Annotated in this window: 57 protein-coding genes and 1 pseudogene (2 of these 58 only partly in view); 34 read left to right on the top strand and 24 right to left on the bottom strand. The window is 55.3% G+C overall.

Annotated features, from left to right (window positions below; all coding sequences use genetic code 11):
• Positions 1–389 carry the start of an MFS transporter gene (locus tag ACQG22_RS07245; RefSeq protein ID WP_047351944.1) on the bottom strand. It extends 826 nt beyond the left edge of the window, so the window shows 389 of its 1,215 coding nt (coding positions 1–389); the start codon lies at positions 387–389; its stop codon lies beyond the left edge, outside the window.
• Positions 390–471: 82 nt separating this feature from the next.
• Between ACQG22_RS07245 and ACQG22_RS07250 the strand changes: the two genes are divergently transcribed.
• Positions 472–1,023, top strand: coding sequence for a TetR/AcrR family transcriptional regulator (locus tag ACQG22_RS07250; protein WP_020689888.1), 552 nt, complete (start codon positions 472–474; stop codon positions 1,021–1,023).
• A gap of 15 nt (positions 1,024–1,038) precedes the next feature.
• On the opposite strand, the gene arsC is transcribed toward ACQG22_RS07250, so the two are convergent.
• From arsC to ACQG22_RS07270, 4 genes are all read right to left on the bottom strand, one after another.
• Positions 1,039–1,470, bottom strand: a complete 432-nt coding sequence (gene arsC, locus ACQG22_RS07255) for a glutaredoxin-dependent arsenate reductase (RefSeq protein WP_369706388.1) — start codon at positions 1,468–1,470, stop codon at positions 1,039–1,041.
• A 12-nt stretch (positions 1,471–1,482) separates the two neighbouring features.
• Complete coding sequence (locus ACQG22_RS07260; RefSeq protein ID WP_369706389.1) at positions 1,483–2,772, bottom strand: arsenic transporter; 1,290 nt, start codon at positions 2,770–2,772, stop codon at positions 1,483–1,485.
• Positions 2,773–2,807: 35 nt separating this feature from the next.
• Positions 2,808–3,128 (bottom strand): metalloregulator ArsR/SmtB family transcription factor, encoded by a 321-nt coding sequence (locus ACQG22_RS07265; RefSeq protein WP_029882880.1) that lies wholly within the window; start codon positions 3,126–3,128, stop codon positions 2,808–2,810.
• 229 nt (positions 3,129–3,357) lie between these two features.
• Positions 3,358–3,627, bottom strand: a complete 270-nt coding sequence (locus tag ACQG22_RS07270) for a hypothetical protein (RefSeq protein ID WP_102751713.1) — start codon at positions 3,625–3,627, stop codon at positions 3,358–3,360.
• Positions 3,628–4,436: 809 nt separating this feature from the next.
• Here ACQG22_RS07270 and ACQG22_RS07275 point away from each other — a divergent pair.
• A pseudogene (locus ACQG22_RS07275) lies at positions 4,437–4,663 on the top strand (phage tail protein); the annotation flags it as partial.
• Between the two features lie 78 nt (positions 4,664–4,741).
• On the opposite strand, the gene ACQG22_RS07280 reads toward ACQG22_RS07275, so the two are convergent.
• Both ACQG22_RS07280 and ACQG22_RS07285 read right to left on the bottom strand, forming a co-directional pair.
• A complete protein-coding gene (locus ACQG22_RS07280; RefSeq protein ID WP_102751715.1) occupies positions 4,742–5,329 on the bottom strand; it encodes a GIY-YIG nuclease family protein in 588 nt (195 codons plus the stop codon).
• Positions 5,330–5,675: 346 nt separating this feature from the next.
• A complete protein-coding gene (locus ACQG22_RS07285) occupies positions 5,676–7,361 on the bottom strand; it encodes an aspartate:alanine antiporter (protein ID WP_014169303.1) in 1,686 nt (561 codons plus the stop codon).
• Between the two features lie 270 nt (positions 7,362–7,631).
• On the opposite strand from ACQG22_RS07285, the gene ACQG22_RS07290 reads away from it, so the two are divergent.
• Positions 7,632–8,015 (top strand): inner membrane protein YbjM, encoded by a 384-nt coding sequence (locus tag ACQG22_RS07290; RefSeq protein WP_013097375.1) that lies wholly within the window; start codon positions 7,632–7,634, stop codon positions 8,013–8,015.
• A gap of 346 nt (positions 8,016–8,361) precedes the next feature.
• On the opposite strand, the gene ACQG22_RS07295 is transcribed toward ACQG22_RS07290, so the two are convergent.
• Positions 8,362–8,631 (bottom strand): GrxA family glutaredoxin, encoded by a 270-nt coding sequence (locus tag ACQG22_RS07295; protein WP_006809455.1) that lies wholly within the window; start codon positions 8,629–8,631, stop codon positions 8,362–8,364.
• Positions 8,632–8,815: 184 nt separating this feature from the next.
• On the opposite strand from ACQG22_RS07295, the gene nfsA reads away from it, so the two are divergent.
• The 11 genes from nfsA (at position 8,816) to ACQG22_RS07350 (ending at position 19,564) form a co-directional block, all read left to right on the top strand.
• Positions 8,816–9,538 (top strand): nitroreductase NfsA, encoded by a 723-nt coding sequence (gene nfsA, locus ACQG22_RS07300; protein ID WP_020689894.1) that lies wholly within the window; start codon positions 8,816–8,818, stop codon positions 9,536–9,538.
• A 51-nt stretch (positions 9,539–9,589) separates the two neighbouring features.
• Positions 9,590–10,492 (top strand): 30S ribosomal protein S6--L-glutamate ligase, encoded by a 903-nt coding sequence (gene rimK / locus ACQG22_RS07305; protein ID WP_094915675.1) that lies wholly within the window; start codon positions 9,590–9,592, stop codon positions 10,490–10,492.
• 63 nt (positions 10,493–10,555) lie between these two features.
• On the top strand, positions 10,556–11,032 hold the full coding sequence (locus tag ACQG22_RS07310) for a YbjN domain-containing protein (RefSeq protein ID WP_003858385.1): 477 nt from the start codon (positions 10,556–10,558) through the stop codon (positions 11,030–11,032).
• 351 nt (positions 11,033–11,383) lie between these two features.
• A complete protein-coding gene (gene potF, locus ACQG22_RS07315) occupies positions 11,384–12,496 on the top strand; it encodes a spermidine/putrescine ABC transporter substrate-binding protein PotF (protein ID WP_013097372.1) in 1,113 nt (370 codons plus the stop codon).
• A gap of 143 nt (positions 12,497–12,639) precedes the next feature.
• On the top strand, positions 12,640–13,773 hold the full coding sequence (gene potG, locus ACQG22_RS07320; protein ID WP_013097371.1) for a putrescine ABC transporter ATP-binding subunit PotG: 1,134 nt from the start codon (positions 12,640–12,642) through the stop codon (positions 13,771–13,773).
• A 10-nt stretch (positions 13,774–13,783) separates the two neighbouring features.
• A complete protein-coding gene (gene potH / locus ACQG22_RS07325) occupies positions 13,784–14,737 on the top strand; it encodes a putrescine ABC transporter permease PotH (protein ID WP_020689896.1) in 954 nt (317 codons plus the stop codon).
• Entirely contained in the window at positions 14,734–15,579 is an 846-nt protein-coding gene (potI, locus tag ACQG22_RS07330) for a putrescine ABC transporter permease PotI (protein ID WP_013097369.1), read from the top strand. Before potH ends, potI begins: the two co-directional genes overlap by 4 nt.
• Before the next feature lie 65 nt (positions 15,580–15,644).
• The gene (locus tag ACQG22_RS07335; protein ID WP_020689898.1) at positions 15,645–16,118 is read left to right on the top strand and encodes a YbjO family protein; all 474 of its coding nucleotides are present in this window, start codon (positions 15,645–15,647) and stop codon (positions 16,116–16,118) included.
• Positions 16,119–16,158: 40 nt separating this feature from the next.
• On the top strand, positions 16,159–17,298 hold the full coding sequence (gene rlmC, locus ACQG22_RS07340) for a 23S rRNA (uracil(747)-C(5))-methyltransferase RlmC (protein ID WP_058660317.1): 1,140 nt from the start codon (positions 16,159–16,161) through the stop codon (positions 17,296–17,298).
• Between the two features lie 105 nt (positions 17,299–17,403).
• A complete protein-coding gene (locus tag ACQG22_RS07345; RefSeq protein ID WP_029883196.1) occupies positions 17,404–18,111 on the top strand; it encodes a response regulator transcription factor in 708 nt (235 codons plus the stop codon).
• Entirely contained in the window at positions 18,095–19,564 is a 1,470-nt protein-coding gene (locus tag ACQG22_RS07350; RefSeq protein ID WP_047024171.1) for a sensor histidine kinase, read from the top strand. The genes ACQG22_RS07345 and ACQG22_RS07350 overlap by 17 nt, the downstream gene beginning before the upstream one ends.
• An 86-nt stretch (positions 19,565–19,650) precedes the next feature.
• On the opposite strand, the gene artJ is transcribed toward ACQG22_RS07350, so the two are convergent.
• The 6 genes from artJ to ACQG22_RS07380 form a co-directional block, all read right to left on the bottom strand.
• Entirely contained in the window at positions 19,651–20,382 is a 732-nt protein-coding gene (gene artJ / locus ACQG22_RS07355; RefSeq protein WP_013097364.1) for an arginine ABC transporter substrate-binding protein ArtJ, read from the bottom strand.
• Between the two features lie 155 nt (positions 20,383–20,537).
• Entirely contained in the window at positions 20,538–21,206 is a 669-nt protein-coding gene (gene artM, locus ACQG22_RS07360; protein ID WP_013097363.1) for an arginine ABC transporter permease ArtM, read from the bottom strand.
• The gene (gene artQ, locus ACQG22_RS07365; protein WP_013097362.1) at positions 21,206–21,922 is read right to left on the bottom strand and encodes an arginine ABC transporter permease ArtQ; all 717 of its coding nucleotides are present in this window, start codon (positions 21,920–21,922) and stop codon (positions 21,206–21,208) included. Before artQ ends, artM begins: the two co-directional genes overlap by 1 nt.
• 6 nt (positions 21,923–21,928) lie before the next feature.
• Entirely contained in the window at positions 21,929–22,660 is a 732-nt protein-coding gene (gene artI, locus ACQG22_RS07370; protein WP_020689903.1) for an arginine ABC transporter substrate-binding protein ArtI, read from the bottom strand.
• Positions 22,661–22,680: 20 nt separating this feature from the next.
• A complete protein-coding gene (gene artP, locus ACQG22_RS07375; RefSeq protein ID WP_013097360.1) occupies positions 22,681–23,409 on the bottom strand; it encodes an arginine ABC transporter ATP-binding protein ArtP in 729 nt (242 codons plus the stop codon).
• Positions 23,410–23,635: 226 nt separating this feature from the next.
• Positions 23,636–24,154, bottom strand: a complete 519-nt coding sequence (locus tag ACQG22_RS07380) for a lipoprotein (protein WP_013097359.1) — start codon at positions 24,152–24,154, stop codon at positions 23,636–23,638.
• A gap of 107 nt (positions 24,155–24,261) precedes the next feature.
• On the opposite strand from ACQG22_RS07380, the gene ACQG22_RS07385 reads away from it, so the two are divergent.
• From ACQG22_RS07385 to ACQG22_RS07395, 3 genes are all read left to right on the top strand, one after another.
• Complete coding sequence (locus ACQG22_RS07385) at positions 24,262–24,585, top strand: heavy metal-binding domain-containing protein (RefSeq protein ID WP_006174327.1); 324 nt, start codon at positions 24,262–24,264, stop codon at positions 24,583–24,585.
• Positions 24,582–25,412, top strand: coding sequence for an N-acetylmuramoyl-L-alanine amidase (locus ACQG22_RS07390; protein ID WP_013097358.1), 831 nt, complete (start codon positions 24,582–24,584; stop codon positions 25,410–25,412). The genes ACQG22_RS07385 and ACQG22_RS07390 overlap by 4 nt, the downstream gene beginning before the upstream one ends.
• A gap of 263 nt (positions 25,413–25,675) precedes the next feature.
• Complete coding sequence (locus tag ACQG22_RS07395) at positions 25,676–26,299, top strand: helix-turn-helix domain-containing protein (protein WP_029883200.1); 624 nt, start codon at positions 25,676–25,678, stop codon at positions 26,297–26,299.
• Here the strand turns inward: ACQG22_RS07395 and ACQG22_RS07400 are convergent.
• Positions 26,296–26,922, bottom strand: coding sequence for a hypothetical protein (locus tag ACQG22_RS07400; protein ID WP_038984443.1), 627 nt, complete (start codon positions 26,920–26,922; stop codon positions 26,296–26,298). The genes ACQG22_RS07395 and ACQG22_RS07400 overlap by 4 nt on opposite strands.
• The gene (locus tag ACQG22_RS07405; RefSeq protein ID WP_048971429.1) at positions 26,922–28,475 is read right to left on the bottom strand and encodes an ExeA family protein; all 1,554 of its coding nucleotides are present in this window, start codon (positions 28,473–28,475) and stop codon (positions 26,922–26,924) included. Before ACQG22_RS07405 ends, ACQG22_RS07400 begins: the two co-directional genes overlap by 1 nt.
• Before the next feature lie 299 nt (positions 28,476–28,774).
• Between ACQG22_RS07405 and gspC the strand changes: the two genes are divergently transcribed.
• From gspC to ACQG22_RS07480, 15 genes are all read left to right on the top strand, one after another.
• Entirely contained in the window at positions 28,775–29,506 is a 732-nt protein-coding gene (gene gspC / locus ACQG22_RS07410; RefSeq protein ID WP_029883203.1) for a type II secretion system protein GspC, read from the top strand.
• 12 nt (positions 29,507–29,518) lie between these two features.
• A complete protein-coding gene (gene gspD, locus ACQG22_RS07415) occupies positions 29,519–31,447 on the top strand; it encodes a type II secretion system secretin GspD (protein ID WP_013097352.1) in 1,929 nt (642 codons plus the stop codon).
• A 13-nt stretch (positions 31,448–31,460) separates the two neighbouring features.
• Positions 31,461–32,939 (top strand): type II secretion system ATPase GspE, encoded by a 1,479-nt coding sequence (gene gspE, locus ACQG22_RS07420; protein WP_013097351.1) that lies wholly within the window; start codon positions 31,461–31,463, stop codon positions 32,937–32,939.
• Positions 32,939–34,147, top strand: a complete 1,209-nt coding sequence (gene gspF / locus ACQG22_RS07425; RefSeq protein WP_308926208.1) for a type II secretion system inner membrane protein GspF — start codon at positions 32,939–32,941, stop codon at positions 34,145–34,147. The genes gspE and gspF overlap by 1 nt, the downstream gene beginning before the upstream one ends.
• 2 nt (positions 34,148–34,149) lie before the next feature.
• A complete protein-coding gene (gspG, locus tag ACQG22_RS07430) occupies positions 34,150–34,599 on the top strand; it encodes a type II secretion system major pseudopilin GspG (protein WP_102752540.1) in 450 nt (149 codons plus the stop codon).
• Positions 34,599–35,084: a type II secretion system minor pseudopilin GspH gene (gspH, locus tag ACQG22_RS07435; protein ID WP_020689911.1), complete on the top strand. Its 486-nt coding sequence runs from the start codon at positions 34,599–34,601 to the stop codon at positions 35,082–35,084. The genes gspG and gspH overlap by 1 nt, the downstream gene beginning before the upstream one ends.
• On the top strand, positions 35,077–35,451 hold the full coding sequence (gene gspI, locus ACQG22_RS07440; RefSeq protein WP_029883205.1) for a type II secretion system minor pseudopilin GspI: 375 nt from the start codon (positions 35,077–35,079) through the stop codon (positions 35,449–35,451). The genes gspH and gspI overlap by 8 nt, the downstream gene beginning before the upstream one ends.
• Positions 35,448–36,119, top strand: a complete 672-nt coding sequence (gene gspJ / locus ACQG22_RS07445; protein WP_347479967.1) for a type II secretion system minor pseudopilin GspJ — start codon at positions 35,448–35,450, stop codon at positions 36,117–36,119. Before gspI ends, gspJ begins: the two co-directional genes overlap by 4 nt.
• Positions 36,116–37,132 (top strand): type II secretion system minor pseudopilin GspK, encoded by a 1,017-nt coding sequence (gspK, locus tag ACQG22_RS07450; RefSeq protein WP_214452925.1) that lies wholly within the window; start codon positions 36,116–36,118, stop codon positions 37,130–37,132. The genes gspJ and gspK overlap by 4 nt, the downstream gene beginning before the upstream one ends.
• A gap of 15 nt (positions 37,133–37,147) precedes the next feature.
• Positions 37,148–38,278 carry a type II secretion system protein GspL gene (gene gspL / locus ACQG22_RS07455; RefSeq protein ID WP_114519116.1) on the top strand — a complete coding sequence of 377 codons (1,131 nt, stop codon included), beginning with the start codon at positions 37,148–37,150 and terminating at the stop codon, positions 38,276–38,278.
• Complete coding sequence (locus ACQG22_RS07460; RefSeq protein ID WP_114519115.1) at positions 38,275–38,760, top strand: type II secretion system protein M; 486 nt, start codon at positions 38,275–38,277, stop codon at positions 38,758–38,760. Before gspL ends, ACQG22_RS07460 begins: the two co-directional genes overlap by 4 nt.
• On the top strand, positions 38,757–39,554 hold the full coding sequence (locus tag ACQG22_RS07465) for a prepilin peptidase (RefSeq protein WP_114519114.1): 798 nt from the start codon (positions 38,757–38,759) through the stop codon (positions 39,552–39,554). Before ACQG22_RS07460 ends, ACQG22_RS07465 begins: the two co-directional genes overlap by 4 nt.
• 263 nt (positions 39,555–39,817) lie before the next feature.
• Positions 39,818–42,520 carry a glycosyl hydrolase family 18 protein gene (locus tag ACQG22_RS07470; protein ID WP_369706390.1) on the top strand — a complete coding sequence of 901 codons (2,703 nt, stop codon included), beginning with the start codon at positions 39,818–39,820 and terminating at the stop codon, positions 42,518–42,520.
• Between the two features lie 137 nt (positions 42,521–42,657).
• Positions 42,658–43,110 (top strand): type III secretion system invasion protein IagB, encoded by a 453-nt coding sequence (gene iagB / locus ACQG22_RS07475; protein ID WP_029883008.1) that lies wholly within the window; start codon positions 42,658–42,660, stop codon positions 43,108–43,110.
• Between the two features lie 137 nt (positions 43,111–43,247).
• The gene (locus tag ACQG22_RS07480; protein ID WP_013097339.1) at positions 43,248–45,089 is read left to right on the top strand and encodes a glycoside hydrolase family 19 protein; all 1,842 of its coding nucleotides are present in this window, start codon (positions 43,248–43,250) and stop codon (positions 45,087–45,089) included.
• 96 nt (positions 45,090–45,185) lie between these two features.
• Here ACQG22_RS07480 and ACQG22_RS07485 read toward each other — a convergent pair whose 3' ends face one another.
• The 4 genes from ACQG22_RS07485 to poxB all read right to left on the bottom strand — a co-directional run bounded on the left by ACQG22_RS07485 (position 45,186) and on the right by poxB (position 50,497).
• Positions 45,186–46,199: an NAD-dependent epimerase/dehydratase family protein gene (locus ACQG22_RS07485; RefSeq protein ID WP_013097338.1), complete on the bottom strand. Its 1,014-nt coding sequence runs from the start codon at positions 46,197–46,199 to the stop codon at positions 45,186–45,188.
• A gap of 92 nt (positions 46,200–46,291) precedes the next feature.
• Positions 46,292–47,728 carry an SDR family oxidoreductase gene (locus tag ACQG22_RS07490; RefSeq protein WP_369706391.1) on the bottom strand — a complete coding sequence of 479 codons (1,437 nt, stop codon included), beginning with the start codon at positions 47,726–47,728 and terminating at the stop codon, positions 46,292–46,294.
• Positions 47,729–47,738: 10 nt separating this feature from the next.
• Positions 47,739–48,740: a low-specificity L-threonine aldolase gene (gene ltaE, locus ACQG22_RS07495; RefSeq protein WP_020689923.1), complete on the bottom strand. Its 1,002-nt coding sequence runs from the start codon at positions 48,738–48,740 to the stop codon at positions 47,739–47,741.
• A 38-nt stretch (positions 48,741–48,778) separates the two neighbouring features.
• Entirely contained in the window at positions 48,779–50,497 is a 1,719-nt protein-coding gene (poxB, locus tag ACQG22_RS07500; RefSeq protein WP_013097335.1) for a ubiquinone-dependent pyruvate dehydrogenase, read from the bottom strand.
• A gap of 152 nt (positions 50,498–50,649) precedes the next feature.
• On the opposite strand from poxB, the gene ACQG22_RS07505 reads away from it, so the two are divergent.
• Complete coding sequence (locus ACQG22_RS07505; protein ID WP_029883004.1) at positions 50,650–51,084, top strand: DoxX family protein; 435 nt, start codon at positions 50,650–50,652, stop codon at positions 51,082–51,084.
• 58 nt (positions 51,085–51,142) lie between these two features.
• Here the strand turns inward: ACQG22_RS07505 and hcr are convergent, their stop codons facing one another.
• From hcr to aqpZ, 4 genes are all read right to left on the bottom strand, one after another.
• Positions 51,143–52,111, bottom strand: a complete 969-nt coding sequence (gene hcr / locus ACQG22_RS07510) for an NADH oxidoreductase (protein WP_058681022.1) — start codon at positions 52,109–52,111, stop codon at positions 51,143–51,145.
• Positions 52,112–52,121: 10 nt separating this feature from the next.
• Positions 52,122–53,774 carry a hydroxylamine reductase gene (gene hcp, locus ACQG22_RS07515; RefSeq protein WP_023622157.1) on the bottom strand — a complete coding sequence of 551 codons (1,653 nt, stop codon included), beginning with the start codon at positions 53,772–53,774 and terminating at the stop codon, positions 52,122–52,124.
• A gap of 144 nt (positions 53,775–53,918) precedes the next feature.
• The gene (locus ACQG22_RS07520; RefSeq protein WP_013097331.1) at positions 53,919–54,818 is read right to left on the bottom strand and encodes a lysine exporter LysO family protein; all 900 of its coding nucleotides are present in this window, start codon (positions 54,816–54,818) and stop codon (positions 53,919–53,921) included.
• 157 nt (positions 54,819–54,975) lie between these two features.
• On the bottom strand, positions 54,976–55,671 hold the full coding sequence (gene aqpZ / locus ACQG22_RS07525) for an aquaporin Z (RefSeq protein ID WP_013097330.1): 696 nt from the start codon (positions 55,669–55,671) through the stop codon (positions 54,976–54,978).
• Positions 55,672–56,042: 371 nt separating this feature from the next.
• Between aqpZ and ACQG22_RS07530 the strand changes: the two genes are divergently transcribed.
• Positions 56,043–56,902, top strand: partial view of an ATP-dependent endonuclease gene (locus ACQG22_RS07530; RefSeq protein ID WP_013097329.1) — the 5' portion only. 799 nt of this gene lie beyond the right edge of the window; the window shows 860 of its 1,659 coding nt (coding positions 1–860); it begins with the start codon at positions 56,043–56,045; its stop codon lies off the right edge, out of view.

The raw sequence follows: 56,902 nt of genomic DNA on the forward strand, positions 1-56,902 counted from the left end.
GCAGCCCCTTCAACGTTAATGGCCACTTCCGCCGCGCCAAAGCTGCCGCCAAAGATCAGCAGACCCAGGGCAAACATGACCGGCGAGGCATACCACAGCGCCACGCTGAGCACCAGCATTCCGAGTATTGCGCAGCACATGGTGGTGCGGATCACCGCCCGGGTACCAAAGCGCTTCACCAGCCACGCCGAGCAGAGAATACCGCTCATTGAGCCTATCGACAGGCCAAACAGCACAATGCCCATCTCCGCGGTGGAGACCGACAAAATGTCGCGGATTGCCGGGGTACGCGTGGCCCAGGACGCCATCAGCAGACCCGGAATAAAGAAGAACATAAAAAGCGCCCACATGCGCAACCGCAGGGCCTTACGGGATGAGGTCAGAGTCATTGAGATAAGCACCAGAAGCACAACAATAGCGACAACACTAGCAAGTTTGTGTACATTTGTACACAAATCAGATGAGGCATGTATGAGCAGACCACCAAACGACCCGCATCGCCGGGAGAAGATCCTGCAGGCGACGCTGGACACCATTGCTGAGCACGGTATCCATGCCGTCACGCACCGTAAAATCGCCAGTTGTGCCGGGGTTCCGCTGGGGTCGATGACCTACTATTTTGAGGGCATGGAGTCGCTGCTGGAAGAGGCTTTCACGTGGTTTACCCGGCAGATGTCGCAGCAATACCGTGATTTCTTCGCGGGGGTAACCAGCCCGGAGATGGCGTGTGAATCCATCACCACGCTGATCCACAGCTCGCAGGTGACGACGCCGCACAACATGGCGCTGATGTACCAGCTCTACACTTTTATGCACCGCAGCGCGGCGCTGAAAACGGTAATGCAGGACTGGATGCAGATGAGCCAGACGACGCTTGAGCAGTGGTTTGACCCGGTCACCACCCGCGCGCTGGACGCCTTTATCGAAGGAATGACGCTGCACTTTGTCACCGACAGAGCGCCGCTCACGCGTGAGGAGATCCGGGCGATGGTGGGAAGGATTGCAGGCGAGGGGGACCGCTAGCCTGCAGGCCCGGCTCTATTTCTGGGTGATTTTTTTCCCGCTGGCATCCACGACGGCTTCACCGTCCTCTTTCGTAAATGCCCCTTTCTGCGCATCCGGCAGAATATCGAGGACCAATTCAGATGGGCGGCACAGGCAGGTGCCCAGCGGCGTCACCACAATCGGACGGTTAATCAGGATCGGGTGTTGCAGCATAAAACCGATAAGCTGGTCGTCAGTGAATGTATCTTCTGCCAGGCCCAGTTGCTCATAGGGCTCCACGTTTGTACGCAGCAGTGCCCGCACCGAAATGCCCATGTCGGCAATCAGTTTGATCAGTTCATCGCGTGACGGCGGATTTTCCAGATAGAGAATGATCTCTGGCTCGGTGCCGCTGTTGCGGATCATCTCCAGCGTGTTGCGCGAGGTGCCGCAGGCGGGATTGTGGTAAATGGTGATGTTGGTCATATCAGTGGCTCATTACAGTGTGAAGGAGAGACGTAACGCCAGCGCGGCGAGCGTCACAAACAGAACCGGCAGCGTCATGATGATGCCCGTCCGGAAATAGTAGCCCCAGGTAATGGTCATGTTTTTTTGCGCCAGCACGTGGAGCCAGAGCAGGGTGGCGAGACTACCGATAGGCGTGATTTTTGGCCCCAGATCGCAACCAATCACGTTGGCGTAAATCATCGCTTCTTTAATTAATCCTGTTGCCGTGCTGCCATCAATAGAGAGCGCGCCAATCAGCACCGTGGGCATATTGTTCATTATGGATGACAGGAAGGCGGTGATGAACCCGGTTCCCAGAGTAGTCACCCATAAACCGTGGGTGGACAGCGCATTCAGCACGCCTGAAAGGTATTCGGTTAACCCGGCGTTACGCAAACCGTAGACCACCAGATACATCCCCAGTGAGAAGATGACGATCTGCCACGGTGCGCCGCGCAGCACTTTTCCGGTATTAATCGCGTGTCCGCGTTTTGCAACGGCGAATAAAATCAGCGCGCCAGCTGTTGCAATGGCGCTGACCGGAATGCCGAGAGGCTCAAGCACAAAGAAGCCGACGAGAAGAAGCAGTAGCACTATCCAGCCTGTTCTGAACGTCGGGAGATCGTGAATGGCCCGGGCGGGCTCCCGGAGTTTCGCAAGATCATATTCCGGTGGAATTTCCTTGCGAAAGAACAGATGCAGCATCACTAGCGTGGCAGCAATCGCGGCGATATCAACCGGGATCATCACCGAGGCGTATTCGCTGAACCCCAGCTTAAAGAAGTCTGCCGACACAATGTTGACCAGGTTCGAGACAATCAGCGGCAGGCTGGCGGTATCGGCGATAAAACCTGCCGCCATCACAAACGCCAGCGTGGCCTGCTTGCTGAACCCCAGCGCCAGCAGCATGGCGATGACGATAGGTGTCAGGATCAACGCTGCACCGTCATTGGCAAACAGCGCCGCAACGGCCGCACCCAGCAGCACGATATAAGTAAAGAGCAAACGCCCCCGACCGTTTCCCCAGCGGGCGACATGCAGCGCCGCCCACTCGAAAAAGCCGGACTCATCCAGCAGCAGGCTGATGATAATAACGGCGATAAACGTCGCCGTGGCATTCCAGACGATATTCCACACCACCGGAATATCGTTAAGGTGGATCACGCCGCTGGCCAGCGCCAGCACTGCGCTAATCGTCGCGCTCCAGCCGATACTGAGCCCTTTGGGCTGCCAGATGACCAGTACCAGCGTAAACAGAAAAATTGCCCCTGCCAGAAACATCGCTTACCCCGTTATATCTGTTTTAATGAATGTATTTAACACGTCCCTGGAAGGCTATTCTTTAGCCTTGCACGCGTTTCTTCCCGCAGGCAGTTCCAGCTGTTATCGATGACGGTAGCTGCCCACGCAGGCATGTTCGGAGACAAACGGTAATAGACCCACTTCCCCTCACGACGGTCGATAACCAGCCCGGACTCGCGAAGTAAGGCCATATGGCGCGAGACTTTCGGCTGTGACTCCGTGGTTGCGGAACAGAGATCGCAGACGCACAGCTCACCGGCTTCACGCAGAAGCATGACGATGGAGAGCCGCGTTTCGTCGGAGAGGGTTTTGAAAAGCTGGAGCGGGTGGAGCATGGTTGAACCCTGCGGGTAGTTGATACATATTTGTTTAATCATATATGTTTGATGCGGGGGAGGGAAGAGGGGGGATGATGGAGCATAAAATTTGAGGGAACAAAAAAAAATTTATGTAATGGGTTAGTGAAAATAATTATTTGTAATGCAAACAATAGGTTAGTTAAATGCTTAAAGGTGGCGATTACGATGTGTTACCAACCGCTATCGTCACCTTTATCAGACGGTATTACTTCAATCGCCAGGGGCCTTTATCTTCCACTTGCTCTACTAATCCATCAGCTTCTAATTCGCGCAGTAGGGCTACAACCCAGTACTGTTGCTGTGTACTCAGGGCTTTTGGGTAATTACCCCAATCCAGGCCACAAAGTCGAAACACATCGGCTTGTTTTACGCCCTTACCATTCTTGTTTCCGTCTGGATGTTTTTGAAGAACAGATATCGCTAATTCTTTTGCCTTTGAACGAAGTTTATGTCCTTGCTGTAGCAGGTCTTTCATGACAGGGAATCTCGTTAAGTAAGAATAGAATACGTTTCTGGCTTTAAAAATACACTTCATGTGCCCTTGAATCGTCAGTAACCACTGTTGCTAGCAGAATAATACGAAAGGTTGTTTCGATGTGATCAAGTGCCAGATTAGCATAGCGCATGGTCATTGCTGTTTCGTTGCGTTTAGATGTGAGTGATATTCATGTAACGCATTATGAATGATACAAGCAACATAAGAAATCCTGTTCCGGCAAGTGGACCTTTTTCTGTTTTAAGCAAGAAGACAGAGATGCTTCTGAATAATATTCCCCCAATGCCTAAAGTGACGAGCAATTTTACTGTATGACCTATGATATAATGTAAAGCTATGGCGGCGCATAAAATTGAAATTATTGTGATGCACAGATATAGCATGGGTGTTAAGTTTTCAAACAAAAAAACTCTAAAGTAATATATTGCAACGGCAATTGCTAGCAGAGATAAACAAAAGAATATTATTTGTAATTGTGCGAATATTTCTTTAAATCTCATGGAGATATCTCTGTCAACATTATCCCTTAAACGGGAGAAATATTCAGAAAGCGATTGATTGATCTTACCTCTCCATTTGGACGGCATGAAATAATCACATCCCATCAGCAAAGACGCCACTATTTGACATGATAGAACGGCAATCTCACTAAAAACCATTACTTACTCTCATCGTATCGTTATCCCTTCAACGATTACTTTGTATCATAACTCAGACAATATGGCCTCGATTATTTACATTCCATATAAATGAATCATAGCGAAACTCTTCTTTAGGAGTTTCGTTATATGGCTCAGAATTACCACCGTGGGGGGCGCGTAGTCGAATAAACGAAGACACCCGATCCATTACCACGGAGATCACCGTCATTGTGGGCATGGTCTGCGCCAGCGAGGATGCCGATGCAGCAATCTTCCACGCAATGAACTGGTTCTGCTAATTGTTGTCCTGACCACCAGCGGACAAGTCCGGCACGCTCGTCCGTTCGCTCGATGCGATTTCAGGCCAGACCAAACTCTAAAAGAAAGCAGGAGCAATTAGCCTACTAATACAGGCCTGCTGGCGCAGTGTTACAGCAACAGTCACTGTACTGCTAATCTCCTTTTAAACCCCTTTCATCAGCAATCTCCATCAATCTTGCCTCGGCAGCAGCCAGCCTCCGCATTTCCGAAAGCGTAATTTTAAATTCATGAGCATTCCCCTGAATGTTTAATGGAAGGGGAATAGATGCGATCAGTTTATCCTCAATCTCCCAGGGCGCTTCGACAGGTATCCAGTGAACCCTGGCATTCTTTTCCATCCAGACATCAAGCCACTGCTCGCCAGGATGAGTAAATGTCATTCTGGATCCAGATCCCACACGGCGCAGCGGAAAGCCACTTGAACTACTCAATAACACACCCAGCGTGCGCCTGAGCGTTGAGCCAGCGGCATTGCCGCTATAGTGCGTGTTGATGCGTTTCCTTAAGTTCGAACGGCTGTTAGGTTTCCCTCGCTGGTCGGGTGAGATACCTACATACAACAGCGTGTAGCCGTCAGAGGTAACGCACCCCTCTGTCGGTACACCTGGAGGAATTTCCTTAAACCACCAGAAGTAGATGCCATTTACTGGCGGAACTGGTGATGGTTTGCTCATCACTTCCGTTCTGCTGTAGATTCTCTCGGGATAAAAAACGAACATGCGGCTTTCCTTGCTGATCTTTTTACTGATTTTATTCTTTTGCTGGCAGGGGGCGATGATTTTTCATGAGGAAGGGACAAAAAAATTAAATGGGATGCTGATTTTGATCAGACGGATTTTTCGAAATCTTCTGATATCAGAAAACGTGATTGTAAGTAGCTGATTTTAAGAGTCATAGAATTTCAGGCAACAAAAAACCCATCAACCTTGAACCAAAACGGCGGGGTTGATGGGCTCCACAAATTGGGGACATCAAAGAAAAGCAGTGGCACTAGTTATGACTGCCCCCTGATAAAAAAGTTCTGCGCGTAACGAAATTTTTTTCAACCACGCGCAAACTTAGGAGTTATCCGAGTCCAGGCCAGATGATGATGATCAGCGTACCTGCCAGCGTAAGCAGTACGTTCGCGATAGCGTAGGTGCCCGCATAGCCCAGCGCCGGGATGTTGCTGCGAGCGGTATCGCTGATGATTTCCATGGCTGGCGCACAGGTACGCGCACCCATCATTGCCCCGAAGAGCAGGGCGCGGTTCATGCGCAGCACGTAGGCGCCGAACAGGAAACAGATCACCACCGGCACCAGGCTGACGATAAGTCCGGAAACCAACATTTGCCAGCCGACTGCGCCCAGGCTGTGGCCAATGCCGCTACCGGCGCTTAAGCCGACACCCGCCATAAAGACCATCAGACCGAACTCTTTCACCATGTTCAGTGCGCCCTGCGGAATGTAGCCGAAGGTTGGATGGTTCGCTCGCAGGAAGCCCAGCATGATACCGGCAAACAGCAGCCCGGCAGCGTTACCGATGCCAAAGCTAAAGTTGCTGAACTGGAAAGTGATCATCCCAATCATCAGGCCAACAATAAAGAAGGCGCAGAAGGCCAGCAGGTCGGTGACCTGGCTGTGAATGGAGATAAAGCCGATGCGGTCGGCGACGGTTTTCACGCGGCGTGCGTCGCCGCTGACCTGCAATACGTCACCTTTATTCAGGACGACATTATCGTCGATAGGCATCTCAATCTGGCTGCGGATCACGCGGTTCAGGAAGCATCCGTGGTCGGTCAGTTTCAGTTGCGCCAGACGACGGCCGACGGCGTTGTGGTTTTTCACCACAATCTCTTCGGTGACGATACGCATGTCGAGCAGGTCGCGGTCGAATACCTCTTTACCGTTACGGAAGCTTGGGTCCAGCCGCGCGTGGGCATCCGGGTAACCCACCAGCGCGATGTCGTCGCCCATCTGCAGTACCGCATCGCCGTCCGGGTTCGCCAGAATGCCGTTACGGCGGATACGTTCGATATAGCAACCTGTCTGGCGGTAAATCCCCAGTTCGCGCAGATTTTTACCGTCCGCCCAGGCGACCAGCTCAGGTCCGACGCGGTAGGCGCGGATCACCGGAAGATAAACTTTTCGTTTGGAGTCCGTGTCCAGACCACGCTCGCGGGCGATTTGCTGGGCGCTGGTCTGCAGATCCTGATGCTGCAGTTTCGGCAGGTAGCGCGCGCCCACAATCAGGCTCACCAGACCAATGAGATAGGTCAGGGCATAGCCCAGGCTCAGGTGATCGAGTGCGGTAGAAAGCTGTGCCCCGGCCATACCGGAATGGCGCAGGGTATCGCCTGCACCCACCAGAACCGGCGTCGAGGTCATGGAGCCTGCCAGCATACCGGCCGTTAACCCGATATCCCAGCCAAACAGTTTACCCAGCCCTAACGCGATCAGCAGCGCACTGCCGACCATCACCAGCGCCAGCATCAGATAATTTTTGCCGTCGCGGAAGAAAATGGAAAAAAAGTTAGGACCCGCTTCCACACCAACACAAAAAATAAACAGCATAAAACCTAAGTTAAGCGCGTCTGTGTTAATGCTGAAATGCTGCTGACCTAATAATAAGGAGACGACTAAAACGCCAATGGAATTACCAAGTTGTACTGAGCCCAGGCGCAATTTACCCAGGCAAAGGCCCAGCGCCAGTACCACAAATAATAACAGGATGTAATTCCCATTTAACAAGTCTGCGACGTTTATATTCACGGAGGCTAACTTCTTGTTTACCAGTAAGTTGTTGAATGAAAGGACATTTTGGGCTACTGTTTTCAGTGTCAGGGAATACTTCTACACTCCCTGCGGCCAAAAAAATTCCCTAAGACAATAGCAGCTGGATAGTTTAATCGCATTAGCTACCAACGGCTACTCATTATCGCATAACCGTATGCGGGTTTTGGCAAGGATTGCCGCATAACTTTATCCGATCGGGTGTCCACGCGACGAAACTTTATTTGATAGAGAAGTCAGGAGGATAATTTGAACATTAAAGGAAAATGGGCAGGGGCGATAAGCTGTTTCTTACTGTTCACCGTTGTCTGTATGTCATTAGCGTTTAATGTTAAGGGGGCATTCAGAGCCTCCGGGCATCCGGAACTGGGACTGCTCTTTTTCATTCTGCCTGGCGTGGCCGCGAGTTTTCTCTCGCGTGAAGGCGAGGTTGTTAAGCCGCTGTTAGGGGCAATGCTGGCGGCACCGCTGTGCCTTGTGCTGATGCGGTTGCTTTTCGTGTCCACGCGAAGCCTCTGGCAGGAGCTGGCCTGGCTGCTGAGCGGCGTATTCTGGTGCGCGCTCGGTGCGCTATTTTTCCTGTTTCTTCGCACTCTGATACGGCATCAACGGTTACATAATAAAAAAGAATGAGAACGCCGTTGCCGCAGATATTGTCGTCAAATACGGTACTGTGTACGGATTGCCCGGTATTCCAGTCCATACCTACCTTTTCCAGTCGTGACTGACAGCATCCCGCGTAGTGCGCCCAATGCCCTTAAGCCGTCTTTCTTGCCGGGTGGCGCTGCGCTTACCCGGCCTACAATCGGCATTAATATCAATGAATTGCATTATTTATCGTAGGGCAAAACGCTAGACGCGCGCTGGATTAACAGGCTAATCCATGCATCATATGGTTCAATTCTAATGGGTGAAGTGAAAAAGCAATGACTGGCAAATAGATAAAACCCCACGTCAGGGCGCGGGGTTTGCTTAGTGATTACTGAGCGGCAAACAGACCCAAATGTTCTTTAGCGTAAGCTTCAAAATCGGTGCAGCCGCCAATGTGTTTCTGATCGAGGAAGATCTGCGGTACGGTTTCAACCGGTTTACCCACGGTTTTTTCCAGATCGGCTTTGGTGATGCCTTCTGCGTGGATATCCACATAGCGGAAGTTAAAGTCATCACGCTCTTCAGTCAGTTTTTCAGCCAGCTCTTTTGCGCGCACACAGTAAGGGCATCCTGGACGACCAAAAATTACTGCAAACATTTCTCTCTCCTCAAAAAACAAGCCTGACGGCGAATGACACGTATAGTGCACGATAACCTGCCGTCATTAAAGTAGGTTTCGCCTGTCGCTTTAATACCCTTGAGCTATGTTTCGCCAATTACATGCCGCGCATCATTGCCTATACTGGCTGCCACACGTATTAAGCAAGACAAAGAGAGAGACAATGACGCCAACAATTGACCTGCTCCGTTCCCACCGTTCTATCCGCCACTTCACCGATGAGCCCATTACCGAGGCGCAGCGTGAGGCCATCATCGACAGCGCCAGAGCCACCTCGAGCTCCAGCTTTCTGCAGTGCAGTTCGATTATTCGCATTACCGACAAGGCCATGCGCGAGCAGCTGGTGACGCTCACGGGCGGGCAGAAGCATGTAGCCCAGGCCGCCGAGTTCTGGGTATTCTGCGCTGACTTTAACCGTCACCTGCAAATTTGCCCTGAAGCCGAGCTGGGGCTGGCAGAACAGCTGCTGCTGGGTGTGGTCGATACCGCGCTGATGGCGCAAAACGCCTTTACGGCGGCGGAATCGCTGGGATTAGGCGGCGTGTATATCGGCGGGCTGCGTAACAATATTGAAAGCGTAACCGAACTGCTGAAGCTGCCGAAGCACGTCCTGCCCCTGTTCGGTCTCTGCCTCGGCTGGCCGGCTGACAACCCGGATCTCAAGCCGCGCCTGCCTGCGGCGATGCTGGTCCATGAAAACCACTACCAGCCGGTCGACAACGACGTGCTGGCGCAGTATGACGAGGAGCTGGCGCACTACTACATGACGCGCGGCAGCAATAACCGCCGCGATACCTGGAGCGACCACATCCGCCGTACCATCATTAAAGAAAATCGCCCGTTTATTCTCGATTATCTGCATAAACAGGGCTGGGCGACGCGCTAGTCCATTCGGTATGATACGCAGGCTTTTCCCATGTCTTTAGAGAGGTGCAGGGTGAAAATTGCCATTTTGTCCCGGGATGGAACGCTCTATTCATGCAAACGCCTGCGAGAAGCGGCGGCAAAACGCGGACATCAGATTGAGATCCTCGATCCGATGTCCTGCTATATGAACATTGACCCTGCTGCTTCCTCGATCCATTACATAGGCCGCAAGCTACCGCATTTTGATGCGGTGATCCCCCGCATCGGCTCGCAGATCACCTATTACGGTACGGCCGCGCTGCGCCAGTTTGAAATGCTGGGCAGCTATCCTCTCAACGAATCTGTCGCCATTTCCCGTGCCCGGGATAAGCTGCGCTCGCTGCAGCTGCTCGCCCGCCAGGGTATCGATCTTCCGGTCACCGGCATCGCTCACTCCCCGGACGACACCAGCGATCTGATCGACATGGTGGGCGGCGCGCCGCTGGTCATAAAGCTGGTGGAAGGCACACAGGGTATTGGCGTGGTGCTGGCAGAGACGCGACAGGCGGCAGAGAGCGTGATTGACGCCTTCCGCGGCCTGAATGCGCACATTCTGGTGCAGGAGTACATTGAAGAGGCCAAAGGGCGCGATATCCGCTGTTTCGTGGTGGGCAATGAGGTGGTGGCGGCCATTGAGCGTCAGGCGAAAGAGGGCGATTTTCGCTCCAACCTCCACCGGGGCGGCGTTGCGCGGGTTGCTGATATCAGCGAGCGCGAGCGGGAGATTGCCGTGAAAGCGGCGCAAACGCTGGGGCTGGACGTGGCAGGCGTAGACCTTCTGCGGGCGACGCGCGGGCCGCTGGTAATGGAAGTGAATGCCTCGCCCGGGCTGGAAGGGGTAGAAAAAACCACCGGTGTCGATATTGCAGGTAAAATGATTGCATGGATTGAGCGTCATGCCACGCCGGGCTACTGTCTTAAAACGGGTGGTTAAATGGATTACCGCGCACTTTTTGAGTACCCTATGCGAAGTTTTTACTAAAGAGGCTCCACCGCGATGGATTTACAGGTCGTTCCAACACTGGATACGTTACGTCAATGGCTTGATGATGCCGGTATCACCTTCTTTGAATGTGATTCCTGCCAGGCGCTGCATCTGCCTCACATGCAGAATTTCGACGGCATTTTTGATGCCAAAATCGATCTCATTAACGACGTGATCCTCTTCTCTGCGCTGGCAGAAGTTAAGCCGTCTGCGCTGCTGGCGCTGGCCTCTGACCTCTCTGCGATCAACGCCAGTTCTTTGACGGTGAAAGCATTCCTCGATATACAGGATGATAATCTGCCAAAACTGGTCGTTTGCCAGTCTTTGTTCTCCGGCGCGGGGCTCTCCTTCAAGCAGTTCGCCTGGTTTATGCGTTTGAGTGAAGAGCAAATTTCGATGGTAATGATGGAAGCCAATGCACACCATCTGCTGTACAGCGCGGAAGACGATGCAGAGAATAATGATGCATCTCCCAATTTTCTTCACTAAGCCTGTCTGACTTTTGCGCAGTCGCTGCCAGAGCGGCTGCATAACGCCATTTATTCTGCTGCTTTTAACCTTTCTTTAAAGAATTTTTCACCTCCTCAAAGGCCATTTCGGCTTATCACGTAGACATAACCTGCATAAAAAATTGATAAAAGGCGTTTTTTCGTCTGGGCTATAGCCGGAGACACGGGCTACAGTTATTCTTGCGATGCTTAAAAAAGCGAGCGGATCCTGCCGGGTAAAGAGGTTTCTTTTTATTTTGAGCAGAGCGACAAACTATGCATGATTTTTGCATATATCCAGATTGCACAGTTTTAGTTCGTTTGTTAACGAGCTTTCAGAAGGAATAACACTATGATCGCCTTGAATAAAAAATGGTTATCGGGTCTGGTTGCGGGTGCTCTGATGGCCGTCTCTGCCGGCACGCTCGCTGCGGAACAAAAAACGCTGCATGTTTATAACTGGTCTGACTATATTGCTCCGGACACGGTGGCTAATTTTGAAAAAGAGACCGGCATTAAAGTGGTCTACGACGTGTTTGATTCCAACGAAGTGCTGGAAGGCAAACTGATGGCAGGCAGCACCGGTTTTGACCTGGTGGTACCGTCCGCAAGTTTCCTGGAGCGTCAGCTGACCGCAGGCGTTTTCCAGCCGCTGGACAAGAGCAAGTTACCAAACTGGAAAAACCTCGACCCGGAAGTGCTGAAGCTGGTCTCTAAGCATGACCCGGAGAACAAATACGCCATGCCGTATCTGTGGGCGACCACCGGTATTGGCTACAATGTGGATAAAGTCAAAGCGGCGCTGGGCCCGGACGTCAAGCTGGACAGCTGGGACGTGGTGCTGAAGCCGGAGAACCTCGCGAAGCTGAAAAGCTGCGGCGTCTCCTTCCTGGATGCCCCGGAAGAGATTTTCGCCACCGTGCTGAACTATCTTGGCAAAGATCCGAACAGCAACAAGGCGGATGACTACACCGGCCCGGCGACCGATCTGCTGCTGAAGCTGCGTCCGAATATCCGTTACTTCCACTCTTCACAGTATATTAACGACCTGGCTAACGGCGATATCTGCGTGGCAATTGGCTGGGCAGGGGACGTCTGGCAGGCGGCTAACCGTGCGAAAGAGGCGAAAAACGGCGTGAATGTCTCCTACTTCATTCCGAAAGAGGGGGCGCTGGCCTTCTTTGATGTCTTCGCCATGCCTGCCGATGCGAAAAACAAAGATGAAGCGTATCAGTTCCTTAACTACCTGATGCGTCCGGAAGTGATTGCCCATATCAGCGACCATGTCTACTACGCCAACGGTAACAAGGCCTCCTTGCCACTGATTAGCGAAGAGATCCGTAATAATCCGGCTATCTATCCGCCAGCGGATGTGTTTGCCAAGCTCTTCACCCTGAAAGTTCAGGATCCAAAAATTGACCGCGTACGTACCCGTGCGTGGACCAAGGTGAAAAGCGGGAAATAACGGCGTTTGGTAACGTTGCCCGGTGGCGCTATCGCTTACCGGGCCGACACAACCCGTAGGCCGGGCAAGCGTTCGCGCCGCCCGGCGATGCGCACCCTGACGGTGCGTTTGCACCAGTTTTGATCTATGCCGGAGAACACCCCGTGAATGACGCGATCCCCCGCCCGCAGGCGAAAGTCCGTAAAGCGCTGACCCCGCTACTTGAAATTCGTAACCTCACCAAATCTTTCGATGGCCAGCATGCCGTGGACGACGTCAGCCTGACTATCTACAAAGGCGAAATATTTGCCCTTCTCGGGGCGTCTGGTTGCGGTAAATCAACCTTGCTGCGCATGCTGGCCGGGTTTGAACAACCTACCGCCGGGCAGATTGTGCTGGATGGCGTGGATCTCTCCAGCGTACCGCCGTATCAGCGTCCGATTAACATGATGTTCCAGTCTTACGCACTGTTCCCGCATATGACGGTGGAGCAGAACATCGCGTTTGGCCTGAAGCAGGACAAGCTGCCAAAAGCCGAAATCACCGCGCGTGTGGCGGAGATGCTGAGTCTGGTGCACATGCAGGAGTTCGCGAAGCGTAAACCGCACCAGCTTTCTGGTGGTCAGCGTCAGCGCGTGGCACTGGCCCGAAGCCTGGCGAAACGCCCGAAACTGCTGCTGCTTGATGAGCCGATGGGTGCTCTGGATAAAAAACTGCGCGACCGTATGCAGCTCGAAGTGGTGGATATCCTCGAACGCGTAGGCGTGACCTGCGTGATGGTCACCCACGACCAGGAAGAGGCCATGACCATGGCCGGGCGTATCGCGATCATGAACCGCGGTAAGTTCGTACAGATTGGCGAGCCGGAAGAGATTTATGAACACCCGACTACCCGCTACAGCGCGGAGTTCATCGGCTCGGTGAATGTTTTTGAAGGGCTGCTGAAAGCGCGTGAAGAAGACGGGCTGATCATCGAATCGCCGGGGCTGCAGCATCCGCTGAAGGTCGACCCGGATAACTCCGTGGTAGACAACGTGCCGGTCTATATCGCCCTGCGACCGGAGAAAATCATGCTCTGTGAAGATCCTCCGGCCGATGGCTTTAACTTTGCCGTGGGCGAAGTGGTGCACATTGCCTATCTGGGCGATCTCTCTATCTACCACGTCCGTCTGAAGAGCGGGCAGATGCTCAGCGCCCAGTTGCAAAACGAACATCGCTACCGTAAAGGACTGCCGACCTGGGGCGACGAAGTGCGTCTGTGCTGGGATGCGGACAGTTGTGTCGTGCTGACGGTATAAGGAGCGGCCAATGAGTACACTTGAACCGCCAGCCCGCGTCGAAAAACCGGGCGGCTTTGCGCACTGGCTGGCGCGCATGCAGATGAACCACGGCCGCAAGCTGGTGATTGCCATGCCTTACGTGTGGCTGATCCTGCTGTTCATGCTGCCGTTCCTGATCGTTTTCAAGATAAGCCTGGCGGAAATGGCGCGGGCGATCCCGCCCTACACCAATCTGCTGGACTGGGCAGACGGACAGCTGACGCTGACGCTTAACCTTGGCAACTTCCTGCAGCTGACGGAAGATCCGCTTTATGTCGAAGCCTACCTGCAGTCGCTGCAGGTGGCGGCCATCTCCACGCTCTGCTGTCTGCTGATGGGCTACCCGCTGGCATGGGCGGTGGCGCACAGTAAGCCCTCGACGCGCAACATTCTGCTGCTGCTGGTGATTCTGCCGTCGTGGACCTCGTTCCTGATCCGCGTCTACGCGTGGATGGGGATCCTGAAAAATAACGGGGTGCTGAATAACTTCCTGATGTGGTTAGGGGTTATCGATCAGCCGCTGACTATTCTGCACACCAATCTCGCGGTCTATATCGGGATTGTATATGCCTACCTGCCGTTTATGGTGCTGCCGATCTATACGGCGCTGACGCGTATCGACTACTCGCTGGTGGAAGCCTCGCTGGATCTGGGCGCCCGTCCGCTGAAGACTTTCTTCAGCGTGATTGTGCCGCTGACCAAAGGCGGGATTATCGCCGGGTCGATGCTGGTGTTCATTCCGGCGGTTGGGGAGTTTGTGATCCCGGAACTGCTCGGCGGCCCGGACAGCATCATGATTGGCCGCGTGTTGTGGCAGGAGTTCTTCAATAACCGCGACTGGCCGGTAGCCTCCGCGGTGGCGATCGTGATGTTGCTGCTGCTGATCGTGCCGATCATGTGGTTCCACAAGCATCAGCAGAAACAGATGGGAGACCACGGATGAACAACTTACCGGTAGTGCGCTCTCCGTGGCGAATTGCGATCCTGGTGATCGGCTTTACCTTCCTGTATGCGCCGATGCTGATGCTGGTGATCTACTCGTTCAACAGCTCCAAACTGGTCACCGTATGGGCTGGCTGGTCGACGCGCTGGTACAGCGAACTGTTTCACGACGATGCGATGATGAGCGCGGTGGGGCTGAGCCTGACCATCGCGGCGCTGGCGGCCACAATGGCCTGCGTGCTGGGCACGATTGCCGCGCTGGTGATGGTGCGCTTCGGGCGTTTTCGCGGCTCGAACGGCTTTGCCTTTATGATCACCGCGCCGCTGGTGATGCCGGACGTGATCACAGGCCTATCGCTGCTGCTGCTGTTTGTGGCGCTGGCGCATGCCATTGGCTGGCCTGCGGATCGCGGCATGCTCACCATCTGGCTGGCGCATGTGACCTTCTGTACCGCGTACGTGGCGGTGGTCATCTCCTCGCGTCTGCGCGAGCTGGATCGCTCCATTGAAGAGGCGGCGATGGATCTCGGTGCCACGCCGGTGAAGGTCTTTTTCATCATCACGCTGCCGATGATTATGCCTGCGGTGATCTCCGGCTGGCTGCTGGCCTTTACCCTGTCGCTCGACGATCTGGTGATCGCCAGCTTTGTTTCCGGGCCAGGGGCGACGACGCTGCCAATGCTGGTCTTCTCCAGCGTGCGCATGGGGGTGAACCCGGAGATCAACGCCCTGGCGTCGATTATCCTCGGCGTGGTCGGAATTGTCGGATTTATCGCCTGGTATTTGATGGCGCGCGCGGAAAAGCAGCGCGTGCGCGATATCCAGCGTGCAAGACGCGGCTGAAGGAATTATTATTTCCAGTGATGTGCCGCGCATGACGCGGCACTGTTTTTCAGGGAAGTAAAACATTGGGATTATTAAAAAAATCACGTCTTACGCACGCTCGTCCAAACGTACCTGCGCTGGTGCAGGTGGCGGCGCTCGCTATTATTATGATCCGCTGTCTTGATGTACTGATGATCCTCAACACCCTGGGGGCGCGCGGCATCGGTGAGTTCATTCACCGCAGCGTGCAAACCTGGAACCTCACGCTGGTATTCCTCAGCAGCCTTGTGCTGGTGTTTATCGAAATCTACTGCGCGTTTTCGCTGGTTAAAGGGCGCAACTGGGCGCGCTGGGTCTATCTGCTGACGCAGGTGACCGCCGCCAGCTATCTGTGGGCCGCCTCGCTGGGCTATGGCTATCCGGAGCTGTTCAGCATTGCCGGTGGATCCAAACGTGAGATCTTCCATGCGCTGGTCATGCAGAAATTACCCGATATGCTGGTGCTCCTGCTGCTCTTTGCTCCAGCTTCAAGCCGGCGGTTCTTCCGCCTGCAATAATGTGTATAATCGCAGCCCTCGTTATTCTTAAGGTTTTCCTATGCAGTGCGCACTCTATGACGCCGGACGCTGCCGCTCCTGTCAGTGGATAGAACAGCCGGTCTCTCAACAACTCACCGCCAAAATGGCCGACCTGCAACAGCTGCTGGCTGAACATGCGGTGGGCGAGTGGTGCGCCCCCGTCAGCGGCCCGGAGCAGGGTTTTCGTAATAAAGCCAAAATGGTGGTCAGCGGCAGCGTAGAAAAACCGCTGCTGGGCATGCTGCATCGCGACGGCACGCCGGAAGATCTCACCGGCTGCCCGCTTTATCCTGCCTCGTTTGAGCCGGTCTTCGCGGCACTCAAACCGTTTATTGCCCGCGCGGGGTTAACGCCTTATAACGTCGCCCGTAAGCGCGGCGAGCTGAAATATCTCCTCCTGACCGAGAGCCAGATGGACGGCGGTATGATGCTGCGTTTCGTGCTGCGCTCGCAAGCCAAGCTGGAACAACTGCGCGCGGCGCTGCCGTGGCTGCAGGTGCAGCTTCCGCAGCTGAAGGTCATTACCGCCAATATTCAGCCGGTGCATATGGCGATTATGGAGGGGGAGACGGAGATCTTCTTCACCGGGCAGCATGCGCTGGCGGAAACGTTCAACAACGTGCCGCTGTGGATCCGCCCGCAAAGTTTCTTCCAGACCAACCCGACGGTGGCGAGTGCGTTATATGCCACCGCCCGCGACTGGGTGAGGGCGTTAAACATCCATCATATGTGGGATCTGTTCTGCGGTGTCGGGGGCTTTGGTCTGCACTGCGCCACGCCTGAGATGCAGCTGACCGGGATTGAGATCGCCGCCGAAGCGATTGCCTGCGCGAAACAGTCTGCCGCTGAGCTCGGATTAACCAATCTGCACTTCCAGGCGCTGGACTCCACGCAGTTCGCGACCGGCCAGGGCAACGTACCGGAGCTGGTGCTGGTCAACCCGCCGCGCCGGGGCATTGGCAAGGCGCTGTGCGATTATCTGAGCCAGATGGCGCCGGATTACATTATTTATTCCAGCTGCAACGCCCGTACCATGGCGACAGATATCGCTCACCTGCCGGGCTACCGCATTGAACGCGTTCAGCTTTTCGATATGTTCCCGCATACCGCGCATTATGAAGTGTTGACGTTGTTAACCCGCATCCCGGGTAAGGCGTAGCCGCCACCCGGCATGACATCCGCAAAATCTTCAACAAAATGTGAACTCTTCAACCCTGCGAAATCAGGTAAGCTTACGTCATAAGAGATGAAATAAGGCTTACCCATGAAGCAGATCCTGCTGGTGGAAGATGACCACGATATCGCGGCACTTCTGCGACTCAATTTAGAAGATGAAGGCTACATCATCACCCACGAGCCCGACGGCGGCAACGCGTTACAGTGTCTTGAAAAACAGCCGTGGGACGCGGTGATCCTCGATCTCATGCTCCCCAACGTCGACGGCCTGGAGATTTGCCGTCGTATTCGCCAGATGACCCGCTACCTGCCGGTGATCATTATTAGCGCCCGCAGCAGCGAAACCGATCGGATCACCGGCCTGGAAACCGGCGCGGATGATTATCTGGCAAAACCGTTCTCGGTGCAGGAGCTGATTGCGCGCATTAAGGCGCTGTTCCGCCGCCAGCAGGCGATGGGGCAGGCGCAGAGTGCCGGGAATATTCAGGCGCATGGCCTGACGATCGACCCGCTGGCCCGCAGCGTGCTGCTTCACGGCCAGATAGTGGATCTCACCCCGCGCGAGTTTGAGCTGCTGTACTTCTTTGCCCGCCATCCTGGCGAGGTCTTCTCGCGTCTGGCGCTGCTGGAGCAGGTGTGGGGCTATCAGCACGAAGGTTACGAGCATACCGTTAACACCCATATCAACCGCCTGCGCATCAAGATTGAAAAAGACGCTGCCGAGCCGGAGATCATTCGCACCGTCTGGGGCAAAGGTTATAAATTTGCGGAGCCGCACCATGATGCGCCGCTTTAGCCTGAGCCAGCGCCTGACGCTGCTGTTCATTTTATTGATGATGCTCTGTGCCGCCGTCGCCTGCGCCGTCCAGCTCTACAGCAGCATGCAGTATGGTAACGCCATGGTTCAGCGTCTCTCTGGCGGCCTGGCGCAACAGATCGTGCAGCGCGAACCAATTCTGAACGCCCAGGGCAGGGTCGACCGTACCGCGCTGAAACCGCTCTTTGACAGGCTGATGACCTTCAACCCGAGCGTGGAACTGTACGTCGTCTCCCCGGATGGCGATATTCTGGCCGATGCCGCCCCGCCTGGCCATATTCAGCGACAAAGCATCAATCTCGCGCCGGTACAGGAGTTCCTCAGCGGTGCGGCCATGCCGGTTTTTGGCGACGATCCGCGTAGCCAGAACAAGAAAGTGTTCAGCGCGACGCCGTTACGTCAGGACGGCGAGCTTAAAGGCTATCTGTATATTATTTTACAGGGCGAGGAGTCGAACGCGCTGGCGGACATGGCCTGGCACAAGGCGCTGTGGAGTACGGTGCTCTGGTCAATGCTGTGGGTGGCGCTGTTTGGCCTGCTGGCGGGCTTACTGATCTGGTACTGGGTCACGCGTCCGGTTAAACGGCTGACGCGTGAAGTGGCCGGGCTGGAGCATGACAGCATGAGCGCGATACGCGCGCTGGCGGTCCAACAGCCGGATGTGGCAGCAAAAGATGAAGTGGCGCTCCTGCGTAACAATTTTATCGAGCTGGCACGCAAAATCACCCACCAGTGGGATCAACTGGCCGACAGCGACCGCCAGCGCCGGGAGTTTATCGCCAATATTTCCCACGACTTACGCACGCCGCTGACCTCGCTGCTGGGCTATCTGGAAACGCTGTCGCTGAAATCCGCCACCCTTACGCCGCAGGAGCATCAGCAATACCTCGCCACGGCGTTGCGTCAGGGGCAAAAGGTGCGTCATCTGTCACAGCAGTTGTTTGAGCTTGCGCGTCTTGAGCACGGCGGCATCAAGCCCCAGCGCGAGCGTTTTGCGATGGGAGAGCTTATTTCCGACGTGGCGCAAAAGTTTGAGCTCACGGCGCGCACGCGCGAGCTTCAGCTCCAGATAGACGTTCCCGGGCCGCTGCCGCTGGTGTATGCCGATGTCTCGATGATAGAGCGCGTGGTGACCAATCTGCTGGATAACGCCATCCGCCATACCCCCACCGGCGGCAAGATCCGTCTCGCCGTATGGCAGGAGAATGAAAAGCTACAGGTTGAGGTGGCCGATTCAGGAACCGGTGTGGATGCCGCGCTGCGCGACGATCTGTTCCAGCGGCCTTCAGCGTTGAATCCGCAAGCATCGCGGGAGAATCGCGGTGGGTTAGGGCTGTTGATTGTCAAACGGATGCTGGAACTACACGGGGGAGGGATCAGGCTGATGGAGTCGGTGAGCGGGGCGCGATTCAGGTTCTTCGTGCCGTTGTGAGAGAGTGCCGGGTGGCGCTGCGCTTACCCGGCCTACAACTCCCCCCGTAGGCCGGGTAAGGCGAAGCCGTCACCCGGCAAAAAAAGTTACTGCGGGAACCACTGATCGCTGATTTTCTGATACGTACCGTCAGCTTTAATCGCCTTCAGCGCGCCGTTCAGTTTTGCCAGCAACGCTTTGTTATCCGGACGCACCGCAATGCCCAGACCCGTGCCGAAGTACTGCGGATCGGTCACTTTTTCGGTTGCCGTACCGAGCTGCGGGTTGGTTTTCAGCCATTCGTTGACGACCGCGGTGTCACCAAATACGCCATCAATACGGCCGTTTTTCAGGTCGATAATCGCGTTCTGGTAGCTGTCATAGGCCACGGTTTTCACTTCAGGATGCTTGTCCTGGAGGTATTTCTGGTGCGTGGTGCCGTTTTCCATCCCGATGCGTTTGCCTTTCAGCTCATCAAAGGATTTATAAGCCCCTTTCTTCGCAATGACCACCGCCGAGTTGGCGTAGTACGGGTCGGTGAAGGCCACCTGCTTGCTACGCTCTGGCGTGATGTCCATACCGGAGATCACCGCGTCGTATTTTTTAAATTTCAGGGACGGGATCAGGCTGTCAAAGGCATGGTTGGTAAAGGTGCAGTCGGCCTGCATCTGTTTGCACAGCGCTTTCGCCAGATCGATATCAAAACCCACGATCTGGTTGCTGGCATCCAGCGATTCAAATGGTGGATACGTGGCAGAAACGCCGAAATTGATTTTATCGGCAGCCGTTGCGCCTGCGGCAAACGTTGCCAGTAATGCGGCCAGAACTAACTTTTTCATTGTAATACTCCCGTCTGTAGGTCTTATGAAGGTACAATGCCATTTAATGAATTTATATTCAATATAAATGATTAAATATTTATAGTGAAATAAAAAAAAGCGGATAACCCATCAGGTTACCCGCTTTATCAATACCGTTTTATGCATTTAAGTGATTAATTTCTGCGCTCAAATGCCAGCGCTTTACGCTCGATCAGGCGCATCATCAGCGTCAACAGTCCGTTAACCACCAGATACACCACGCCTGCCGCGCCAAACACCATCACATCGTAGGTGCGTCCATAGAGCAGTTGCCCGTGGCCCATCACTTCCATCAGGGTAATGGTGTAGGCCAGCGAGGTACTCTTGAACACCAGCACCACTTCGTTGGAGTAAGAGGAGAGGGCACGCTTAAAGGCGTACGGCAGCAAAATGGCCAGCGTATCTTTTTTGCTCATACCGAGCGCGCCGCAGGACTGCCATTGTCCTTCCGGAATGGCGCGGATCGCTCCGTAGAACAGCTGAGTGGTGTAGGCGGCGCTGTTCAGTGAAAGGGCGATCAGGGCACACAGCCACGGCTCAGAGAGCAGATGCCAGATAACCGGATACTCCTGCAGCGACGGGAACTGGCCCGGGCCGTAGTAAATCAGGAAGATCTGCACCAGCAGCGGCGTACCGGTAAAGAGGGTGATATAGCCGCGCACAATCCACACCAGCACCGGCGTTTTCAGCGTCAGGATGATGGTAAAGATCAGCGCCAGGATCAGCGCCACGATGATGGACGCCACGGTCAACGTCAGGCTGGTGTGCAGCCCTTTCATCAGCTCGGGTAAATAGTCCAGCATCAGCCTGGTCTCCGTTCAAAGCGCGTCGCACGCAGGTCAATACGCTTAAGGATGTACTGACTCAGCAACGTGATCACCAGGTAGATAGCCGCCGCCACAATGTACCAGGTAAACGGCTCCTGGGTGCGGGTAGCGATGCTTTTGGTCTGCAGCATTAAATCGTTAACGCTTATCAGGCTCACCAGCGCCGTATCTTTCAGCAGCACCAGCCACTGGTTCCCTAAACCCGGCAGGGCATGACGCCACATCTGCGGCATCACCAGGCGGAAGAAGATCGCCGCTTTCGACATTCCCAGCGCCTGGCCAGACTCCCATTGTCCTTGCGGTACCGCTTTCAGCGCACCGCGCAGGGTTTGCGACGCGTACGCAGAATAGAGCAGGGAAAGGGCAATGACGCCACAGAGGAACGGGCTGACGTCGAAGTTTTCAATCTGCATCTGCACCGGGATCTGCACGACGCCAAGATTGAGGGTAAAGCCGTCCGACAGCGTCAGCAGCAGCTGTGAGGAACCGAAATAGATAAACAGGACCACCAGAATCTCCGGTAGCCCACGCAGCACGGTGACCAGCGCGGAGCCAGTCCAGGCGACAGGGAACCACTTTGCAGATTCCCATACGGCAAAGAACATCGCCAGCACCAGGCCGATAATCAGTGCGCAAACGGCAAGGCCGACGGTCATCCCGGCGGCGCTTGCTAAAGGAAGAATTTCATTCATCAGGAATTACTTCTGGAACCATTTTTTATAGATGGTTTCGTAGGTGCCGTCTTTCTTCACTTTTTCCAGCGCAGCGTTAAATTTCTGCTGCAGCTCAGTGTTGCCCTGACGAACGGCAATCCCCAGACCTGTGCCGAAGTAGTCCTTATCGGTCACTTTGTCGCCCACTGGCGCGAGTTTATCGTTGGCTTTCAGCCATTCGGTTACTACCGCGGTGTCACCAAACACGCCATCGATACGGCCGTTCTGCAGATCCAGCTTCGCGTTCTGGTAGCTGTCGTAAGGCACGGTGGTGATTTCCGGATGTTTATCCATGATGAATTTCTGGTGCGTGGTGCCGTTCTGTACGCCCACTTTTTTGCCTTTCAGCTGGTCAACAGAGGTAAATTTCCCTTTCTGACCAATAAACAGGGCGGAGTTGTCATAGTACGGCGTGGTGAACAGCACCTGCTTTTCACGCTCTGGGGTGATGTCCATACCGGCCATCACGGCGTCGATACGGCGGAACTTCAGGCTTGGGATCAGGCTGTCAAACGCCTGGTTGCTGAAGGTACAGGTCGCGTCGATCTCTTTACACAGCGCGTTAGCCAGATCGACATCGAAGCCCACAATCTTGTTGTTGGCATCGATAGATTCAAACGGAGGATAGGACGCTTCGGTGGCGAAACGGATGGTCTGGGCTGCGGTAGCGGAAAGGCTGACGCTAGCGAGCAGCGCGGCAATCAATACTTTTTTCATTATCATTTTCCCTGGCACTCTCAGTGAGATAAGTAGTTTTTGAAGGCATCGGTTTGCGGGTTGGTAAAGCAACTCGCATCACCTTGCTCAACGATATACCCGTTTTCCATGTAGACCACACGGCTGGCGGTTTTACGCGCCACTTCCACTTCATGGGTGACGATGACCTGAGTAATGTTGGTTTCCGCCAGCTCACGAATGATGCTCACGATCTGGGCGGTGATTTCCGGGTCCAGCGCGGCGGTCGGCTCATCAAACAGCAGTACCGCTGGCTCCATCATCAGCGCACGGGCAATCGCCACACGCTGTTGTTGACCCCCGGAGAGGTGCAGCGGATAACGATCGCTGTAGGGCTTAAGGCGCAGACGCTCCAGCAGCTTTTCAGCACGCGCCATCGCCTGATCCTTGCTCAAACCGAGAACGCGGCAGGGCGCTTCAATCAAGTTTTGCAGGACGGTCAGATGCGGCCAGAGGTTGTATTGCTGGAAGACCATGCCAACGTTTTGACGCAGTTCACGAATCGCTTTATCGGACGGCGTTTTCGCAAAATCAAAGTGGTTACCGGCGATAGCCAGCGTTCCTGAACGGGGCATTTCAAGCAGATTAAGGACACGCAAAAGAGAACTTTTACCCGCGCCACTTGGGCCAAGCAAAACCAGCGTTTCGCCTTCCGGGCACTCCAGCGTGATGTCGAACAGCGCCTGGTGTGCGCCGTAGAAGCAGTTAATGCCGTTTAGTTTAATACTCATCGGGGCAGTCTTTACTCATCCAGGCAATCTATAGCAATTGAGGCCGCAGATAGTACCGTTGACAGAATAGTTATGCAATATTTCTGCGTTAAAAGTTAAATATAACCCGTAATACCCCTTAAACATAGCACAAAATAGCGAAGCCCAAGGTCGGCGAGTATAAATGTCGGCATTCCGCATGAAATGCCGCACATTTTTCGGGGTTTACAATTCTGAAACAGTGGGTTTAGCGATTCTCAATCGACTGGCGCAGCGTGCCTGCCGGGGCATGAACGCTCCCGCCGATATAGCGTACGTCATCCACCGCCCAGCACTGGCCTTCGCGGATCATCAGCACTTCATCCTGCCAGGTTTGGGTGCCCTGGGTCAGCTTCACGCGCAGGGGGATGTTACGCGCATCGGTGTTCGGGATGGTCGAGGCGCTGGCCACTTCGGCGCTGTCCGGCAACGTCGTGCGGCTGGAGAACGGATCGGATTTCAGCAGCGCGTTGTGCTGCGGATCGCGCGTGGCATCGTTCAGCAGTTTTGCCAGCCCATCGCTCAGATACGGACGCAGGCCGGTGAGATCGTTGCTGCGGTGTTGAATGCGATAATCATAGAACTGTTGCGCCACGGTATCCGGGCCGCCCTCTATACAGGGGCCGCTGCGGGTACCGATATCCTTAAAGGCTGGCGTGACCGTGGTGGTACACGCGCTGAGCACCAGCGCGCAGGGCACCAAAAGCGTTAAAGCAGAGTAGCGCATGTTGATTTCCTTATTTATTAACTATCCTTTCAATCATAGCGTAACGAACCGATAATGCTGGTGAAGTTATGGGCTAAGGCATTGAACGCTAAAGAAGGAGAGAAACCATGCAGTTTTCAACAACGCCAACCCTGGAAGGGCAGCCGATTACCGAGTATTGCGGTGTGGTCACGGGCGAAGCCATTCTGGGGGCCAACATTTTTCGCGATTTCTTTGCCGGTATCCGCGATATCGTCGGCGGTCGCTCTGGCGCTTATGAAAAAGAGCTGCGTAAAGCCCGGGAAATCGCCTTTAAGGAGCTGGGCGAACAGGCCAAAGCACTGGGGGCGGATGCGGTCGTGGGGATTGATATCGACTACGAAACCGTCGGTAAAGATGCCAGCATGCTGATGGTGAGCGTAAGCGGTACGGCGGTGAAAACCCGTCGATGAAACGCGCGTTTTCAACACTCCTGCTGGCGCTGTTGCTGGCAGGGTGTGCCACGGAAAAAGGCATTGTGGATAAAGGCGCCTATGAACTGGATACCCGCCACCAGGCGCAGGCGGCCTATCCGCGCATCAAGGTGCTGGTTATCCACTATACGGCGGATGACTTTGACAGTTCGCTGGCCACGCTGACGGACAAGAACGTCAGCTCCCACTATTTGATCCCGGCGAAGCCGCCCGCACCGGACGGTAAACCGCGCATCTGGCAGCTGGTTCCCGAGAACGAACTGGCCTGGCATGCGGGTATCAGCTTCTGGCGCGGCACCAACCGTATTAATGATACGTCGGTTGGCATTGAGCTTGAGAATCGCGGCTGGCAAAAAACGGCCGGGGTAAAACACTTTTCCCCGTTCGAACCCGCGCAAATTGCGGCCCTGGTGCCGCTCGCAAAGGACATTATCGCCCGCTATCACATTAAACCCGAGAACGTGGTGGCCCATGCGGATATCGCGCCTCAGCGCAAGGACGATCCCGGTCCGCTGTTCCCGTGGCGCGAGCTTGCAGAGCAGGGGATTGGCGCCTGGCCCGACGCGTCCCGGGTGGCGTTCTATATGAACGGGCGGCCACGGTATCAGGCCGTGGAGACCGCAGCGTTACTCGATTTGCTCGCGCGTTACGGTTACGAGGTTCCCGACAACAGCACCCCCGCTCAGCAGAAGCGCATCATTATGGTCTTCCAGATGCACTTCAGGCCGCAGCTGTGGAACGGCGTGGCAGATGTGGAAACGCTGGCCATTGCCGAAGCACTTTTAGAGAAATACGGGCAGGGGTAATCCTTCGGGATTAACCCGAATGCCTCGTTTTTGTGAGCATGATCATAAGATTAATCTTAAGTACATTCTCAATTCATTTTAAGTAAATTGATTTAAAATCGCCCTCATCTAAGATTGATTCATCGATTCACAGCATGAATCAAATTAAAGAAACAGTCCTCTTCTGGTTTTTTTAATTTCAAAAAGAATACCAACACATTTTACGGCAACGTAACGCCTTGTCGGATAATTTTCTTATTTAAACATCTTAATTGGGTATAATAATGTTAAGCATTTTTGGTAAAAAAACACGTCCCCATCATGAAATGGAAGCCATTATTTCTGCAACGGCCGGGTATGAAGAAAAAACGTTAAGAAAATGGCAAAAAATATCAACCTGCAACTCCGATAATATTCACATTATCGTCAGCGGAGAAGTCGAGTTCCGCCGCAGTTCTGATGACTTATGTATGTTTACGCTACAGGGACAATGTATCTTTGGTCTCTCCGCTATTTTCTACAACTCTACGCATATGCAGGGCGTGGTACGCAGTAATACCGTGGTTCGTACCATACATAAGGACGAATTCCAGCAGTTAATGACTCAGCACGGGCTGTGGCCTGAACTGACTAAAGTGCTGGCATGGTATATCTGTTTGCTCAGCAAGCGTGATGATGTTTTGGTTGCCCGCAGCGCGTACTCCGTCGTCCGTGAATTCCTGATAGAAATTAACGAACTGATTGTTGATCATCAGCGAGATATTAATATTTATGATTATATTCAGGAATACACCAACCTGGCACGTAGCACCATTATTAAAATTCTCTCAGACCTGAAAAAAGGTCAATATATTGTGGTCGAAAAAGGGCGACTGATTAGCCTGACCACCCTGCCGGAAAAATATTAATCCCCTCCCGCGTCTCCTTTTATTATCGAAGGAGACGCATTTTGCGTTTCGTCAACCGGTGGTGCGGGCATTTTTCCCTTCGCCATATCATCCTGCTGCTGTTTTAGCGCCTGCATAAATAACGTTTTTAATGAATTGTCTTCATCCGGCTGCGTTGCCTGCGCGTGTTTCATCGCCTGTTCGTGCGCTTCGGTGCCGGGTAAGGTATCGCGCGAGGTATCATGCGTGACGGGGCTGTCCGGCAATGCGCCATCAGGTGCCTGCTGCCAGTCATTTTCGTCGCTATTAATGGGCATATTGTCCATCGGCGGTAAATCTTCCTGCACTTTTACCGACTGTGGCTTTGGCTGCGGGTGCGGGAACGGTTTGGTGACATACACGTAATGCATATCAGAAAGGGTGGTGTCTGGCTTCGCGACGCTCACCTTTTTTATCACCGGTGCCGGGTGGCGCAGGTTCCAGTACACGTGCGCATAGAGGCCTGCGACGATCAGCGCGCACAGCCCCAGACACCAGAGCGTCACCACGCTGATAATTTTACTGAATGACGGCAAACGCCATGAGAACCAGACCGGTTCCCCGGTGGTATAGCTGCGCTGGGCAGCGAGGCAGATGGTAGACATTATGCGTGCTTCTCTTGCGTAGTCGGGTTAGCCTGGGTTGTCTGGATCAACACGCTCGGCGTGGTATGGGTTTCGCGCATCAGCTGCATCAGAGTGTCTTCACCCGGAATACCGTCGACGCGGAGGTGCATTTTTTCCTGGAATTCGCGGGTGCGCTTCATCAGTTCCGCCGTCCAGTTTTTATCGTGCGTTTCGTTTTCGCCCAGCGCCACGCTCAGCTGCTGATCCAGCCACTCAAGATCTTTACTGTCGCTGGCGGCGGTGATTTCGTCTTTGCCTGACGGGGTCAGGCGGTGCAGAAGGGTGTAATTGCCCGTTGCGTGCTGGTTATACCACGTGCGGCTCACCTGCCAGGTGCGGTTGTTCATCAGCAGATCGAGGGAATTTTTCCCGGCACGCGCCACGACGGCGTAATTAATGTGATCGCCTGTTTTAATCTCGCTCACCCACGGGTAACCGTCATTAGCCAGCGTGTCCAGGGAGGCATTACCCTGTTTACACATCAGGTTCACTTTTGCGGCATTCTGGCACAGGGCATCGTCGGCAGAGGCGTCATAGCCCCACATGGCATAAAGCTGGTGCATGGCATCGGGCTGATTCACCACCTCCTGTTCGATAACCGGCAGTATCGGCGCGTCTGGCGTTTTTACCTGCTGTTTCCAGCTGGCCGGTACCGGCAGCGCCACCGGCAGTTTTGCCGTAATGGACGAGGTCATCATCCAGCCGCAGGCGGCGAACAGGACGGACGCGAACAACCCGATGGAGGCCAGCGTTTTACCACGCTTAGGCGCTGGCAGGGCTTCACCGGTGGCGAGACGCAAATGACGCGGTCCAACGTTTGGCGCCCGTTCGGTCCAGGCGGCCAGCATGGAAAGATGAGCCAGTTCGTTCAGCTTGCTGATGTTGCCTTTAGTCAGGGCGTGGATTTTTTTCACGCGAGCGGGCGTCAGCGGAGAGACATCCGCGCCGTGCTCGTGGCACTGGGCGTCAACGTAGCTCAGGAACTCGCGGCAGGTCAGGTTGCGCAGGGTGTGGCAGGTCAGCACATATTCCTGCAGGGCAGAGGCTTTCAGCATCACTTCCTGGTCGGCCGTGCCCATCAGCACAATCGACAGGCGAACATCCAGCTCCTGCGCACGGGTAAGCAGTATGCCCAGGACGTCATAGCCGCTGGCCTTCATCGCCTGCGCCTGGGAAATGACCAGCACTTTATGGGTCGACTTCGCATCGCGCCACAGGCGAATAATGGCGTCAACCGCCTGGAGCTTGTTCTTCTCTTTCGCTACCGGGTTGAGTTTGAAGAGCAGGCTACTGGCGCTCAGCTTCGGAAAGGCATTAATGCAGAGCACCGACTTGCTGCTGGCTTTGAGGGCATCGCTGAACTGCCCCAGCAGTTCGCTGTCGTGGTAAAAGAGCCCGGTGATCCCTGCCTGCTGGCTTTTCTCTTTCAGAAGATTAAACACATCCTGATGATAAGGCACCAGAAAATCGCCCGACTTGCGGGTGATATTTCTGAACGGCGGGGTACTGAATTTAAAATGGCTCTGATACATAACGACTTACCGTCTCTTCTCTTTAATAGCAATGGGCGAAAAGTACGGTAAGCCCCTGTCATGGTCAATTTAACACCAGAGTAAAAATAACCTGTCAGGCTGCATCTAACATTCCCTTTTTTTCCGGTCAATCATTTTCTTCATTAAAGTTAATAGCGAAGCCGGTGGTTTGCACTGGTCACGCTTATTACTATTTGCTCACTAAGTTATGCAGCATACCGCTGCGAATTCCTGCTTTGCTAAAAGGCCCGATAATAATGAGGAACGCATTCCTTTCCAGGCTAATGACGCCCTGCATAATGCTAGTCATGCTAATTTTTTGCAGCCAGCAGGGTTATGTCGTTTTTAAAGATTATAAAAAGGTTACGAATAAGTTAGCTAATGCTGATAAAGCGCCGCTAAAACCGCGTAACAGTGACAAAACGTTCGGTCTTTTTACGGCTGCGGTCCGTCAGGCCGACGTTCCGGCGGCGGTAAAAGCGCCGTTGTCTGCAGAAATTGAAGGCATCATCCGCAGCGATGAGTCGTGGCTGTCGTTCGCCGTGATTAAGACCCCCGCCGGGCAGCAGAGCTACCGGGAAGGAGAACCGCTGGTGGGGTTCGACGATGCGTATGTGGATGAAATTAATAAAGATAACGTGGTTGTTCAGTATGAAGGCACGAAGCAAACGCTCGCCCTCAAACAGCCGCCTTATTTTAAGGGCGATGCAGGCAATAGCCCGGTGACGAAATCGAAAAAAGATGCCGGCGCGGACAGTCTGCATCTCGATGATTATCTGGTGTTAAAGCCGTTAATCGATAAAGGCCAACTGGAAGGCTTTAACATTAATCCACGCAATGCGTCGCCTTTTTACAGTGAAACAGGACTGAAACAGGGTGATGTGGTGGTGAAAGTGAATGACGTCGATATGACGAAAGAAGCGCAGGCGAAAAATATTATCGCCAACTGGTCGAAAATGAAAGAAGCGGAGGTCGTCGTCAGACGGCACGCTCACCTTGAAAATATTCGGGTTAATGTTCTAAACAATTAACAAGTGTAAATCATGAAGAAATTTCCATGGGCGTGCGTGGCGCTGACCGCATTGTCGTTATATTCCGGTTCGCTGTTTGCAGCCAACTTTAGCGCCAGTTTTAAAAATACCGATATTCGCGAATTTATCGATACGGTAAGTCGCAATCTGAATAAAACGATTCTCGTCGATCCGTCCGTTCAGGGCACGGTGTCGGTGAGAACCTATAACGTGCTGTCGGAAGAGGAATATTATCAGTTCTTCCTGAGCGTGCTGGATCTCTACGGTCTGTCGGTGATCCCAATGGATAACGGCATGATCAAAGTGGTGCGTTCCAGCGTGGCGCGTACCGCCGGGGTGCCGGTGGCCGACAGTAAAAACCCGGGCAAAGGGGATGAGATCATCACCCGCGTAGTGCGCATGGAGAACGTGCCGGTACGCGAGCTGGCCCCGCTGCTGCGCCAGCTGAACGATGCCTCGGGGATCGGCAACGTGGTCCATTTTGAACCCTCTAACGTGCTGCTGTTAACCGGGAAAGCCTCGGTGGTGAACCGCCTGGTGGATCTGGTTGAGCGCGTGGACCGTTCCGGTATGCAGCGTCGTGAAATCGTACCGTTGCGCTATGCCTCGGCGAAAGAGCTCTCCGATATGTTGAATAATCTCAACAATGAAGAGCAGAAAGGGCAAAACGCCCCGCAGCTGGCGACTAAAGTGGTGGCCGATGATGAAACCAACAGCCTGGTGATCAGCGGCACCGAAGATGCCCGCGCGCGTACCCGCTCGCTGATTGGCCAGCTCGACCGCGAACAGAACAACGAGGGCAATACCCGCGTCTTCTACCTGAAATACGCCAACGCCTCGAAAGTGGTGCCGGTGCTGACCGGTATCGGTGAGCAGCTGAAAGACAAAGCCGGTACCGCGAAAAGCAAAACCGCGACAACCAATAGCGAGCTGAATATCACCGCCGATGAGTCCACTAACTCGCTGGTGATCACCGCTCAGCCAAACGTCATGAACTCGCTGGAGAAGGTGATCGACAAGCTGGATATTCGTCGTCCGCAGGTGCTGGTGGAAGCCATCATTGCGGAAGTGCAGGACGGTAACGGCATGGATCTCGGCGTGCAGTGGACCGGCAAACACGGCGGCGTGCAGTTCGGTTCAACCGGTCTGCCCATTAGCCAGGTCAAAAACGGCACGATCAAAGGGGCCTCCTTTACTGGCCTGGCGACCGGTTTCTTCAACGGTGACTATGGCGCACTGCTGACCGCGCTCTCCACCAGCGGCAAGAACGATATTCTCTCCACGCCAAGCGTGGTGACGCTGGATAACAAAGAAGCGTCGTTCAACGTGGGTCAGGATGTGCCGGTGCTGTCGGGTTCTCAGACCACCAGCGGCGACAACGTCTTTAACTCGGTTGAGCGTAAAACCGTCGGTACCAAGCTGAAGATTGTTCCGCAGATCAACGACGGGGACATGATCCACCTGAAGATCGAGCAGGAGGTCTCCAGCGTTGACGCCAGCGCCACCGAAGACGCCAGCCTCGGCCCAACCTTCAACACCCGTACCATCAACAACGAAGTGATGGTCCACAGTGGCCAGACGGTGGTGCTGGGTGGTCTGATGGAAAACGTCAGCAAACAGAACGTGTCGAAAGTGCCGCTGCTCGGCGATCTGCCGCTGGTGGGACAGCTGTTCCGCTATACCTCGGAGGATACGTCGAAGCGCAACCTGATGGTCTTTATCCATACCACGGTCCTGCGTGATGATGACAACTACAGCGCGGCGACGAAGGAGAAATACGACCAGATCCGCGCCCGTCAACAGCAGCGTCTGGAGGAGAAAAAGCTCGGCATCGTTGAGAACACCGATAACGCCGTCCTGCCTGCCTATCCAAAGCAGGATCACTCCATGCCGGTCGGCGTGAGCGCACCTGCCACCACGCGCAACCCCTTCAAAGAGTAAGGGGAGGTGACGCGTGGATGAACTGACGAAACAGCTTTGCACCAGCGGCTTTGCGAAGGAGAACGGCATCCTTTTCTGGAACGACACGGTCTATATCCGTGACGACGTCCCCGCGTTTGCGCTACTGGAGATGCGCCGGGTACTGGGGCGTGCCTTTGTGCCCCAGACGCTGAGCGCGGAGGCGTTTGATGAGATGCTGGCTAAAATCTGGCAGCAGAACAGCGGCGTTTCGCAGCAGCTGGTGGACGATATGGATGCGGATATCGATCTGATGGCGTTAACCGAGGAGATCCCGGACAACGAAGATCTGCTGGATAACGACGAAAACTCGCCGGTGATCCGCCTGATCAACGCCATTCTCGGCGAGGCGGTAAAAGACGGCGCATCGGATATCCATATCGAAACCTTTGAGCGCACGCTGAGCATCCGTTTTCGCGTTGACGGCGTGCTGCGCCCGGTGCTCCAGCCCGCACGTAAACTGGCCCCGCTGCTGGTCTCGCGTATTAAGGTCATGTCGAAACTCGACATTGCCGAAAAACGACTGCCGCAGGATGGCCGTATCTCCCTGCGCATTGGCCGCAAGGCGATTGACGTGCGTGTCTCGACCATTCCGTCGCAGTACGGCGAGCGCGTGGTCATGCGTCTGCTCGACAAGAGCAACCTGAAACCGGATATCAACAAGCTCGGACTCATTGATGAAGAGCTGGAAAAACTGAAAGGGCTGATTAACCGCCCGCACGGCATCATCCTGGTCACCGGGCCGACAGGCTCCGGTAAAAGTACCACCCTGTATGCCATTCTGTCGGCCCTGAACGGACATGAACGCAACATTCTGACCGTCGAAGATCCGATTGAGTACGAGCTGGAAGGGGTGGGGCAGACGCAGGTCAACCCGCGCGTGGACATGACCTTTGCCCGCGGCCTGCGCGCCATTTTGCGTCAGGATCCGGACGTGGTGATGATCGGGGAAATTCGTGACGGTGAAACCGCGCAAATCGCGGTGCAGGCGTCGCTCACCGGTCACCTGGTCATGTCTACGCTGCACACCAACAGTGCGGCGGGGGCCATCACCCGTCTGCGGGATATGGGGCTGGAGTCCTTTTTAATTGGTTCGTCGCTACTCGGCGTCATTGCCCAGCGTCTGGTGCGTCGGCTGTGTCCGCACTGCCGTACCACCAGTCCGCTGGATGACAATGAAAAAGCGCTGTTTAGCTTTATGGATAAGCCACCAAAGGCCATCTATCGCGCCGTTGGTTGCGACCAATGCCGCCAGAGCGGGTATCAGGGACGCGCGGGCATTCACGAGTTTCTGGTGGTCGACAGCGCCATGCGCCGCGCCATTCATGAAGATAAAGATGAGATGTCCATTGAGACCGAGCTGTTCAAACAGGCCTACAGCCTGCGCGAAAACGGGCTGATGAAGGTTATCAGCGGTATCACGTCCCTTGAAGAGGTGATGCGCGTGACCGCCGAGCGTGGAGGCGATGAGTAATGGCTTTCTACGCGTGGACCGCGACCGATGCCGCCGGAAAAACCCAGCGCGGCACGCTGCAGGCGGAAGGACCTAAGCAGGTGCGCCAGTCGCTGCGTGAGCAGAAGCTGATGCCGCTCACCATCACCGAAACCCGTGAAAATGCGGCCAGCGCTAAAGCCAAAACCGGCACCAGACTCTCTGTGCCGGTGCTGTCGATGTTCACCCGTCAGCTGTCAACGCTGGTTAACGCGTCGCTGCCGCTGGAAAGCGCCCTGAAGGCCATTTCAAAGCAGACGGAAGACAAAAAGCTGGCGGCTATGGTGACGGAGATCCGCGAGAAAGTGGTGGAAGGCCATACGCTGTTTGATGCCTTCAGCCAGTTCCCGCGCACCTTTGACAAGCTGTACTGCACGCTGGTGATGGCCGGGGAAAAAACCGGCCACCTCGGCGATGTGCTGGAGAAGCTGGCGGAGTACAACGAGCAGCGCCAGAAGATGAAAAGCAAGCTGACGCAGGCGATGGTCTACCCGATCACCCTGACGGTGGTTGCCGTGGCGGTGATCAGCATCCTGCTGGTGGCGGTGGTGCCGCAGGTCATCGAGCAGTTCGTGCACATGAAACAGCAGCTCCCGATCACCACCCGCACGCTGATTGCGGTGAGCGATTTTCTGCAGGCGTACGGGATCTACATTGCCGGGGGGCTGTTCGGCGCAATCGTGGGCTTTAAGACGTGGGTGAAGAAAACCACGAACCGCTTTCGCTGGCACAGCTGGCTGGTGAATGGCTCGCCGATCAAAAAGCTGGTTTGCGCCATCAACAGCGCCCGCTATATCCGTACGCTCAGCATCCTGCAGGCCAGTAGCGTCCCGCTACTGGAGGGGATGTATATCGCGATGGACGGGATCGAAAACCTCTATGCCCGGCAGGTGCTGGAGCAGGCGGCGGATACCGTACGTCAGGGCGCTTCTCTGTATAACGCGCTGGACCAGGCGAAGCTCTTTCCGCCGACCATGCTGTACATGATTGCCTCCGGCGAAGAGAGCGGGGAATTAGGTTCATTGATGGATCGCGCCGCGGAAAACCAGGAATCGGCATTACAGCATCGAATTACGTTAACGCTGTCGGTATTTGAACCGGCACTGGTGGTGACAATGGCGACAGTGGTTTTATTTATCGTGCTGTCAATATTACAACCGCTTCTTCAGCTCAATAATATGGTGGGTTAAATATGTCTTTAAAACGAAATAGCCTGAAAGGTCAGGTTGGCTTTACCTTGCTCGAATTAATGGTGGTGATCGTTATTCTCGGTGTGCTCGCCAGTATGGTGGTACCAAATTTAATGGGGAATAAAGAAAAAGCCGATGCCCAGAAAGCAACCAGCGATATTGTGGCGCTGGAAGGTTCGCTGGATATGTACAAGCTGGATAACCACCGTTACCCCACGACGGAGCAGGGGTTGCAGGCGCTGGTCACCAAACCTGATATCGCGCCAATCCCGAAAAACTACCGTGATGATGGCTATATTCGCCGCCTGCCGGAAGATCCGTGGGGCAATGATTATATTCTGGTCAGCCCGGGTGAACATGGCGCAGTGGATGTTTTCTCTGCGGGCCCGGATGCCGAAGCGAATACCGCGGATGATATTACCAACTGGTCTTTAGATAAAAAAGAGAAGTAATGAATAAGCAACGTGGGTTTACCTTACTGGAAATTATTCTGGCGCTGGTGATATTTGCCTCCTGCGCCATGATGGTGGTGTCGACAATCCCCTCGCGCAGCGGCGCGGATATTTTCGGTCAGCAGTTAAAAGCCCTCGTTGAATATGGTTCAGACCGTGCGGTAATGGACGGAAATATCGTTGGGCTGGTGATCACCACCTCAGAATATCAGCTGGTGACCTGGGCCGAAAAAGAGGGCGAACGACACTGGGAACCCTTAACCGCCGGGCGCATTGTCACCCACGGCCAGTTCCCGGAAGAGATGCACGTGTCGCTGTCACCGCAGCGCATTGCTGCCACAACCGACGCCACACCGCAGATTGTCTTTTTGCCGGACGGGGAGATAAGCCGCTTCACGCTGTCCCTGCAGAGTTTCGATAAAAAGCAGCGCTTTCGCGTGGTGTCGCAGGGGGCATCACCGGTTTCGGTAGAGAACGATGACTAAACGCAAAGAACAGGGGATGACCCTGCTGGAAGTGATGGTCGCTCTGGTCATCTTCTCCACCGCCGCGCTGGCGCTGATGAACTCCGTCTCGCTGAACGTGCGCTTTACCCATGGCCTGGCCGATTCGCTGCAGGCGAGCTGGGTGGCGGAAAACCAGCTGGCGGAAGCAAAGCTGAGCAACACGCCGTTCCCGGATGCCCTGCAGACAGGGACAGAAATCATGGGGGGGCGAAGCTGGATCTGGCGCAAGCAGCGGGTGAAAACCGCCGAAAATCGCTTTGCCGATGAAGTGCAGGTGTACGCCGAGGATGATGAAGACAAACCGGTGTTGAGCCTGCAGATACCGGAACCCGGAGAGGTGAAATGAGCAAGCACATTCAGCGTCAGCAGGGCTTTACGCTGCTGGAGATTATGATTGCGCTGACCATCTTCGCGGTTATCAGCACGCTTGCCTGGCAAATTCTGGACGGGGCGATGCGCACCTCGAACGCCACCGACGTGGCGGCGACTCAACTCAACCAGCTTCAGCGCGCCTATAACCTGCTGGAGCGGGATTTCTTTCAGCTTCAGGCACGCGCGCCACGCAACGAGCCTGACGTATTTGTCCAGCACGACGATGCGCTGGAGTTGACCACGCTGAACGGCGTGAGCGGTCAGGTCCAGCTGGAGCGCGTGCGCTGGCGGCTTGAGGACAAAAAACTGTGGCGCGATATCTGGCCGGTTATCGACAGCCCTGCCGATGTGAAGCCGGAAGAGGTGCCGATCCTCAGCGATGTCAAAGAGATGACGTGGCGCTTCTGGAAAGAGGGCTGGCAGAACAAATGGATCGACACGGCGCATCAGCCGGACGGCGTAGAACTTCTGCTGACCATGGAGAATGGCGATACCTGGCGCTGGGTATTTACCACGCCGGGTGATATGCCGGTCGCCCCGGCGGCATCAACAGAACAAACGCCTGCGCCATCGGGGGATGCGGCCACGCCAGCGCAGCCACAACCGCAGCCGGTGCCCGCTCCGTCAGGAGAGAACAAATGAGCGGAAAATCGGTTCGAAAACAGCGCGGTGTCGCGCTGCTGGTGGTGCTAATTTTGCTGGTCATGATGTCGGCGCTGGCGGCCAAAATCAGCCAGCAGTTCTGCCGCAATCTGCAGAAAACCCGTTATCAGGTAAGCCAGCAGCAGCTGCGCTGGGCCATTCAGAGCCAGCAAAAAACCATTGAAGGTCTGCTTCAGACCTACGCCAGCGGTGACAGCCAGGGGCTGTCGCCCAAAGGGGAGTGGACAGAGCCGGTGGAGACAGAGGGTGAACACTACACCGTGGTGAGCCAGATTGAGGATGCCCAGACCTGCTTTAACGTCAATAACCTGCTGGCGGCCGATCCGACCGCCGCGGTACAGACCGCAGGGGCGCTGCCGGAAAAACCGGTCAAAGCGCGCATCGTTGAGCAGCTTCTGACCGACAGCGGCATTTCCGCCGGTGACGCAGAAGAGATTTACCAGCAACTAATGGACTATCTCGACGGTGATACCACAACGGCAAAAGAGGGGCTGGAGACAGATGCCTGGGCCGGCGTTGAGCCCGCGCGGCTGCCTGCGAATCAGATGATGCGCACCCCGGGCGAGCTAAAGCTGCTGCCCGCGTTTCCGGTGGCGGCCTACGGCAAAGTCAGTAAAGTGCTGTGCGCCTTACCCGACACCGCCAGCAAGGTGGATGTCAACACCCTGACCGAAGAACAGGCACCGCTCCTGGCAGCCCTGTTTATCGGCTCGCTGAGCGAGGACGAGGCCGCCCGTCTGATCGCCTCCCGCCCGGAAGAGGGCTGGGAGTCGATGGAGGCATTCCAGAAAGAGCTTGAGACAAATTATCCGCAGACCAAAGACGCCCTCAAGCAGGTTCAGGCGTTTCTTGCGGTAAACAGTCACTATTTCCGGGTCAACAGTACCGGCAATACCGATGATTTAACGCTGCGCGTCGTCAGCCAGCTTCATGTTGATAATGAAGCCGGGAAGGTGATTACCTGGCAACGTCGCTACCGAATGGTTGAATAACACAAGACGAATTCTATGAAACAGGTGCTTTTTATTCGTCCCGACACGCATGAGGACGGGAACATAATGTGGTGCGAGTCCGGTAGCGACCAGGTGGAACAGCGTCAGGGCGGGGCGTCACTGGCGGCGCTTGCCGGTCACGCGTTAGCCGCACGCGTCTGCCTGCTACTGCCGGCCAGCGAAATGATCTTCCGTCGCTTCACGTTGCCCAAAAAAGGCAGCGTTGAGTTCTCCTGGCTGGCTGAAGAGACGCTGATTGGCGATGTGGACACGCTTCACTGGACGGTGCTCAACAAGAAGGGGCGGGAAGTGGACGCGGTGGCCATTGATGCGGCGCGTCTGCAGTACTGGCTGGACCGCTGTGCCGATGCCGGGCTAACGGTGGTGCAGGTGCTGCCCGATGCGATCCTTCTGCCGGTAACCGAAGGCGGCAGCACGCTGGTCTCCACCGACAGCGGCTACTGGATGCGCTATTCGCCGTTTGGCGCCTGTGAAACCGACGCCGCCCTGTTGCCGCTGCTGTTGAGCCAGCAGTGCGCCGGTAACCTCGTCTGCTACGGCGATGCGCCAGCGGACGTGCAGGTGGATGAGCAACGGGCCTGGCAGCATCCGCTGGTGCTGATCCAGCCGCAGTGGAAAAGCTGCAAAGCAAACCTGTTGCACGGCGTTTTTAGCGCCACGGGTGCACAGACCGGTTTCCGTTATGCGAAACCGGCCCTTGCCGCCATGGCGGTGCTGAGTATCGGGTTGCTGGTTGGCCCTCGTATCGGCATGGCCTGGATGCTCTCTAACCAGGAAAACCTGGCCCAGCAGCAGATGGTGGAATTGGCCCAGCACTATTTCCCCACGCTGCGCCAGACCACCAACCTGAAGTACCACTTCGGGCAGAACATCAAGAAAGAGAAGAAAGGGATCTTTCTTCAACTGGACGCACTGGAGCAGATCAAGCAATCGCTCCCGGCGGTCGAACTGAGTGAAGTGGGATACGACGACACCCAGAATCAGCTCACGCTGAACATCCGTTCGATGGATCCCACGGCGTTGCAGGCGTTCGTCAATAAGGCGAGTGATACCTTCGACTTTACGCTGCAGCCGGTCTCCAGTGAAGCGCCTTATACCGCTATCATCACAGGGAAATATAAATGAAAGAGAAAATAGGACAATTAAAAGCACGCTATTTGCGTTACAGCCCGCGCGAACGAACGCTGATTAAAATCTGCGGTTCGGCGCTCTGTTGCGCCATTATCTGGTACGGTGTAATGACCCCACTGGATAATATTATTAAAAATGAGAAAGCCACGCTGCAAAAACAGAAACAGACCCTGAACTGGATGCGTGCAGAAATTAATAAAAATCACCTTCAGGCGAAAGTATTAAAAACCAGTAACCCGAGAAGCGTGGTGGAAGAGAGTGCCAAAGAGATCCACGTTGCGCTGAGTAATATCCAGCAGGACGGGCAAACCCTGACGTTTAATATTGATCGGGTCAACGTCTATGAACTGAAAAACTGGCTTCGGGAGGTGAATTTAACCACCGGGGTTCGTCTGGAGAAAATGGATCTCACGCCGGTTGATCACCTTAGCGATGTAAAGGCCCAGATTAAGCTCTCCTGGGCGAAAGTGGCATGAACTCGCTGACGCTGCTTCAGGGGAGCCAGATGCCCGCCCTTTGCCTGCTCAGCGGCACGCTTGGCGGCATTATCGGCAGCTTTCTGGGGGTGGTGGTCGAACGCATTCCCCCGCTCATCAAAGAGGAGGAGGGCGCCGGAAACCTGCTGTTTCCGGCCTCCCACTGTCCCACATGCTCCCACACGCTCGCCTGGTGGGAAAATATCCCGGTTCTGAGCTGGTGTTGCCTGCGTGGGCGCTGCCGCTGCTGCCAGACCGCGATCCCGCTGCGTCTGTTGTTGCTTGAACTTTCCAGCGCCCTGTTTTTTGCCCTGACGGCGGCGTACGCCCCGTCTGCGGCTGCATTGATGTCGCTATGGGTGCTCTGGTGTGGACTGCTGCCGCTGGCGGCGATAGACGCAAAACACATGCTGCTGCCGGACTGCCTGACGCAGCCGCTGCTGTGGGCGGGCCTGCTGAATCATGCGCTTTTTCATACCTTACCGTTGTCGGATGCCCTGTTTGGCGCGGCGGCGGGCTACCTGTCGCTGTGGCTTCTCTACTGGGCCTTTCGCCTGACAACAGGACGCGAGGGATTGGGCTACGGTGATTTTAAGCTGCTGGCTGCGCTGGGCGCGTGGTGCGGCTGGCAGGCGTTACCTTCGTTATTGCTCGCGGCGGCATTAAGCGGTATCGCACTGTATTTTGTTTTTTATAAAGCGGTTAAAGAAAATAGCGTTATTCCGTTTGGCCCTCTGTTGTCACTCGCCGGTTTGGTTATTTTTATTCTGCAGACCTTGCAATTCACATTCTGATTTACGCGGTCAAGTTTTTTTTGAAATTATTTCGCTGAGGGAATAAAAGGACATCAATTAATTCCCGGAGTATTGTAAGAAACATAAGCTGTAAGGATTGCCGCTCATGTCTTTTTATGGAGGGTATATTAGCACTATACATGGTTAGTAAAATTAAATTGGGTTTGTGGTTTTAATTAAATAGCTTATTCAGTACTCGCCCATGTTATATGGAATACATGGTCCTTTTCATTTATCAAAAATAAGATTATCAGGAATTAATAATGAAATTTATGAAGCCAACCTATCTGGCACTCTTTGTCGCAGCCGTTTCCGGCTCTGCGTTCGCCGCAGCGCCAGGTACGCCTTCAATCAGCAGCGGTAACGATAAATTTGCCATCGTTGAAGTGGACCAGGCCGTAGTGGACTACGGTAATCTTGTTAAGGTTCATAACGACGGTGTCGACGTAAAAGTCGAGTGGAACGTCTGGAGCGGCGACGCGCCGACCTCCGGTAAAGTGCTGCTGGATGGCAAGACCGTCTGGTCCGGTGCTGCCGGTGCATCCGGTTCTGCCACCTTTAAAGTGAAAAAAGGCGGTCGCTACCAGGAGCAGGTTGAACTCTGTAACAACAGCGGCTGTACCAAAAGCGCAAGCAAGCTGATCATCGTGGCGGATACTGACGGTAGCCACCTCCTGCCGCTGAATGCGCCGCTGCAGGAAAACAACAAAACCTTCGCAAAACATACCGATAAAGTGGTTGCCGCCTACTTCCCTGAATGGGGCGTTTATAACCGTAACTTTCCGGTCGATAAAATCCCTGCCGCTAACCTGAACCACATCCTGTACGGCTTCATTCCAATCTGTGGCGGCGACGGCATCAACGACGGTCTGAAAACCGTTGAAAACGGCAACAGCTTCGCTAACCTGCAGAAAGCCTGTGCTGGCCGTCCTGACTACACCGTGGCGATCCACGACCCGTGGGCTGCGCTGCAGAAACCACAGTCCGGCGTATCTAACTGGGACGACCCGTACAAAGGTAACTTCGGCCAGCTGATGGCGCTGAAAAAAGCCCATCCTGACCTGAAAATTCTGCCATCCATTGGCGGCTGGACCATGTCCGATCCGTTCTATCACATGAACGATTCCGCGATCCGTGCACGTTTCGTGGCCTCTGTTAAAGACTTCCTGAAAACCTGGAAATTCTTCGACGGCGTGGATATCGACTGGGAATTCCCGGGCGGCGGCGGTGTGAACGAATCACTGGGTAACCCGCAGCAGGATAAGGCAACCTATACTGCCGTGATTCGCGATCTGCGTACCATGCTGAACGAACTGTCCGCTGAAACGGGGCGCACCTATGAACTGACCAGCGCCATCGGTGCCGGTAAAGATAAGATTGAAGACGTGGATTACACCACGGCGCAGCAGTATCTCGATCACATCTTCCTGATGAGCTACGACTTCTACGGCGCGTGGAGCATGACCGATCTGGGCCACCAGGCTGCGCTGCATGCACCAGCATGGCGTCCGGACACCAACTACACCACCGAAAATGGCGTTAACGCGCTGCTGGAGCAGGGCGTACAGCCAGGCAAAATCGTGGTGGGTACTGGCATGTACGGTCGTGGCTGGACTGGCGTTCACGGCTATACCGGCAACAACCCGTTCACCGGTACGGCGACTGACGGCGTGAAAGGCACCTGGGAACCAGGCGTTGTTGACTATCGTCAGATTGTGAACGAGTACAAAGGCAAGCCAGGCTGGGAATACGGCTACGACGCGGACGCTGAAGCGCCATACGTCTTCAACAAATCCACCGGCGAGCTGATCTCTTATGAAGATGCCCGTTCCGCAACCGCAAAAGGTAAGTACGTTCTGGCGAAAAACCTGGGCGGCCTGTTCGCGTGGTCTATCGACTCCGATAACGGCGATATCCTGAACGCGATGAACGAAAGCCTGCTGGGCAGCTCCACGCCAGATCCGGTAGTGACCAACCATGCACCGGTTGCTTCTGCGGCGGATCAGACCGTGACCGGCCCTGCGACCGTGACTCTGGATGGCTCTGCCTCCACCGATCCTGATGGCGATGCGCTGACCTACAAATGGACCCAGATTTCTGGCCCAAGCGTTACCCTGACCAACAGCACCAAAGCGAAGGCGACCTTCTCCGTTGGCGCTGTGACCAGCAACCAGACCCTGGCATTCCGTCTGACCGTGACCGATCCAAAAGGTCTGAGCAGCACCGCTGACGTTCAGGTTGTGAACAAAGCGCCGAAAGCCAACCAGGCCCCTGTGGTTAACCAGATGCAGAACGTCACTCTGGAAGCCGGTCAGACCTACGCCCTGAACGTGCAGGCAGCGGATCCAGACGGTGATGCACTGACCTACGCCTGGAGCGTACCATCTGATATGCACGCGACCGGTACTGATACCTCCAGCGTACAGATCACCGCGCCGGACGTTACAACTGACTCAACCTACACCCTGAGCGTTGTCGTAAGCGACGGTAAAACCAGCGTACAGTCTAACGTACAGGTTACCGTAACGCCGAAAGCCACCCCGGTTGTGCCTGATGAAGACAATACCCCGTCTGACGAAGGCAACACGCCATCCGATGAAGGTAACACCCCATCTGATGAAGGCACTGCAACCGGCAGCTGCGATAACCCGGTAGATGCCAATGCCAGCAAATACGCGGCATGGGAATCCAGCAAAATCTACAACAACGGCGACATGGTCAGCTCCGATAATCTGGTATGGAAAGCGAAGTACTGGACTCAGGGCAACAAACCTGGCTTTAACGCCGATGCATGGGAACTGGTCAGCCAGGTGAAAATGAACTGGCGCTCCGACATGGTCTACAACGGTGGTGACAAGACAACCTATCAAGGTTTCGAGTACCGCGCGAAATGGTGGACAAAAGGTGACAAACCAGGCAACAGCGATGTATGGGTGAAAGAAGGCGCGTCAGCAGACTGCAAATAATCTTCTGAGCTTGAAATTGTGGGTGTGATATCGGCCCACAATCACTGGTCACACCCCGCTTCGGGTGTGGCCAGTACCTTCCACTAATTTAACAGGACGTGTTTGAGGAGAATAAAAAACGGCCACGCAGGTGAAGAATGAAAAGGTTTCTGTTTTTGTTATTGATATTAAGTCATAGCGCATTTGCAAATTGCTGGAATAAAGCGGCGCATTATTATCATATTGATCCGTTTTTACTTTATGCCATCGCGAATGTGGAATCGGGAATGAACCCGTACGCCATTGGCATCAATCATGACGGAACGCGCGATGTCGGATTAATGCAAATCAACAGCTCGCACTTTCCTGAACTTGAACGCAAAGGCATTAATGAAAACCGTCTGATGACAGAGCCCTGCACCTCCATTATGGTCGGCGCCTCTATATTGTCAGGCATGATTAAGGTTTATGGATACAACTGGGAAGCGGTAGGTGCGTATAACGCCGGGCTTAAAAAAGAAAATTACCCTAAGCGCATGGTCTATGCCCATAAGGTCTGGAAAAAGTATCAGCAGTTAAAATTAGCCGCCCGCGACAGAACCAACTGGTGAGTTTTTTTGTTTTTTGAAGAGTACCCACCCGTATTCTTCAGAAAATGAAAAGCAGCTGTCTGAAGTTTATTTATTAACGGATTAATAAATAAATTTAGATTTATTTAACTTTATCGAAATTAACAGGAATAACCGAGATGAATAAAAGGACATTACTGAGCGTGCTTATTGCCGGTGCCTGCGTAGCGCCGGTAATTGCTCAGGCCACCATGCTGAAGGCGGAAAGCAGTGTGCCTTACACCATGAAAGCCAGCGATCTGGCTAAAAAGGAAAAAGAGCTCACCGATTTCCCACTGATGAAATCCGTGAAGGATACCATCCGTACGCTGGACAACGCTCAGGTCGAGCAGATTGAGCCAGGCCGTGCAGCCAACCCGGTAAACGTGAAACGCGTTGAAGGGATCCTTAAAGAGAGCGACTGGGAATACCTGTTCCCGCTGCGCGCGAAGGATTACAGCTACAGTAACTTCCTGAAAGCCGTGGGTAAATTCCCGGCGCTGTGTGATACCTACAACGATGGCCGCGACAGCGAAGCTATCTGCCGTAAAGAGCTGGCAACCATGTTTGCTCACTTCGCACAGGAAACCGGCGGCCACGAAAGCTGGCGTCCGGAGCCGGAATGGCGTCAGGCACTGGTCTATGTGCGTGAGATGGGCTGGAGCGAAGGCCAGAAGGGCGGCTATAACGGGGAGTGTAACCCGGACGTCTGGCAGGGTCAGACCTGGCCGTGCGGTAAAGACAAAGATGGCGACTTCCTGAGCTACTTTGGCCGCGGCGCTAAGCAGTTGTCCTACAACTACAACTACGGTCCATTCTCTGAAGCAATGTACGGCGATGTCCGCACGCTGCTCGACAAACCTGAGCTGGTGGCCGATACCTGGCTGAACCTGGCGAGCGCCATCTTCTTCTTCGCCTATCCACAGCCGCCAAAACCAAGCATGCTTCAGGTTATCGACGGCACCTGGCAGCCGAACGACCACGATAAAGCCAACGGCCTTGTCCCTGGCTTTGGCGTGACCACCCAGATCATCAACGGCGGCGTAGAGTGCGGTGGCCCGACTGAAATTGCCCAGTCTCAGAACCGTATCAAATACTACAAAGAGTTCGCTAACTACCTGAAAGTCCCTGTACCGGCTGACGAAGTGCTTGGCTGTGCCAACATGAAGCAGTTTGATGAAGGTGGCGCAGGCGCCCTGAAGATCTACTGGGAACAGGACTGGGGATGGAGCGCGGATACCCCAGATGGCAAGACCTACGCTTGCCAGCTGGTGGGTTACCAGACGCCATTCAGCGCGTTCAAAGACGGCGACTACACCAAGTGTGTACAGAAGTTCTTTAACGTGAACATCGTTAACGACGACGGTTCCGCGGTCGTACCGGATGAAACACCGGCTCCTGCTCCAGCCCCGTCTGAAGATGAGACGCCAGCGCCGACACCAACACCGGATGAAACCCCGGCACCTGTGCCAGACGACATCCCGGCGGTGGTAAACCATGCGCCTGTAGCGCAGATTGCCGGTCCGATCGGTGCGGTTGAAGCCGGTGCGCAGGTCTCCCTGAGCGCAGAAGGCTCTACCGACGAAGACGGCAACAAGCTGACCTACACCTGGCGTTCCCAGGACGGCCAGACCGTTACCGGCGACGATAAAGCGGTAGTGACCTTCAACGCGCCTGAAGCCGCGACGGCGCAGCAGTATGAAATCAGCCTGACCGTCAGCGACGGCGAGCTGAGCAGCACCACCACATACCTGCTGAACGTAAAAGCCAAAGCAGCCACCCCGTCTCAGGACGAAGGCACTTCCGGCTCTTACCCGGCGTGGAGCGCGAACAGCAAGTACAGCGCAGGCGATATCGTGAACAACCACGGTAAACTGTTCCAGTGCAAACCGTTCCCGTACAGCGGCTGGTGTAACAACGCACCAATGTACTATGAACCAGGCGCAGGTCTGGCATGGTCTGAGGCCTGGACGGCTCTGTAAAAGCAAAACGGCAACCTTCGGGTTGCCGTTTTAGTCTTTACTCCCTCTCCCTGTGGGAGAGGGCCGGGGTGAGGGCATCAGCCCGCACCAGATTAACTACCGATGCAACTTCCCGTGGTCCCGCAGCCACGCCGCGGTGCGCACAATCCCTTCATCCAGGGTCACAATCGGCTTATACCCCAGCTCGTTCTCCGCGCGCGAAATATCCAGCGTGAAATCAAAATTCAGCTTCGACACGCCGTAATGCGTCAGCGCAGGCTCTTTGGCGGTTTTGCTGCCAAAACGCTCCATGCTGCGGGCAATCATATCCAGCATAGGATAAGGCACCGAACGAATGCGGCAGTCGATGTGCAGCTCGTCGATCAGGCGCTGCACAATGGTGCGAAGGCGGCAGGGTTCGCCGTTGGTAATGTTATAGGCGCGACCGGACGCCAGTTTATCGCTGTCCGGCTGGCTCGCCAGCCACATGGCGTACACGGCATTTTCGTAGTAAGTCATGTCCACCAGCGCATCACCGCCGCGCGGCAGCAGCACGCTGCCGTAGTGGTGCATCATCTGCGCCAGGCGCGGAATAAACACTTTATCGTGCGGTCCGAAAAGACTTTGCGGACGCAGGATCGTAAAGCGCGTATGCGGGTTCGACTGCGCCAGCAGGTCGATCACCTCTTCGCTGGCCGCCTTGCTGCGGGCAAACTCACAGGCAAAACGGGCCGGACGGAACGTTTCCTGGATATCCCGGTGGTGGTGGTAGTCGAAGTAGAGCGACGGAGAGGAGATATGAATAAAGTTACGCACGCCCCAGGCAACGGCCCACTCGCCCAGACGGCGCGTGGCGCGCACGTTGGCGAGATCAAAGGCTTCCTGGGTTCCCCACGGAGAGGTAAAACTGGAGCAGTGCCACAGGGTGTCGATTCCGGCGAGCATCACTTTCGCCTGAGAGGAGACCAGCTCCGTCAGGTCGGCATGGACAAACTCTGCGCCCATTTTTTGCAGCAGCTTACCCATCGCCTCGTTGCGACCGGTAGCCCTGACGCTAATGCCTTTGTTGCGCAGAAATTCGACCGCATTTCGGCCTAAGCCGCTGGTCGCCCCGGTAACCAGTACCTTCATAACAATCCACTGTGTTGAAAAGAATTTCGTGCGCATTCTTTCGTGAATTACGGCGGGTTGCAATGGGAAAGGTGAAAGAAAGCGAGTTTTATTTAGTTCTTTTCCGTTTTTTGTTCTGCCAGTTGCGCAATCCGTTTTGCCATCCCGCGGAAGATAAACAGATGTGCGGGGATCATCAGTAACCAGTAGAACAGACCGGGCATCCCATGTGGGTGCCACCAGGCGCGGACGTCCAGTTCACGGCAATCGCCTTTGTCTTTCAGCGTGAAGCAGAGCCGTCCCAGCCCTGGCGCTTTCATGCCGAACAGCAGCGCCAGCTGTTTTTCCGGTTCGACGATGATGACTTTCCAGCTGTCGACCGTATCACCCACTTTAAGATACGGCTGCGCAGGGCGGCCTTTCGCCAGCCGGTGGCCCACCAGCAGATCCATCGCTCCGCGTGTCTGCCAGAGAATATTGCCGAAGAAATAACGCTCTTTGCCGCCGATCTGGTTCACCACCTCCCACAGCGATGCCAGGCTGGCCGAGGTTTTCACCGTGCAGCCCGCCTGTTTCGGGTAATAACCGTACTCCGGCCGCCAGCGGGCAAACGCCTGCGCGTCGTAGCCCCAGTCGCTGGAGTTCACCAGCTTCTCTTCTTCTTTCAGGGTATGGCGTACCGCGTCGTCAAAACGGATCAGCGTTTGCGGAATTAATGCGCGCAGTTCGCCATCGTCCGCCAGCAGATCGTGCTTCAGCCCCTGGATCAGCGCTTTCGCTGTCGTCGGCGGCACCGAGGTAATAACGTTTAAAAACCACACGGAGATCCAGCGGGTCGGGAAGGGAACGGGGATGAGCCAGCGTCGGCGGCCGCTGACGCGCATAAAATGCTCGAACTGTTCCTGATAGCTCAACACCTCCGGCCCCGCGGCCTCAAGCACGCGGTGCCGTTCGGCGGGATGGTCCAGCAGCGCCACCAGGTAATGCAGCAGGTTTTCCAGGGCAATCGGCGTGGTGCGCGACCGCACCCAGCGCGGTGGGGTGAGCACCGGCAAGTTGTACACCATATCGCGCATCACTTCGAAGGCGGCAGAGCCCGCGCCGACGATGATCCCCGCCCGCAGTTCGGTGACGGGGATATCCGCACTGCGCAAGGTGTCCGCGGTAAGCTGACGGGCGCGCAGGTGGTCCGACTGCTCATTTTCGGGCACCTGGAGCGAGCTTAAAAAAATCACCTGCTTAACCGGCGTTTGCCGCAGGGCATCGCGGACGTTCAGGGCCACCTGACGTTCGTGGGCGATAAAATCGCCGCCTTCGCCCATGCTGTGCACCAGGTAATACAGCGTGTCGACCCCTTCCAGCAGCGCGGGCAGCGACTCAGGCCAGTTAAGGTCGACCTTGTGGCAGGTGACGCCAGGCAGGTTTAGTTTTTGCAGGCGTTCCGTGTTGCGTGCCGCCGCCAGCACCTGATGCCCCTGCTGGCTTAACGCCGTGGTCAGATGCTGACCGATATACCCGCTGGCACCAAGCACCAGAATACGTTGCGGCACGTTCTGCTCCTTAACGCTGTAAAAACGCCTGCCAGTGTTTCACAACGTCCAACAGCTGCTCGCGGCTGACGTCGAGATGCATCACCAGACGCACAACAGGTGACGCGTTGATCAGTACGCCACGCGCTTTCATGAACTCCCCAAGCGCAGCGGCGTGCTCATCACCCACGCGAACAAACAGCATGTTGGTGTCGTGTCGCATCACGTCTGCGCCAATTTCACGCAGTTGCCCGGCCATCCACGCGGCGTTGTCGTGATCGTCCTGCAGACGTGCCACGTTGTTTTTAAGGGCATACAGACCCGCTGCGGCCAGAATACCGGCCTGGCGCATGCCGCCGCCGGTCATCTTGCGCCAGCGGTTGGCGCGTTTGATGTAGTCCGCATCGCCCACCAGCAGAGAACCCACGGGGGTGCCCAGCCCTTTTGAGAGGCAGATGGTGAACGAGTCACAATATTGCGTAATCTCGTTCAGCTCGCAGCCGTAGGCTACCACGGCGTTAAAGATTCGTGCGCCGTCCACGTGCAGGCCGAGCCTGCGCTCGCGGGTAAATTCCCACGCCGCTTTGAGGTACTCGCGCGGCAGGACTTTGCCGTTGTGGGTGTTTTCAAGGCTGAGTAATTTGGTACGGGCGAAGTGGATGTCGTCGGCTTTGATTTTTGCGGCGACCTTGTCGAGCGGGAGAGTGCCGTCCGGTGCGGCGTCGATCGGCTGCGGCTGAATGCTGCCGAGCACCGCCGCGCCGCCCGCTTCGTACAGGTAGTTATGCGCTCCCTGGCCGACGATGTACTCTTCACCGCGCTCGCAGTGGCTGAGCAGCGCCACCAGGTTGGCCTGCGTTCCGGTGGGCAGGAACAGGGCGGCCTCTTTACCGCTGAGTTCTGCGGCATAGCGCTGCAGTTCGTTGACCGTTGGATCGTCACCGTAGACGTCGTCCCCGACCGGGGCGGCCATCATCTCTTCGAGCATGGCGCGACTCGGACGGGTAACGGTATCACTGCGTAAATCAATCATTTCACATCCCTTTATTTTAAGAGGTCATGCGAAATGTTTTACCTGAGCCAGTTAGTTTTTGCCAGTTCGATCACTTCATCGCCGCGGCCGCTGATGATCGCCCGCAGCATGTAGAGGCTAAAGCCTTTGGCCTGCTCCAGCTTGATCTGCGGCGGGATGGCCAGCTCCTCTTTGGCGACCACCACATCCACCAGCACCGGGCCGTCGATGGAAAACGCCCGTTGCAGAGCTTCATCCACCTCGGAGGCTTTCTCCACGCGGATACCGGTTATGCCGCAGGCTTCGGCAATGCGGGCAAAGTTGGTGTCGTGCAGCTCGGTGCCGTCCGTCAGATAGCCCCCGGCCTTCATCTCCATCGCCACAAAGCCCAGCACGCTGTTATTGAAGACCACGATTTTCAGCGGCAACTTCATCTGCACCACCGACAGGAAATCGCCCATCAGCATGCTGAATCCGCCGTCACCGCACATCGCCACCACCTGACGCTCCGGGGCGGTGGCTTTGGCGCCCAGCGCCTGCGGCATGGCGTTGGCCATCGAGCCGTGGTTGAACGAGCCGAGCAGGCGGCGTTTGCCGTTCATCTTCAGGTAGCGTGCCGCCCAGACGGTTGGCGTGCCGACGTCGCAGGTAAAGATGGCATCGTCGTCCGCGAAGTGGCTGATCTGCTGCGCGAGATACTGCGGGTGGATCGCTTTGTCGCTCGGTTTGGCGAGTTCGTCCAGCCCCTTACGCGCATCGCGGTAATCGCTCAGGGCTTTGTCGAGGAATTTACGATCCGTTTTCTCTTCCAGCAGCGGCAGCAGGGCGGCAAGGGTGGATTTAATGTCGCCCACCAGCGCCATATCGACCTTGCTGTGTGCACCGATGCTGGCCGGGTTAATATCGATCTGAATGATTTTGGCATCCGTCGGGTAGAACGCGCGATAGGGGAACTGGGTACCGAGCAGGATCAGCGTGTCGGCATTCATCATGGTATGGAAGCCGGACGAAAAACCGATCAGCCCGGTCATGCCCACGTCGTAAGGGTTATCGTACTCAACGTGCTCTTTGCCGCGCAGGGCATGAACAATTGGGGCTTTTAGCTTACCTGCAAATTCAAGGAGTTCCTTGTGCGCGCCAGCACAGCCGCTGCCGCACATAAGGGCGATATTGCTGGCGTAACGCAGCAGTTGCGCCAGTTTTTTCAGCTCCTCTTCCGCTGGGGTAACGACCGGCTGGGGGGCGTGATACCAGTGGGTGCTGGCCCCTTCGGGCGCAGCCTTGAGCGCCACATCACCCGGGATCACGACCACAGAAACACCCCGGTTCAGCACCGCCTTGCGCATGGCTATCGCCAGAACCTGCGGGATCTGCTCCGGCGAGGACACCAGCTCGCAATAGTGGCTGCATTCACGGAACAGCTCCTGCGGATGCGTCTCCTGAAAATAGCCACTGCCGATTTCAGATGAGGGAATATGGGCGGCAATTGCCAGCACCGGCACGTGATTGCGGTGACAGTCGAACAGCCCGTTAATCAGGTGCAGGTTCCCTGGGCCACACGACCCGGCGCAGACGGCCAGTTCCCCGGTGAGCTGTGCTTCGGCCCCGGCGGCAAAGGCGGCGACCTCTTCATGACGGGTCGGCATCCATTCAATGGTTTTCATCTTGTTGAGGCTGTCGCTCAGCCCGTTCAGTGAATCGCCGGTTACGCCCCAGATACGTTTTACACCTGCCTGTTCAAGGGTCTTCGCTATGTATGCAGCCACGGTTTGTTTCATGGTTGTCCGTCTCCTTTTTGTGATATCGCTTACAAGCTTAGAAGAAAGTCACTGTATTGCCTGCACAATACCCCTCATTTCAGGGTGGTTTTCACCGGCAATGATTCGGCATAATCTGGCGACAGATTGGGTGAAAACGGGAATCATTTCAGATGGTTAAATCATTGTTAATTGCTGTAAACGAAAAGCTAACGTGCGACGATCTCGGCAAACTCTTGTTACGACTTGCCGTCGGTGGGCTGATGTTGTTTCACGGATTACACAAGTTATTTGGCGGTGTGGGCTTTATCAGCGGCCTGCTGGTGGAAAAAGGGCTGCCGGGGTTTATTGCGTACGGCGTATTGATTGGCGAAGTGGTGGCACCGATCCTGATCATTGTCGGCCTCTTTACGCGCCCGGCGGCGCTGGTACTGGCGTTTACCATGATTGTGGCATGGCTGATGGTGGGCACGGGCAAAACCTTTGCACTCGATGCCGTCGGTGCGTGGGCCATTGAGAGCCTGGTGTACTTCTTTATCGGCTCGCTGGCGGTGGCGTTTTTAGGGGCAGGGCGGTACGCGGTAGGGAAAGGTCCTGCGTGGCGATAGGGCAAAAAAAGCCCGGTGGCGCTGGCGCTTACCGGGCCTACAATGACACGTTTAACGATTACGCGAGCACAAGATCGCCCTGCGGATGACATGAGCACGCCAGCACATAACCTTCAGCAATTTCTGCATCGGTCAGCGTCATGGTGCTGGTCACGCTGTACTCCCCGGAGACTACCTTCGTTTTACAGCAACCGCATACGCCCGCGCGACAGGCAGCTACCACCGGCACCTTATTGCTTTCCAGCGCCTCCAGCAGCGTGGTGCCGACGCGGCCAAAGAAGGTTTGTGCCGGTTGCAGTTTGGTGAACTGAATTCCGCTGGTTGCCGCCTCCGCCACCGGCGTGAAGAACTGCTCTTTGAAGAAGCGGGTTACGCCCAGGGCTTTCACTTCCTGTTCCACAATCTCCATATACGGTGCCGGGCCGCAGGTCATCACGGTACGGTTCGCTATATCGGGCACGCGTTGCAGCAGCTCGCGGCTCAGACGTCCCTCGACAAAACCGTGCGTCGCGTTGTGCTCTGCCACCAGCGTCACCGGATAGTTGTGCCACTCATCGGCAAAGATAACATCGTCCGGCGAGCGCACGCTGTAGATCACCTGCACGTCGGCCTGCGGGCGGTTTTTGGCCAGCCAGCGACGCATTGACATGATCGGCGTGACGCCACAGCCTGCGGCCAGCAGCAGGAATTTATCTTCGCTCTTGTCGTCACAGGTAAATTCCCCCTGAGCGTCAGACAGCCAGATGTAATCCCCGCGCTTGACGTCACGCGTGAGCCACTGCGAGCCTGCACCGTCATCGATGCGGCGGATAGTGAGCGTAATGTATTCGCTCACGCCCGGCGTCGAGGAGATCGTATAGGCGCGCAATGTGTCCGCCGCGTTGCGGACACTGACCAGCGCATACTGACCGGCACGGTACGGGTAGTAGTCATGGCACAGCAGCGACAGCGTCCACACATCCGGCGTCTCCTGATGGATGTGATGAACCTGCATCCGCCACGGGCACTGAGAGGTTGGCATGGTCATGAAATACTCCTTACGCGCTCAGCAGTTGCTGCATATCTTCTTCTACGGTGGTCACGGAACGCAGACCGAATTTCTCGTTCAGCACGGCCAGCAGGTCCGGCGTCAGGAAGCCTGGCGCGGTTGGGCCGGTGACGATATTGGTTACGCCCAGAGAGAGCAGGGTCAGCAGGATCACAATCGCTTTCTGCTCGAACCAGGAGAGCACCAGCGACAGCGGCAGATCGTTCACGCCGCAGCCCAGTTTCTCCGCCAGCGTGACCGCCAGAATGATGGCTGAATAGGCATCGTTACACTGACCAGCATCCACCAGACGCGGCAGCCCTTCAATGTTACCGAAGTCCAGCTTGTTGAAACGGTATTTACCGCAGGCCAGCGTCAGGATCAGGCAATCTTCCGGCACGCGGGTGGCGAAATCGGTGAAGTAGTTACGCTCACCGCGCGCGCCGTCACAGCCGCCAATCAGGAAGATGTGGCGCAGTTTTTCACGGCTGACGAGGTCAATCAGCGAGTCTGCGGCGCCGAGCAGCGTTTCGCGGCCAAAGCCAACGGTGATGAGGTGCGGAATTTCGCTGTACGGGAAGCCCGCCATCTGCTGCGCCTGGGCGATCACCGGACCGAAATCGTCACCTTCAAGGTGGCTCACGCCCGGCCAGCCGACGATGCTGCGGGTCCAGATGCGGTCATCATACGCGCCGACGGTCGGGTCGATGATGCAGTTAGAGGTCATCACAATTGGGCCCGGGAAGCGGGCGAACTCAACCTGCTGATTCTGCCAGCCGCTGCCGTAGTTCCCGATCAGATGTTTGAATTTACGCAGTTCCGGGTAGCCGTGTGCGGGCAGCATTTCGCCGTGGGTATAGACGTTAACGCCGGTGCCTTCGGTCTGCTTCAGCAGGTTGTAGAGATCTTTCAGGTCGTGGCCGGAGATGAGAATACATTTGCCTTCGGTCGCTTTCACATTGACCTGCGTTGGCGTTGGATGACCGTAGGTGCTGGTTTCACCGGCATCCAGAATGCTCATCACTTTGAAGTTCATCTGGCCGATTTCCATAGAGCACTCAAGCAGCGCATTCATATCGGCAGGCCAGGTGCCCAGCCACGCCATGATTTTGTGGTACTGCGCGTAGATGTCGTTATCGTACTGGCCAAGCACGTGCGCGTGCTCCATATAGGCTGCGGCACCTTTCAGGCCGTACAGGCACAGCAGGCGCAGGCCGAGAATGTTCTCGCCAATCGCCGCTTTGTCTTTGTTCGGGGTAAATTCTGCGGCCTGACGCTGTAATTCGCCCAGGTCGTCACTCACCAGCTGCAGTTCTGACATCGGGTTGTCCACGCGAGCGCTGGCATCGGCATTCAGGCACTGCGCTTTCAGCGCTTCGCGCAGGGCAATCGCTTCACGGGCGTACCCGACAATGCGCGGTGAATCAAAGTTAACGTTAGTCAGCGTGGAGAAAAAGGCGCGCGGCGCAAAGCTGTCTACGTAGTGGTCGACAATACCGTACTCGCGGGCTTTGAATGCCCAGGCGGAAAGTCCCTGCAGGGCAGCAATCAGCAGATCCTGCAGGTCTGATGTTTCTGCGGTTTTACCGCACATACCCTGCGCGTAAGAACAGCCATTGCCTGCCGGGGTACGGATAGTTTGTTCACATTGCACACAAAACATAATCACACCTGTTAAAGTTATATTTGATATACATGTTTAAGGTTATGCCTGTGTCCGGGCGGTGAAAAGGGCTTTTTTTGACAAAGTAGAGGGAGATTGATTTAGCGCAATTTTGGCGGCAGGAACCCTACCGCCAGAGTGGTATCAGGCGGAGAAAAAGGCCATCAGAACAGGCACCAGCAGGCTCAGAATAAAGCCGTGTACGATGGCGGCGGGCACCATTTCCAGCCCGCCAGAGCGTTGTAATACCGGCAGGGTAAAGTCCATCGACGTCGCCCCGCTCAGACCCAGCGCGGTAGAGCGGCTGCGGCGAACCAGACCCGGGATCAGCATGATGGCGATTAACTCCCGCGCCAGGTCGTTAAAGAAGGCGGCGCTGCCAATAACAGGGCCAAACGACTCGGTTAGCAGAATACCGGAGAGGGAATACCAGCCAAATCCGGAGGCCATGGCCAGGCCGGTTTTGAGCGGCAGGTCGAGAATCAAGGCGTTAATGACGCCTGCTACCATTGAACTGGCGACCACAATAACGGCAACAATCATTCCCCGACGATTCAGGACAATCTGTTTCAGGGTCATGCCATTATTGCGTAACTGGATACCAATAAGGAACAGCAGGAAGATCAGGGTATATTCGCTGGCTTCGGTGGCGTGCTGCAAAAAAGGCCATCCGGTGAGTCCAAGGACAAAACCGAGCACCACGACGCCGCACAGTTTTAATGATTCCAGCGCCATCGCAATTCGGGAAGGCAGTTTTTCCTGATGGTGATGATTTTTCCACGGAATAGTGCGTTCAAGCCAGAATAAGGCGGCGATATTGCAGAGCAAAATAACCACAACTGTGACCGCAGAATAATGCAGGATAGAAAGCAGATTGGTCGCCAGGTTATCCAGAAAGGCCAGGCTAATCCCCATAAAGAACAGAATGACGTAAACAATCCAGCTGAGAAAACGGTTGATAAGCCGTAATGCCGATGCCTGATGCAGCGGGATAAGATAGCCCACAATCAGGGGCAGCAGAATAATGAGGAGTCCTGAGAACATGAACAACCGGTCCTTGTGAGTAGCTGTTGAGCGCCAGAGACACTACCCAATAAAGGCTGTTCAGTAAAGCGGCAAAAGAAAGCCGGGTGGCGGCTGCGCCTTACCCGGCCTGTTGCCCTCACACTGGCTCTCTCCCACAGGGAGAGGGAGGGAAAGATTAATCGCGTTTTTCCAGCAGGGTGCGATACAGCACACCGCCCAGAATACCGCCGACGATCGGCATTACCCAGAACAGCCACAGCTGCTCAAGTGCCCAACCGCCCTGGAAGATGGCGACGGCGGTGCTGCGCGCCGGGTTCACCGAGGTGTTGGTCACCGGAATGGAGATCAGGTGAATAAGCGTCAGTGCCAGACCAATGGCGATAGGCGCGAAGCCTGCAGGGGCGTATTTGTCGGTCGCGCCGTGGATCACCAGCAGGAAGCCGGCGGTCAGCACAATTTCAATCACAATGGCAGAGAGCATAGAGTAGCCGCCAGGCGAGTGCTCACCGAAGCCGTTGGAAGCAAAACCGCTGGCTGCGGCGTCAAAGCCGGCTTTACCGCTGGCAATCACGTACAGCACCGCGGCAGCAATAATACCGCCCACAACCTGAGCGACAATATAGCCAATGACCTCTTTAGCCGGGAAGCGACCACCAGCCCATAAGCCTAATGTCACGGCCGGGTTAAAATGACCACCGGAAATATGTCCCACGGCGAAGGCCATGGTTAATACCGTTAAACCAAATGCCAGCGCGACGCCGACAAAACCAATGCCGAGTTCCGGAAATGCTGCTGCCAGAACGGCACTACCGCAGCCACCAAACACCAGCCAGAATGTACCAAAGCATTCTGCTGCTAATTTTCTGAACATAACCACCTCAATTAACTACCGCACGCTTTCCCGCGCGCGGGATATATCGCCATAAAGGGATGACGACTCAAAGAGCCATTATTTTAGAAACCAACAACACCCCTTCGCCACTTAAATAAATTCGGATAATTTGATTTAAGGCAATGTGATGTCAATCCTTGTTCAAACTGGAGGTGAATAGATCATAGTCCAATTTGCGGGCAATAGTTTGTGGTGCTATTGAGACTATTTCAAATGAAACCTTGCACGTAAATTCTGAATTTTTCGTGCTGAGACAAAATAATCAGGAGGCCTGACAGTGTTCTGTGCGGCATCCTCCCGTTATACTGCTGATAACTTAAAGGAAAAAGTGATCATTTCTCGGGGGATGTATGCTTCTCGAACGTGTGGAAATTGTCGGGTTTCGCGGTATAAACCGTCTGTCACTCCAGTTGGAGCAGAATAACGTCCTCATCGGCGAGAACGCCTGGGGTAAGTCCAGCCTGCTGGACGCGCTGACGCTGCTGCTTTCGCCCGAGGGCGATTTGTATCACTTCGTTCATGATGATTTCTGGTTTCCGCCCGGTGATGTCAACGGCCGCGAGAAGCATCTCCATATCATTCTGACGTTCCGCGAATCCGAGCCGGGGCGTCACCGGGTGCGTCGCTTCCGCCCGATGTCACCGTGCTGGGTTCAGAGCGACGATGGCTTCCACCGTATTTTTTATCGTCTGGAAGGCGAGATGTCAGAGAATGAAGGGGTGCTGACCCTGCGTGAATTTCTCGACCAGAAAGGCAACCCCATCCCGCTGGACAATATCGACGAGCTGGCCCGGCATCTGATTCGTTTGATGCCGGTGCTACGCTTGCGCGATGCGCGTTTTATGCGGCGTATCCGTAACGGTACCGTGCCGCATATGCCGGAAGTGGAAGTCACCGCCCGCGAGCTTGATTTCCTGGCACGCGAGCTGGTTTCGCGTCCGCAAAATCTCACCGATGGGCAAATCCGCCAGGGGCTCTCTGCCATGGTGCAACTGCTGGAGCACTATTTTTCCGAGCAGGGGACCTCGCAGTCGCGCCATCGTCTGATGCGCCGTCGGTCCCATGATGAGCAACGAAGCTGGCGCTATCTCGATATCATTAACCGGATGATCGACCGGCCCGGCGGACGCACTCATCGGGTGATTTTGCTGGGGCTGTTTTCCACTCTTCTGCAGGCCAAGGGCACCGTCCGTCTGGATCGCGATGCGCG

Origin of the sequence: Enterobacter cloacae complex sp. 309I3, assembly GCF_050031595.1 — a bacterium.
In the GTDB taxonomy this organism is placed as follows: domain Bacteria; phylum Pseudomonadota; class Gammaproteobacteria; order Enterobacterales; family Enterobacteriaceae; genus Enterobacter; species Enterobacter cloacae.

Coding starts and splice junctions, on each gene's coding strand:
- ACQG22_RS07460 (WP_114519115.1), top strand. CDS start 38,275: ATGAAAGAGAAAATAGGACAATTAAAAGCACGCTATTTGCGTTACAGC.
- ACQG22_RS07520 (WP_013097331.1), bottom strand. CDS start 54,818: ATGTTCTCAGGACTCCTCATTATTCTGCTGCCCCTGATTGTGGGCTAT.
- artP (WP_013097360.1), bottom strand. CDS start 23,409: ATGAGTATTAAACTAAACGGCATTAACTGCTTCTACGGCGCACACCAG.
- ACQG22_RS07310 (WP_003858385.1), top strand. CDS start 10,556: ATGGATTTACAGGTCGTTCCAACACTGGATACGTTACGTCAATGGCTT.
- hcr (WP_058681022.1), bottom strand. CDS start 52,111: ATGACCATGCCAACCTCTCAGTGCCCGTGGCGGATGCAGGTTCATCAC.
- ACQG22_RS07260 (WP_369706389.1), bottom strand. CDS start 2,772: ATGTTTCTGGCAGGGGCAATTTTTCTGTTTACGCTGGTACTGGTCATC.
- gspF (WP_308926208.1), top strand. CDS start 32,939: ATGGCTTTCTACGCGTGGACCGCGACCGATGCCGCCGGAAAAACCCAG.
- ltaE (WP_020689923.1), bottom strand. CDS start 48,740: ATGATTGATTTACGCAGTGATACCGTTACCCGTCCGAGTCGCGCCATG.
- gspD (WP_013097352.1), top strand. CDS start 29,519: ATGAAGAAATTTCCATGGGCGTGCGTGGCGCTGACCGCATTGTCGTTA.
- ACQG22_RS07380 (WP_013097359.1), bottom strand. CDS start 24,154: ATGCGCTACTCTGCTTTAACGCTTTTGGTGCCCTGCGCGCTGGTGCTC.
- ACQG22_RS07345 (WP_029883196.1), top strand. CDS start 17,404: ATGAAGCAGATCCTGCTGGTGGAAGATGACCACGATATCGCGGCACTT.
- ACQG22_RS07385 (WP_006174327.1), top strand. CDS start 24,262: ATGCAGTTTTCAACAACGCCAACCCTGGAAGGGCAGCCGATTACCGAG.
- ACQG22_RS07405 (WP_048971429.1), bottom strand. CDS start 28,475: ATGTATCAGAGCCATTTTAAATTCAGTACCCCGCCGTTCAGAAATATC.
- ACQG22_RS07350 (WP_047024171.1), top strand. CDS start 18,095: ATGATGCGCCGCTTTAGCCTGAGCCAGCGCCTGACGCTGCTGTTCATT.
- artQ (WP_013097362.1), bottom strand. CDS start 21,922: ATGAATGAAATTCTTCCTTTAGCAAGCGCCGCCGGGATGACCGTCGGC.
- gspI (WP_029883205.1), top strand. CDS start 35,077: ATGACTAAACGCAAAGAACAGGGGATGACCCTGCTGGAAGTGATGGTC.
- ACQG22_RS07295 (WP_006809455.1), bottom strand. CDS start 8,631: ATGTTTGCAGTAATTTTTGGTCGTCCAGGATGCCCTTACTGTGTGCGC.
- gspK (WP_214452925.1), top strand. CDS start 36,116: ATGAGCGGAAAATCGGTTCGAAAACAGCGCGGTGTCGCGCTGCTGGTG.
- ACQG22_RS07505 (WP_029883004.1), top strand. CDS start 50,650: ATGGTTAAATCATTGTTAATTGCTGTAAACGAAAAGCTAACGTGCGAC.
- ACQG22_RS07265 (WP_029882880.1), bottom strand. CDS start 3,128: ATGCTCCACCCGCTCCAGCTTTTCAAAACCCTCTCCGACGAAACGCGG.
- ACQG22_RS07400 (WP_038984443.1), bottom strand. CDS start 26,922: ATGTCTACCATCTGCCTCGCTGCCCAGCGCAGCTATACCACCGGGGAA.
- ACQG22_RS07395 (WP_029883200.1), top strand. CDS start 25,676: ATGTTAAGCATTTTTGGTAAAAAAACACGTCCCCATCATGAAATGGAA.
- ACQG22_RS07480 (WP_013097339.1), top strand. CDS start 43,248: ATGAATAAAAGGACATTACTGAGCGTGCTTATTGCCGGTGCCTGCGTA.
- gspJ (WP_347479967.1), top strand. CDS start 35,448: ATGAGCAAGCACATTCAGCGTCAGCAGGGCTTTACGCTGCTGGAGATT.
- arsC (WP_369706388.1), bottom strand. CDS start 1,470: ATGACCAACATCACCATTTACCACAATCCCGCCTGCGGCACCTCGCGC.
- nfsA (WP_020689894.1), top strand. CDS start 8,816: ATGACGCCAACAATTGACCTGCTCCGTTCCCACCGTTCTATCCGCCAC.
- poxB (WP_013097335.1), bottom strand. CDS start 50,497: ATGAAACAAACCGTGGCTGCATACATAGCGAAGACCCTTGAACAGGCA.
- artJ (WP_013097364.1), bottom strand. CDS start 20,382: ATGAAAAAGTTAGTTCTGGCCGCATTACTGGCAACGTTTGCCGCAGGC.
- potI (WP_013097369.1), top strand. CDS start 14,734: ATGAACAACTTACCGGTAGTGCGCTCTCCGTGGCGAATTGCGATCCTG.
- gspH (WP_020689911.1), top strand. CDS start 34,599: ATGAATAAGCAACGTGGGTTTACCTTACTGGAAATTATTCTGGCGCTG.
- rlmC (WP_058660317.1), top strand. CDS start 16,159: ATGCAGTGCGCACTCTATGACGCCGGACGCTGCCGCTCCTGTCAGTGG.
- potF (WP_013097372.1), top strand. CDS start 11,384: ATGATCGCCTTGAATAAAAAATGGTTATCGGGTCTGGTTGCGGGTGCT.
- ACQG22_RS07465 (WP_114519114.1), top strand. CDS start 38,757: ATGAACTCGCTGACGCTGCTTCAGGGGAGCCAGATGCCCGCCCTTTGC.
- ACQG22_RS07280 (WP_102751715.1), bottom strand. CDS start 5,329: ATGTTCGTTTTTTATCCCGAGAGAATCTACAGCAGAACGGAAGTGATG.
- ACQG22_RS07390 (WP_013097358.1), top strand. CDS start 24,582: ATGAAACGCGCGTTTTCAACACTCCTGCTGGCGCTGTTGCTGGCAGGG.
- iagB (WP_029883008.1), top strand. CDS start 42,658: ATGAAAAGGTTTCTGTTTTTGTTATTGATATTAAGTCATAGCGCATTT.
- hcp (WP_023622157.1), bottom strand. CDS start 53,774: ATGTTTTGTGTGCAATGTGAACAAACTATCCGTACCCCGGCAGGCAAT.
- artI (WP_020689903.1), bottom strand. CDS start 22,660: ATGAAAAAAGTATTGATTGCCGCGCTGCTCGCTAGCGTCAGCCTTTCC.
- gspL (WP_114519116.1), top strand. CDS start 37,148: ATGAAACAGGTGCTTTTTATTCGTCCCGACACGCATGAGGACGGGAAC.
- ACQG22_RS07270 (WP_102751713.1), bottom strand. CDS start 3,627: ATGAAAGACCTGCTACAGCAAGGACATAAACTTCGTTCAAAGGCAAAA.
- artM (WP_013097363.1), bottom strand. CDS start 21,206: ATGCTGGACTATTTACCCGAGCTGATGAAAGGGCTGCACACCAGCCTG.
- ACQG22_RS07485 (WP_013097338.1), bottom strand. CDS start 46,199: ATGAAGGTACTGGTTACCGGGGCGACCAGCGGCTTAGGCCGAAATGCG.
- potH (WP_020689896.1), top strand. CDS start 13,784: ATGAGTACACTTGAACCGCCAGCCCGCGTCGAAAAACCGGGCGGCTTT.
- aqpZ (WP_013097330.1), bottom strand. CDS start 55,671: ATGTTCAGAAAATTAGCAGCAGAATGCTTTGGTACATTCTGGCTGGTG.
- ACQG22_RS07470 (WP_369706390.1), top strand. CDS start 39,818: ATGAAATTTATGAAGCCAACCTATCTGGCACTCTTTGTCGCAGCCGTT.
- gspC (WP_029883203.1), top strand. CDS start 28,775: ATGCTAGTCATGCTAATTTTTTGCAGCCAGCAGGGTTATGTCGTTTTT.
- ACQG22_RS07250 (WP_020689888.1), top strand. CDS start 472: ATGAGCAGACCACCAAACGACCCGCATCGCCGGGAGAAGATCCTGCAG.
- gspG (WP_102752540.1), top strand. CDS start 34,150: ATGTCTTTAAAACGAAATAGCCTGAAAGGTCAGGTTGGCTTTACCTTG.